This is a genomic window from Chitinophaga sp. 9-1-y (assembly GCF_059511905.2).
In genome coordinates this window covers 2,246,097-2,303,767 of the sequence record NZ_CM197955.1, presented here as the reverse complement: position 1 = coordinate 2,303,767, position 57,671 = coordinate 2,246,097, and the positions used below count along the sequence as shown (strand labels likewise).

The window sequence follows — 57,671 nt, the reverse complement described above, 5'->3', positions numbered from 1 at the left end:
GCTCGTAGTACTGCAATTTTAATTTATAATCCCTGAAGATGGTGTTACAAAACAGGGGTTGTTCCGTATATGCCCTTACGTTATAGGTGGCTGCATGTAACCGGGCCAGTACCCGCGCCGCTGCCAGCAATGCAGTAACCGGCGTTTTGCCTGCCGCGAGATATTCTATGAGTGGTTTCGCATGGGGGATGCCGGCAATGACCAGCGTATTACTTGTTTTGTCTTGCCGTATTTCCGGTACGTGGGCGGCGTTCCCCTCTACCTGTCTGCAAAGGGCATGTACTTTAAAAGCCAACTCACAGCGTTGGCCGGCAGGTATTTCAGGAGGAGAGAATATCCCGGACACTTGTTTATCCAGGTATTGTTTGATATACCAGGCCTGTTGTTCGTCGTTTATCCGGTATACCTGGTTGAACAATCCCCCGGTAACGCTATGAATGGACGGCTCTTCCAGCCTTATGTTCAGTCGTTCTTCCAGGAATTGTTGCCAATAGGATACTTCATTTGTTAGCTCCATAGGGATTAAGGTAGAGAAAAAATACCAGTTGGCGCCAACTAATACTCATGCTATACTACTCCCTACATCTTATTTTTATCCGGTACCGGCATCAGGTAAGTAATCAATTTCTTTATCAGCCCGTTTTCCATCTCAAAAACATCACAAAATACCAGGTGAATGATCACTCCTTCTTTCGTTTGTGCCTGCACGGTACCTTCGGCAATGACGATATCCCCTTCTTCCATCATCCGGGCAACTGCGTTGACAGGCTTGCCCGTAAATCCTTCGTTTTCAATTTCCTTGTCGAACGCCGCTTTGCCTTTATGCGAGTAAACGCCCGGCAGTTCCCATGTTACGTCGTCCGTTAAACAAGCCAGTATTTTAGCGTGGTCTTTCTGATTGAAAGCTGCCATGTACTTCGTCACCGTTTCTTTATTCGGGCTCATATGATTGGGTATTAAAACATTCGTAAAACTGCTTATCAGCAAGGAAAGCAGTAGTAATGGCAAAAGCTTGAAGCAGCGCATGATTTTATCATTTACTGGTGGCCAATAATACCTTCAAACGATCAAACATGCTGAACCAACTTTGATAAGCACCTGTTTTTTTAGCTTCCGCTTCCGCCACGGTTTGGTGCAGGGTTAGTTTGGTTTGCTCGCCTAACGCCTCAAAGGTGATGGTGGTAATAATGGCTGATGGCCAGTCTTTAGATTTCCCGGCTGCAGTAGCGCTAACGGGTACTCCGTCTTCATTACACAATTCCATGGTGAACACCAGTTTTTCCGGTGCGTTTACTTCCAGGTATTCGCCGGTGATCCAGCAGGGGCCATGCACGGGATCCTGTACTACCGAATGAAACCGGCCTCCCACCCTGACATCTATCGACTTAAATACAATATCACAGCCGTCTGGTGCATACCAGTGTTGCAGGTGTTCAGGATCTGTCCAGGCATCAAAAACGGTTTCGCGTGGAGCATCAAACAGATGCGTGATTAAGAGATCTTCAGTTTTCGTCATCATTTGTTTTTGGATTTCTGTTGTTGTAAGTATTTGTCTAATTTTTCAAATCGTTTCGTCCATAATTTCCGGGATTGATCGATCCAGGTAACTACTTCCTCAAGCTGATCCAACTGTACCTCACAAAATCTTTCCCTGCCGCTTTGTGTAATCACCAGCATCCCGCATTCCTCCAGTATTTTAACGTGCAGGGAGATGGCCTGCCGGGTCATGTCAAACTTTTCGGCGATGGTGTTTACATTGTACGACTGCCCTGCTACCAGGTTAATAATTTCCCTTCGTGTAGGATCGGCGATGGCCTGATAAACATCTCTTCTGACTTTCATATATGCAAGTATCTGCTTGCAAATATAAAAGCAAGTATTTACTTGCACAAATAAACTTTATCCCGACGCCTTACCCGATTAATTACCTGATTTGCAAATCATATTATATGACCATATATTTGTTTAATTCAATCATATACATAACGTACATATGCGTACACCCAAACTATCCACTATTCTATTAACGGCGGTGATTGCAGCGCTTTTTTTCATTCCTTTCCTGGGAAGGGTTCATTTGTTTGACTGGGATGAAATTAATTTCGCGGAGTGCTCCAGGGAGATGTTGAAGCTGGATGACTATACCAGGATTTATATCAATTTCAAACCATTCTGGGAAAAACCACCGATGTTCTTCTGGATGCAGAGCTTGTCGATGAAAATATTTGGTATCAACGAATTTGCTGCCCGCTTTCCCAATGCGGTTTGCGGTGTTGTGACCCTGGTAGTGTTATTGATATGTGGTACCCGGCTGTACGACCGGAAATTCGGGATACTCTGGGCGCTGGCTTTTGGTGGCTCCCTGTTTCCTAATATGTATTTCAAATCAGGTATTATTGATCCCTGGTTTAACCTGTTTACTTTCCTGGCGTTGTACTTCTTTATATTGTATCACTGGAAACGGAATGGGTATGATAAAGAAGGGATAGATAAGAAACCGCTGTACTATGCCGTGTGGTCGGGTATTTTCATGGGACTTGCTATTTTAACCAAAGGGCAGGTGGCACTGATGGTATTCCTGCTGGTGCTGGGTGTTTATTTCATCTATAACAAATTCCGGATCTATTTTAACTGGGGACATGCGCTGTTGTTTCTTGTTGTTACGGCATTGGTTACTCTTACCTGGTACGGATACGAAACGGCCAAGAATGGCCCCTGGTTCATTACAGAGTTTTTAAAATACCAATACCGGCTGTTCACGACCCATGATGCCGGACAAGCAGGCTTCTTTGGCTATCACTTTGTAGTGTTGCTGGTAGGCTGTTTTCCTGCTTCTCTTTTTGCCATTCCTTCCTTCTTTAAAGCGCGCTATAGCGGCAGGTATGACAAAGACTTTAAGATCTGGATGCTGTTGTTGTTCTGGGTAGTCACCATCCTGTTCACCATTGTACAATCGCGCATTATTCACTATTCTTCCCTGGCCTGGTTCCCGATTAGTTTCCTGGCAGCGTATACGTTCTATAAATGGGACAGAAAAGAACTGGATTACAAAAAGTACGCAGGCGTATTAGCCACCACCCTGGGCGCCATCATTGCCATTGTATTGCTGGCGGTGGCGGTGATTGCTTTAAATATCAAACAACTGATTCCTTATGTACATGACACCTTTGCACAGGCCAACATGGCAGCAGATGTGAAATGGAGCGGCTGGGAAGGTATCGTAGGACTCCTGATGCTGGCCACTATCATAATAGGACTCCGGCAACTGAAAAAACATGCATTCATCAATGCCGCCACCACCTATTTTGTGGGTACCGGTTTGGTTATTTTCCTGGCGGCCGCTATCATTGTTCCTAAAGTAGAGAAGTACTCACAAGCGGCTGCGATTGAGTTTTTGGAACAAAGACAGGGAGAAGATTGCTACGTGACTACATTAGGCTACTGGAGCTACGCACCATTCTTCTATACCCATAAAGAAAAACCTGTCAACCAAAACTCCTATGATGAAAACTGGTTGCTGACAGGTCCTATTGATAAGCCTACTTATTTCGTGACAAAGATAGACAGGGTGGATCCTTATCTACAGCATCCTGGTGTGAAAGAGTTGTATCGTAAAAATGGTTTTGTATTCCTGAAACGGGAAGTAACTGCTAAGTAAGCAGAAAGCGAAAAGCAGAAAGCATAAAGCAATTGTAGCGAGTGAACTTTGCGAATATTATATCCGCATTGATCACCCGCTACAATTGCTTTATGCTTTCTGCTTTTCGCTTTCTGCTATTTCTTGCGGGAGAAGAACCGCAATACTTTACTGATCACTTTATCGTTGGAGCCGAGCATACCTTTGATTTCTGTATAAACAGCCACCATGGTATTATCCAGCTTCACCATAAATTTCTTTTTCTCTTCTCCGGGGCGCACCATATAACGGGTAGCTCTGCGGAAAGGCTGTGCTTCTTCTGTATAATAATACAGCGCAATAGATCTTCTGTGTTGATCTTCGGGGCAAGTGGTGGGCTCGGGGTGTCCATGATAAGAATCCGCATCTGTATTAAAGATTACGCAGCGGTTAAAAACAGGTAACACCTTCTTCTCACAAGCCTTCATTTCTGTATCCCACAATTCCAGTTTACCACCCCATTCTTCCACCCAGTCTTTGTTGACATACACCAGCACATTCACCCGGCGTTGCCAGTGACGATGATGCGGATGCACGGTGAAATCGGCGTGAATATTCAGGTAGCCGCCGCGTTTCGACTGATGTATACCTCCGCCTTCCAGGAGATCATCTTTCATCAGTCCTTTTATGCCGGTCAGCGTACTTAGGAATTCCAGGAACTGGGGAGAATTCAGTTCATTAATGGTCCGCTTAATGGTAGCAGGCAACAAATCCAGTTTATTCAACCCGGCTTTGTTTTCGTTGTAATGAACATAGTTGATCCAGCCATCGTCCTCATTCAATTTATCAAACTCCTTCGCGCAGGCCATCAGGGCGTCGGGGTTCAGGAAATTTTCTAATACAATATGAGGATATGGACCGGCTCCCTGGTATTCCTTACTAAGTGAAGGAAGCTGCTGATTCCAATAATCGTAGTCGAATAGCTGCGTAGTTTGCGCTGTTTCAGTGGTAGTTTGCACTTCTTGAGTTTTTAAACACGACTTTCAAAGGAGGTATAAATATAGTGCAAATATAATTCGCCGGGCATACCGGTAATAAAATATTTCCTCCCCGCTCAAAAGCAGTATTCCTGCCCCTTTTCAGTGTGGTTCCCGGGCTATCCTTCCTTCATCTGGCGGGCGATGGTGGCCGCCAATGCGTCGCCGCTATTTTCCAGGCGTTCGCTGATCCGCTGCCTTTCGCCGGCGGTTTTATTTTGAGACACCTTCTTTTGTCCCTGTAAATCGGTCACTTCTATTTCAAAAGCAACAATGCCTTTCATCATTCCCTTTTTGTATTTATCCGAGAGGCTGTTCCATTGCTCCAGGTAGCCGGCTTCATATTGGAGAATCATTTGCTCCATCACCCGGGACACCGTTGTTTCATCCTCCACAATAGTGGCTTTACCATAGGCATGCACCGCCATGTAGTTCCAGGTAGGCACGCTTTCTCTTTTATCATAATCTACTGGCGATATATAAGCATGTGGCTCGGCAAAAATAACCAGGGAGGTATTTTGAGCAATATATTTTGCCTGTTCGTTGGCAGCTGCAAAGTGTCCTTTCAACAAGAGTTTGCCAGCGCTATCGTCAATAACGAAGGGCAATGACGTAGCCACTGGTATATTGTCTTTTATAGTCACGATGGTGGCAAAGCTATATTGCTTCATAAATGCCACCATTTCCTTCCGGTCATTAAATTTAAAATATGGTGGTACGTACATATCCAATGTTTAATTGCATAATATAAAAGTAACACCTCATTGGATTACCTTTGTAGTCCAATACCAATAAAATGGATAGTCCAATTATTTCCGGGTTATTTGAGCATATTACCCTCGATCACATGGCGGAACGGCCGGTTTACCTGCAACTCGCCGATAGCATGCTGGCACTGATCCAACAAGGCACCCTGCGTGCCGGCCAGAAATTGCCCGGGAGCCGGGATATTGCCCGCATACTGGGCATCAACCGGATTACGGTTCAGAAAGCTATCGAAGAGCTGACCATACAAGGCTGGCTGGAAAGCCTGGTTGGCAGAGGTACTTTTGTGTCCACACACATGAAAGGTTACGAACCGGTAAAGCCGGATAAGTACCTGTCTTCCCATGCCCACCAAAAAGCGGGATTTCCCATCACCCCCATTCATTACCTGCACACCGTACCGGATATTCCTTTCCCGGAATTACACCTGGACGACGGCTACCCCGATCCCGGATTAGCGCCCTTAAAAGAATTGTACAGGGCCTACCGCAACCAGCTCACCCGAAGCGGCCTATACAACAAATTTGGTTGCTATGGCAACCCCGCGGGTACTCCCTGGTACCGGCAAACCATGTCTGATTACCTGAATACCACCCGTGGACTACATACCACCGCTCAAAATATACTTTCTGTAAGAGGTACCCTGATGGGCATCAACCTGGTTTGCAACGCGCTGATTGAACCCGGCGACATTGTAGTAACAGGCGTTCCCGGCTACTCCCGCATGGAACAGAACATCAGGCACGCCGGTGCGCAACATATCGGGATTGCGGTGGATGAACATGGGCTGGTAACAGAAGAACTAAAAGTGATCTGCGAACAACATCGCGTAAGAATGGTATACGTAACACCGCATCACCACTACCCTACTACCGTGTCCCTGCGTTTAGACAGGCGAATGGAATTACTCCGGCTGGCCAATGAATATGGGTTTATTATTTTGGAAGATGATTACGATTTTGATTTTCACTATAAACACAGGCCGTTACTACCACTCGCCAGCGCCGACCAGCACGGCATGGTGATTTACTGCGGCTCCTTCAGCAAAAGCTTTTCGCCGGCTTTCCGGATGGGATACCTGGTGGCAGCAGAAAATGTTATCGAACACCTGTCGAAAGTACGGGTAATGCAAGACCGACAAGGAGATCATATACTGGACAACGCAGTAGCCGACATTATCCATGATGGCACTATTCCCCGCTATTTAAGGAGAACTTTGCCGGTGTACGAGCGAAGACGCGACTGGTTTTGCAGCTTACTGCAACAACAATTAAAAGACCGGGTTAGCTTCACCATACCAGAAGGTGGCATGTCTGTATGGACGCTATTTGACAAGAGCATTAACCTGCATGAGCTGGCGCAAAAGGCCTATCAGAAAGGCTTGCTGTTATCTGATGGAGACCTGCACGGACATCGTCCGCATTACAACAACGGCATCCGTATTGGCTTTGCCTCTTCTACAGAAGAGCAATTAACCAGGAGTGTAGCTATTTTAAAAACACTTATCGAATAAGCAGATGATCGCGGGAGGCCCCCGCGATCATCCTCCTACTGTTCCAGGTGTCGTATATCCTTGTGCGTGATCACATTTCCATTTGCATCCAGTGGTATCAATGGATTGGTACCAATATCCCAGAGGTTCCCTTCCACGTCCTGTACATAGCCTGTGTAAGCACCAAAGAAGGTCTTTTCCGGCATTTTTACCACAGTCACTCCCTTGCTTTTTAATGCTGCATACAGCTCGTCTACTTCCTGCTCTGTATTCACGATATATCCCAGAATGTAGTGCCTGGAAAATTGATCTGTATAAGGAATTCTGGCGTCGTCGGCCAACGCTTTCGCAGAAAAAAGGGAAATAAGGCTGCCATTGATTTTGTAAAATACAATATCCTTATTGACGGCCTCCGGTACCCATCCAAACTTTTGTTCGTAGAAGGCGCGCATAGCGGACATATCTTTCACGCCAATGGTCAGAATACTCATTCGTTGTTTCATCGTCTGTTTTTTTTGTGCAGCAATATCGTTACTGGTGGTAATGATCAGGATAACCAGCAGTATCCGGCTAATGATGTTCATATTAAAGATATTTTTCTGCACAAAACTAAGCAGCGCCGATAGCCGGGTGTTTGTATAAAAACGACAAACTACTCCTCCATAAATAGCTGCCTGATCTCCGCATGATGTTGCGCCTCACTTACCTGCAATACTTCGTTTACCAGGTCTGTTGATACCGGTCTCGGGCCGGGGTATCGATGATGTTGCAAAAAATTCCTCAGTGCTTCATTTACCTTATGCTCGCCTATCAGTTCACTAAGTTGTACCATTACTACCGCTCCTTTGGAGTAGGTGATATGTGTTTGTTCTTCCCGTACTTTGTACAAAGGCCGGTTCTCGGAAAGTCCTTTCTCACTATCATATATTTGCTGATGTATTTTCACCTTTTCCCACATCTTCTCCCTCCCATACATTTTCTTATATAACATCATCTCGGTATACATCGCCAATGTTTCGGTGAGCATGGCGGCTCCTTCCCGGTTATCGGGGTCTATCTGGCTATTTCCCCACCAGATATGCGACACCTCATGCGCGGCTAATTCATTAATTACATCCTGTTGTTGATCACCTTTGATATTGGCATGAAAGAGGCTACTCTCGGTCATAAAAATACTGGCCGGATAGGCAGTACCCGCAAAAGCACTGGAAAAGGCAGACACCTCGGAAAAGGTAAGCGAATGAAAGGGATACGGACCGAAATTTTCCCGGCAATAATCCAGCGTTTGTTCAGCAACGGACATTAAATGAGCTACATTTTCCGGATGTGTGGGATGGTAGTATACGTACAAGGCTATTCCTTTATAAATTGCACGGCGCATGGCATAACAGGCAGACGAAACGGCGAAACGAAAGGGACAGGGATTTGAAGTCCGGTAATGAAAATAGTTGCGACCATGCTGCGACCATCGCTGCACCAACTCTCCTGTACCAATGGCCGTTTGTGTGGCATCCGTAGAAATCACCAGGTCTAAATGAATAAAGTTGTAAGGGGCTGTTTTAGGGTGATCTACCGGTACTACGCCAGTAGCCACACCTAATCCTGCCTCCCGACGTTGTAGCGTATCCGTTATTTCCCGTGCCGCCTGATACCCTATTTGTGGAAAATAACGGCTGATTCTCATGAAGGAACCATTTTCCAGGATGGCATTGGCCGGCTGGTGTCCATTAACAGGCGTCCATTTGTATGACATCTCAAAATAAATATCAGCGCTATCGGCTGGCTGCAGGGGATGCTGTAACAACAGCTCCGACACCGGCTGACGAATAGAGATTACTTCATTGGCAGCAGCATACCGGGCATTCATCAGGTTCAATTCATCATCAAAGTTGATCAGTATTTTATAGATGGCGCTCCTGGAAATATTCCTAATACGATACTTACCTGTAATCATCCAGGCCCTTTCGCGAGGGTATAAATTAACCTGGGTAACTACTTCCGTAATTACCGGTTGTTCCATCTCCTGGTACTTCCGGTATGCTTGCTCATATTGGACAGCCGCAGCCAGTTTGCTGGCATCGTCCGTCTTCCGGTATCCTACCATAAATGCTTTGCCGGAGAAAAAGCCCACCACCGCCAGCATCATCACTTCCAACAACAACAATCCTTTTAACTTCCTCCTTTTCACCATATCATAAAGGAGCCATAGTATTCCTATCACAGCGGTTCCAAATACCAGTCTTGCGACAAAAGCAGGCAAATAAGCCCCGTATCCGTTGAAATCGCTATACACGCCATTAAACCCCGAAAAAAAGCGAAATAGCGGGTGTAAGATCACTTTCTTAGACAACGGACTTGCAAGGGCCAGCGCCATTAAAATATTTGTACTCAAAGCCAGGTAGTGACGATTCATCAATTGGTTTATCAACAACAACGCAGCCGTCAGCAACAGTAATGGCCAGGTATTGAAAACGAGTACACCTGCGTAAGCGCGCCAATCGACCACAGGATACTGGTATATCCATTGGAAAATCAGGCCCAGCAGGATCATGATGATCGTATATGAGAACAGGAGTATCACACTGCTTCCCGCGTGCCCCCATAGCTTACTGGTAGCTTGTGCTGTGCTGTTTTCAATCGGGGAAATTCTCACCGTATTACTTTTCCAATACCCCTCTGTTACAAAATATATCATGAGTAACATCCCGATGAAATGAAAGTTCCCGATAATAGTAGTAGCTATTAACCCTGATCCGGCATATTGCTGCGGCAGCCGAATACCTTTGTCGATAGCAGCATACAGCTCCATGCTGATATAAAAAATCAATAACAGGAGGCTGACAGGGAATGAAATACTTTTGATGAGGTGCCTCATATCCATTTTTATAAATGCCCCTATCGACTGTAGTCGGGTACGTAAATTATACCTGGCAACGACTGTCACGTTAACGGCTATAGGCAAATTCCCCGATGCTGCTATGGTGGCTAATTTTCGCCTACCGGCACTACGGAAGAAACGATTATAGCCGATCAATAAGCAAATCAGGGAGGAGACTATTACCAGGCCTCTGTTTAACAGGAAATATCCAGTTGCCGGTATTAACACGGTATTATGCTGGCTCACGGAAAGAAGGCGGCTATCGTAAAACCAGGCCGATAGTCCGAAGGGGTCCAGGATAGCAGATAACGCCTGCACTGTCAGAGATTGCGGGGAAGTCTGTGCCATCAGCGGTGAATTTGAAAACAGTAATAGCACCATGTATAACACATACAACAACAGGCCTCCTATAGCCATCGTTAGTTTATTACGGGTGCTCCATGCCAGGCAGCACAGCCAGCTGCATACAAATAAACTGTTGACACCTGCGAAAAAAATGAATGGATATATGTAACTAATCACCGGAATGGGCTCACCGGCTCTTATCACCTGTCCGATACCAAACCCCAGCGTCAATAGCAAAAAGCCGGCAAGTGTTAATATCCAAAGGGACAGGAACCGTCCGCCCGCCACCATATATTTACTGACCGGCGTAGTAAACAGGATTCCGTCAAACCGGGTATCCCATTCTTTGAATAACAATTGTTGCGCAAAAACAGTAGCGGTGAGGATGATAGAGAGGCTCAGGAACCCCAACATAAAGCCGATACTGTAGGCCGATTTAAAAGAGATGCTGGCACTTGCCGCCATATTAAACTGACTGCCCGCGAACAAGCCCGCACCCACCAAACAGGCTATCAGCAAACAGCTGGTTAACCCTTTCGTATATGCTTTTATATCAAACAGGAAAATGGCTTTCATGGGTTAGTGTGATAAAGGGCGTGAAAATATGCATGTTCCAGTGTAGGCGTTAACGGTAGAAAACCGGTTGGGGGTTGTTCTGCAAAGACGGTAATATACATAGCGCCCGCAATGAACTGTTGCCCTATCAGCCGGTAGTTATTTTCGGAAGATGGGAAAACTACTGTGCGTACCTGTTTGGTCCAGATTTTTCCCTTTAGTCTCCTGATCATTTCTGCAGGGCTTCCGACGGCCTGCAGCTCGCCGCCTTTGATGATGGCGGCTTGTGAACACATCTGCTGTACATCTTCTATGATATGCGTAGAAAGGATCACGATTACCTGCTCGCTGATTTCACTCAATAATATGTTGAACCTGTTGCGCTCTTCCGGATCCAATCCGGCGGTAGGTTCATCCACGATGATCAACTGAGGATTTCCCAACAATGCCTGCGCCACCCCGAAGCGTTGCTTCATGCCTCCTGAAAAAGTGTACACTTCTTTGTTTTGCACATGAAGCAGGTTTACTTTATTGAGTAAATAACCTATCTGTGCTTTTCTTTCTGTGGCGCTACTGATACCTTTGAGTATGGCAAGATGTTGCAGCAAGTCGTAAGCTGATATCTTCGGATAAACACCAAAGTCCTGCGGCAAAAATCCTAATTGTTTTCTGAGGAATGTAGGATGTTTTATGACATCCACCCCGTTAAAAACAATCTGTCCGTTATCCGCCTTTTGCAGTCCTACGATGGTTTTCATGAGCGATGATTTACCGGCGCCATTGGGTCCTAATAAGCCGAACATCCCGTTGCCCATATCCAGTGAAATATTGCAGAGTGCCTTTACACCATTTTTATAGGTAAGCGAAAGCTGATCAATATAAAGCCTGTTCATATTAACTGAGTTTAGACAATACAATCCCTGGCAATGGTGGACCATTGCTTTTTTTATACGGTTGATGATTATGATGGATTATGCTTCTTCCCTATATTCTAAAATATCGCCGGGTTGGCATGCCAGAATTTTGCAGATGGCCTCCAGGGTATCAAACCGTACCCCTTTGGCTTTTCCGGTTTTAAGTATGGATAAGTTGACCGGCGTAATACCTAATTTTTCCGCCAATTCTTTGCTTTGCATTTTACGTTTTGCAAGCATCACATCAATGTTTATGATAATTGGCATAGTTATATAAATAAGTCTTGTTCGTTTTGCAATTGTAATCCCTGCTTAAATATCGCTGCCATAAACCAGGCAAAAACTCCCAGGAACAAATGCACGATAACGAGCACCCATATGGCCTGCTGCACCGCAACAAATAAGGTGGCGCATAGGGTAGTAATACCGGGCGCTATGCAGTTTAGCAAGTAAAATCTGCGCAACTGCGCGATATGATGCAGTGAAAATAATTTAGGCTGACAGAAGACTTTAAAGACACCCGACGCCAGTTGGAAGAATATGCTATATAACACCAGTGGCACCAGGAAAGAGAAAACAATATAAGATGGCTGGTATTCTATACTAAGGAAAGCCTGGCGGGTAAATGGATAAAAAATATGGAGATATTTGCCTTCTCCATAGGTGGCCACATTCCAGTTAGCCAGCAAACAAATAATGGCATACCCGGTAGTTAACAGGTAGCCGAGGGCTAATGCTTTGCTGATATAATACAATATTTTAGAAACAGCTTTTACACGGATCATTGGAGGTAATTTAAATCAATGATCCAAAAGTAGTAATTAATTATCGTAAAACGATAATTAATTACTACTTTTTTATAAATAATTCTTTGTTGAGTTGGACTGTTAGCAGGAGTATTGGTTTTACAATTACACCTTTAACGCACTACGGAAACCTCTCACGGCATAATAAGAATCCGCACCGTTGTGGTATATAAATATTTTATTGTAGCGCCTATCCGCGAATTCGGCGCCACCAAGCTTTCTTACAGCCGCGGGCGTTTTAATCCAGCTGGAAGTTTTCAGATCAAACGCTCCCAGCTCCTGCAATGCCCGGTATTCTTCTTCTGTTAAAAGCTCCACGCCCATTGCTGCTGCCATGCCTACAGCGCTACCGGCAGGCTTGTGCTCTTTCCTGGCTTCGAGTGCTTCCTGGTCGTAGCAAATGCTACGGCGGCCTTTGGGTGTTTCGGGTGAGCAATCATAAAAAAGATACTCGTCTGTTTTTTTATCATAGCCTACCACATCCGGTTCCCCACCAGTGTTTTCCATTTCCTGTAATGACCAGAGTTTTTTGGTATCGGCGGTTAGCCTGGAAGCGATTTTGGTCCAGTCGAGGCCCTTATGCCGCTGCATATGTTTTTCAAAACGGGTTTTCAGTGTTTGGAGTAACGTTTCCTGTTGTGCGGAGGACAGCGTTTTTTTCGTGGTAGCCATAGTGTTGATGTTTTATGGTATCTGGCGGAGGTTTGAAGGTTGCAATTTAACTAGAAAATATACAGGTTCCGTTTATTTTTGATCAGTTTTGGCTGCGTATCGATTTAGATAGCCAGCCAAAACCCCTTCTCTCTTATTTTTTTACCACAAAACTAATCCTCCCATTCGTCTCCATCTGCGCCTGCACCACGTCTTCCAGCGCATTTTTCGTTGTTTCCAGCCGTAGGCTTTCCAGTAAGTCCTGTTTGCTTAAAGAGGCTACCTTCATATGCTCCCAGATAATTTCACCTTGCGCGTATAACAGTAACGACTCTCCTTTTATCAACGCCGCTACTTTACGGGATTTGGTACACGCCCAGGCCAACAGCCTGTCTACTAAAACAATCACGGTGGCAGCCGCTACTGTAGAGAAGAAAGGAGAAGCTCCTACAATCCCCCTTGCCAACACTGCCCCCAGCATAATAATAACGATTGTATCAACCGCGGATTTCTTCCCAAAGATGCGCATACCTCCTACCCGGATCAACAGGAGGGTAATAAAGAACATGGCAAAAGCCCTGCACGACATTTGCAACATAGATAGTTGTTCTCCGTCACCAAATAGAAAATGTATCGTATTCATGCTATATCTTTAAATCATTTCCGCCGCAAAAACTCATGCCGGAATAGTGCTCCAGCAAGCCAAACCGTAGTATTCATCCATATTTACAGCTATCGCAATCACTATCAGACACAACAAATAAATAGGGAAAATCTCCAACACAAAAGAACATCACTACGTCAAAGCGGGCATTTTTATCCCCGCAATTATTAACGGCTGTTGGCAAAGTCAGCATCTGCAATACAAGGTAGTGCGAGCATCATCCCAAAGTATCCTTCAGGCATGTCTTTTGAAAAAATAAAGAGATCACTCACTTTAAAACTATCATTATGGCTACGAAAACAATAACCGGCAGATCAACTGCCAGTAAAGGAAGCACCGCCAGATCTTCCGGTAAACCCACCAAAATGGAAAATTCTGAATTTCACCGCTTTTTCGTGGATGAATTAAAAGACATTTACTGGGCGGAAAAAGCGCTGGTAAAAGCGCTTCCTAAAATGAAAAAATCGGCCACCAGCGAAGAACTGGCCGCTGCATTTGAAAAACACACGGGCGAAACCCAAACACATGTGGCTACGCTGGAACAAGTGTTTGAACTATTAGGCGAAAAAGCAGTTGCCAAAAAATGTGATGCCATGGAAGGGCTCATCGCAGAAGCTAACTCCATCATTGAAGATACCGAAGCCGACTCCATGGTTCGTGATGCCGGACTAATCCTGGCTGCGCAAAAAGTAGAACACTATGAAATTGCTACTTACGGTACACTTCGCGTTTTTGCAGCTAATATGGGACATGAGGACGTGGAAAAATTACTTTCCCAAACCTTGGCTAACGAAAAAGCAACAGACAATGCATTAACTGATTTGGCAGAATCTTCTATTAATGAAGAAGCCAGTGAAGAATAAGGTTTAACAATAGTGAATAAACAGCGTATGGGGGTACTTTTCAAAGTACTCCTTTTTTATTATTTTTAAAAACCATCCCCCCTTCCTACCGGTTTCAACAAGTCAAAATCCGATCAACACTGATCAAAAATTGTAAACTTGCCTGCTTGCCAGCATACTACCTTCGCCCCAGCATAATAAAGTACATGACACCGAAATAAATATATACGCTGGGAGTGCCATCTCACTACCGGCCGCTTTTTTTTTGGAAACTATATTTTAAAAATACTAATTAATTCCATGATTAAAAATACAATAACCTTTTTCCTGGCTGCTGTAGCTTCGGCTACCACTACGCTCAGCGCCCAGCAAATCATTACGGTAGAAACAGCACATAATGCACTCGTAATGGAAACTGACCAGGAAAAATCGCTACTCGTTACCTATTTCGGTGCAAAAGCTAACAACATAAATGAATACAAGCTCCTACGTTCCCTGGATAAATTCAAACCCGGCAACGACGACCTGTACAACAAACGAGAAGTATACATGGGCTCCGGTTCTCTCAACCTGCTGGAACCCGCACTGGCAGTGACACATTACAATGGCGATAAATCACTCGTATTGCAATATGTTACCCACCAGGTGAAACAGCTGGACGATAACCGCACCCTTACCACCATACAGCTCAAAGACAGCGTGTATAACGTACAGGTAACACTGTATATGGAAGCATACGGCAAAGAAGATGTCATTGAGCAATGGGCGGAAATTATACACCACGAAAAGGGAGACATCTTACTAAACAAATATGCCTCCGCTAATCTTACCCTGCAGGGAAAAGCATTCTACCTGAATAATCATTACAGCAGCTATGGACAGGAAATGCAACCGGAAGAACAACTACTGCCACATGGTATACGTACCATTGACTCCAAGCTTGGCACAAGGAATAACCTGCTCCACTCCTCCTCTTTTATGATATCGCTGGACAAGCCAGCCACAGAAGACGAAGGACAGGTAATTGCCGGATCACTTGAATGGACCGGCAACTTCCGGCTCGATTTCGAAACTTTTGATGAATATTATCTGCGGGTGACGGCCGGCATCAACAATGCTGCGGCCAATTACACCTTAAAACCCAACGAACCGTTTGTTACCCCTAAATTTGTGTATACACTGTCTGACAACGGTAAAGGTCTGGCCAGTCGCAATTTGCAGCACTGGGCCAGGCAATACCGCCTGTTAAACGGTACTGGTGAACGATACACGCTGCTGAATAACTGGGAAACCACCTACTTCGATTTCGATGATGCCAAACTGGACGCACTCATACAGGACGCCAAAAAATTAGGCACCAATGTATTCCTGTTGGACGATGGATGGTTTGGCAACAAGTACCCGAGAAATAACGCTACCGGCGGACTGGGCGACTGGCAGGTAAATCACGCAAAACTTAAAAAGGGTCTCGGCCACCTGGACCAGGTGGCTAAAGAAAATGGCGTAAAATTCGGAATATGGATAGAACCTGAAATGGTGAACCCCAGAAGCGAATTATACGAAAAACATCCTGACTGGGTATTGAAAGAACCAGGCCGCAAGGAATATTATATGCGCAACCAACTGGTACTGGATCTCTCCAATCCACTGGTACAGGATTTCATCTACCAAACTATCGACAACATCTTTAAAGAAGCACCAGGACTCTCTTTCTTTAAGTGGGACTGCAATTCACTGATCTATAACGCCCACTCTGCCACACTGAAAAACCAGGATCACCTCAATATTGAATATGTACGTGGGTTGTACAGCGTATTGGAGAAAATCCGGAAAAAATATCCTGATGTTGCAATGATGCTTTGCGCCGGCGGTGGCTCCAGGGTAGACTATGGCGCGTTACAATACTTTACTGAATTCTGGCCCAGCGATAACACCAACGCCTACGACAGGATCTTTATACAATGGGACTACTCCTATTATTTCCCGTCTATTGCTGTAGATAACCATGTGACCGATATGGGTAAACAGCCCATCAAATTCAGAACAGATGTGGCCATGATGGGAAAATTAGGCTTCGATATAAAAGTAAATGAGCTGTCGCCCAACGACCTTTTATTCTGCCAGCAAGCCATCCGGTTGTACGATTCCTTCAAGGATATTATATGGCATGGCGACCAATACCGTTTACAGGATCCCCGTCACAACAAAGTAGCGTCTGTTGCCTACGTAGATGCAAAGCAGGATGAAGCTGTGGTATTCAACTATCATATGCCAACTACTTTTGTAACAACACTGATGCCTCCCATTAAAATGAAAGGACTTGATCCCAATAAACAATATACCATTGAAGAAATTAATCTCTATCCAGGTAGTACGACGCCGCTGAATGCTACCCAAACCTATTCAGGAGATTTCCTGATGAAAATAGGTTTTAATCCACAAACGAGCGCCAGACGCACGAGTGTGATACTGCGGATAAAGGCAACCCGGTAACAGATAGTCTTTGGGCTGTAGGTTACCCTCTTATGCTGTCGGGCTTTTTGTTCAGTTTAGCCCGGCAGTATTTTTTTCAGGAATAATACAAGAGTCATTTTACAGGTGTGATATTGCGTATAAAACAGCAACCCGGTAGTTTATAGCCTGCAGGCTATAAACTACCGGGTTGTTATGTAATGGGAAATATTACTTTTTATAAAGCGGGCAGCGCTTAACGAGGTATTCCATGGTGTTTTTATACGCGTCGGCGGTATTCCAGAAAGCTTTCCTGTTCTGGTTATAAATGATATCGCTTTTGTTGTTATAAATTTTCATGTCCATGGTCGTTTCGTAGTTCTGTACACTGGTAGAATTATTACTGGCATATCCGCTGCTCTTCTTATCATCATCGTCTTTCTTGGTTTTATCGCTATAAGTAGTGCTGCCGTAACTGGTTTGCGTGGTGCGGTTTTGTGTAATCATACCATCAACAATATATTCTACCCCCAGTATGTCTGCTATTTCCGCCATGGTATAATTCAGCATAGTGGCCCTGGTAATACCGGCTTTATTGAGTTTCACATTGGTAGCACGCGGGCTCACGATCGTGTATACCCCGGCATGTTTGCTCAATAAATCATACAGTTCATTCTGTACGCCATCGCTCACTTCCTGCGCTGCATTTTGACCATCTTTCACAAAACTAAAGGGCAGAATAGCTACTTTATTACGGCGTTCCTCTGCACTCACGGGCGCCGGAGTGGCAGTACCAGCCGGGGTTGCTGTCGCCGGCGCATTTACCACTTCTACCCGTCCGCTGGCAAATGTAATTTTCTGGATATCCGTCTTTTTCAGGGTATATACCAGCTTTTCGCCTGTATAGGTAAACCGGATCGCATCATCTGTGATTTCAATTACATCCCCTTTTAGCTCTTCGCCATTAAGTTTTAAGATAACATCGTGTTTTTTTTCTGTTTGACTAAAGGAAGGATGATAAAAAGTAACAGCCAGTAGTAACAGGATAATTGCTTTAAAAGAAATGGAGTTTTTCATCATTTTTATCGAGGTTATTTTACTACCGAATTTAACAATTTTACCTTACCCAACCGAATATTTATGACCTCAAATGGATACTACCGCAATAGCTCCAACAATTCTGTATCCTCGTCGTCCAGGAACTCCAATGGGGTGGTACCATCTATATTGGTGATGGTTTTATCGGCGCCGGCGGCCAGGAGTAAACGAACACACGCCGCCTGGTGATACCTGTTCTTTTCTCCGCCAAATTTATAGCCATGGATGGCCCATAAAAGCGGGGTACCCTGAAAATCAATGCAGCGCTGATTCAGTGCTGCCTTTTCGCGGATCAGCCTTTCTACCAGCTTATCCCTTCCTACCCAGGCGGCCCAGTGTAAGGCAGTACCACCATGACAACCGGCATGGTGAATATCGGCACCATTGTCTATACACAACAAGCCCACTTCTTCTGCGTGTAAACTGGCAGCGGCGGTAAGCGGCGTATCTAATCCGGCTGTCAACGTATTACCATTCACGTTAGCACCGTATGATAAAAATATTCGCGCCATCTCCACGCCTTCCTGGTCTGTGTAGGTATGTGCAAATACACCGTCACAGATACGGTGCAGGGGATGGGCTTTGGTTGGATTTTCTTCATCAAAAGGAATGCCTTCGTTAGCCAGTGAAGGATTTGCAGAAAGCGCTTTTTTGATTCCTTCCACATCCTTGTTATCTATCAGTTCTTTCATGATGCTTTTGTATTGGTTAACATCATAAATATAAACTCATTTTCCCATACTTGCTTATTAACAAAGCCGCCCCGCCACGCGATATTGCGTGGCGGGGCGGCTTGCTGCTTCATCATCTCTACATTAATATCCAGGGGCTTGAACTAACTTTTTATTCCGGTCGATTTCGCTTTGTGGCACGGGGTAGAAATAAAATTTATTATCCCACTGTGCCCTGGTAAAGGCCACAATTCTTTTATGAAATTCCGGATCGGACAGGAAGGAGCCTTTTTCGATATTCATTCCATGGAATTGTCCGCCCTGGTGCTGGTCCGGTGTGCTGGCTACTTTCCAACGACGCACGTCCCAATAGCGGTGTCCTTCATACATCAACTCAATCTGGCGTTCGAGATGAATTTGCTTACGCATTTCTTCCTGGCTGGCGCCGGGCGAAAGGTCTGCCAATCCTCCGCGATGACGGATTCTATTGAGGTACTTCAATACATCCGGATTGCCGGGATCATATTCATTCAATGCTTCGGCATAGTTCAAGTAAATTTCACCGAGGCGAATCATCATCGCCGGGCGGGAAAAACTTCTGCCACTTCTGAAATCAGTGTTCGGATGAATATTTTTGCGGGCGGTATAGCCGGTAGACGGCCAGTCGCGCGGAGCGCCATTCTTTCCGGAGTTGCCGGTAAAGAAGAATTCCACCCGGGTTTGGCCGTTTTCCGGCACCACGGGAATAACGGATCCATTAAAGGTCACATCTACATAAAACCTCGGTTCCCTGCCCACATACATATTGGAGGTACCATCTACATAATAAGGGGTAGCGGTATTGGTAAACCCGGTTTCCGTATAGCCGCTGCTGTTATCTGTAATCGGCTTACCATTTGCCGTCCGGAAAACATCCACCATTTCCTGTGTAACGGCAATACCATTCCAGGCGTTACCGTTGGCGCATCTGGGCGAACAGTGGCGTTCCCAGTTACCCACATGGTCGGAGTTGGTACGAATCCAGATCGCTTCTGTTTGCCAGCCATCAAAGAATAAATTGCGGCAGGAAAGAAAAGCCGCTCTAAATGGATCAGCATCCGCCACGGTATATAACTGCCATTTGTTCAGGTCTATCACCGCCTTGGCAGCATCAGCTGCTTTCTTCCATTTTTCTTTGTCGAAAGTGGGGTTAATCAGGGGAGCGCCATCTGCATTTTTAAAGTTGCTCATCTCGCTGTTACCATTAAACAACGGACTGGCACTATATAACAGGATCTGCGATTTCACGGCCAGGATAATTGGCTGTGTAATACGACCAGTTTGCGTTACATCTGGTTGTGTAGGATCCACAGGGTTCATGTGTTGTACCGGTACATCAGGGAAGGCTTTGTCCATTTCTGACAGTACATACCCCACGCAGTTATCCCATGGGCTTCTGGGTATCTGAAAATCAGCGTCTGGTGCCATCGGTTCTTCTCCCATTAAAACTACAGGGCCGTATTGCCGCATCAGCAACCAGTAGTAATAGGCCCGGAGAAAGCGTGCTTCTGCTTTATATTGTTTCAGCAACTGTACGCCATTGGGCTGCGACTGAATCTCTTTATTTAAATCTGCGTTCTTCAAAAATATAGCCGCCTGACGGATCGTCTGGTAATATCCATTCCAATAAGAAGGATTGGCGTTATCAGCGGTAATAGCACCAGAGTTGATACCGGGTTGTACCCAGGCATAATCTACTTCATCGCATTGCCCCGTCCAGGGAACGCTATATGGCTGTGCCCACATGTCTGGCATCGGGTTATAAATACGCGCCAGCCATTGCTCTGTCATGGCCCTGTTGGTGAACACATCATTCAGTGTGGTAATATTATCCGGTACTGTATTCAGGAATCCTTTCTTACAACTGCCCGCCAGCAACAGCAGCAGGAGTAGCAGGATATTTTTTGGAAAGAAGTAATGATTCATAATCGTGCAGTTTTATTTGAAATTAGCCCGGATACCAAAATTGAAACTGGTCATGTTAGGATACGCCGTTCCTCTACCATCGCCCAATTCCGGGTCCCATATTTTCCAGGGGGAGATGGTAAAGAGGTTGGTACCGTTCAGGTAGGTACGTATGCTCTTCAAACCAAATCGTTGTAACCGGTCGCCACCAAACGTATAGCCCAACTCCGCACTTTTCAGGCGGATATAGTCGGCGCGTTTGATCCACCAGGTACTTTCATAGTAGTTAGTGGTAATATCCTGGCGGGTTGACATTCTTGGATAGAAAGGCTGCTTATTAGGATTATCGGGTGTCCAGCGGTCTGTTGCTATCGTATATAGGTTACCGATAGTAGGTCCTTCATAGAAGGGATTGGTAGCATGCCCACCGCTATACATAAAGTCTACCATGGCTACGCCCTGGAAAAACAGGCTCAGGTCAAATCCTTTGGCTCCTACGCTGAAATTCAATCCATATACGATACGGGGTACTGAACCATAACCAATGGCCTGCTGATCGTAGCTGTTAATTTGTCCATCGCCGTTCAGGTCTTTATACTTAATATCACCCGGACGTACATCCCCTGCCTGTTTTGGCGACTTCGATATTTCTGCTGAATCTGCAAACAAGCCCAGGGCTACATAACCAAAACGCTGGTCAATAGGATGCCCGGTGCGATTCAGCCATGGGTATTGCCAGGCAGGTAACCCATCGTATACATCTTTGTTGATGTTGAAGTTGAAATTCCCGCGGAAGGCAACCCAATAGTTTTTCGAAAATGATTTATTATACTCGAGGGTAACGTCAATGCCTTTATTTTCAGTAATCCCAATATTGCTATAGGGGATGTTGTCGCTCGTATAGCCGGAAGCGTAAGGGATATCATACTTTCTTAGCAGGATACCGGTTCTGCGCTCTTTAAATAATTCCACAATCAGCGACAGTTCATCGTGGAAGGCTTTTACCTCAATCCCAAGGTTCTGCCGCTTACCGGTTTCCCAGCTTACTTCTGAACCAATCTGGTCTTCCTGTAAGCCCTTAGACCAGGTAGTATTGCCCGGTACTCCAAAAGTGTAGCCTAACCCGTCGTCTGCCTTGATCCTGGTCAAGAACAGGAAGCGGGAGCCGGTATTACTATTGCCGGATAACCCATAGGTATAGCGGAGTTTTAAATAGCTCAATACATTGCTCAGTGGAGCAAAAAAGCTTTCATTGGATACCACCCATCCTACACCATAAGAAGGGAATAAACCATAGCGCTTCCTGGGGGTGAAGTTTTCAGAGCCATTGTAACCGAAGTTCACTTCTGCGAAGTAACGGCTCTTATAACCATAGGTGGCTCTTCCACTCAGGCCCCTGATACGGTAGGGAATCGATTCAATCAGGGAACCGGCATCTGCGTTGATATAGTCCGACTGGTTATACAACAACAACCCGGATACATCATGGTCGCCAAATTTGTTCGCATAGTTCAATGCGGTTTCCGTATAGAAACGGCGGTCTCCTCCCCTGGATACTTCAAATCCCAATACGTTGGATCCCGGATCCACTACTTTGGTGATGAGGTTGCCTAATGAGTCGCGACCGGTAGCATAGTAGGTTTGTACTTCCCTTTTCCTGTTCAGGTTATTCCAGCCATAGGCATCAAAAGCAAACATGCTGGTGGCAGACAAACCTTTCAGGATGAAGTCAAAATTTTGTCTTAACCGGATATTGGAACGGATGGTGTTCCGGTATTCGGTGGCATAGCCGGACTGTGTAAGATTACGATACGGACTTGGGTAGCTACCATTCGGTATTTTGGGCCATTGTCCGTTAGAGTATTGTGGTGGAATCAGGTGTGGGGGTACCTGTGTAGCCAGGTCAAATAAAGCGTTGGTACCAATCCCCGGATAATTACTATTGATGATATAACCGTTTACCCCTAATTCCAGTTTGGTTGTTTTGGTGATATTAGCATCAACGTTCGTTGTAAAATTATATCGATCCAGTTTAATATCTGAATTATAAGATTGCATATGATCGCGTTTCAGCAACCCTGTTTCTGAGTAGTAGCCTGCTGAAATGTAGTAGGTAGCGAATTCGGAGCCTCCTTTTACATTGAGGTTGGCTCTTCTGCTCTGGCCCCATTTATTGAACAATACCTTGAACCAGTCTACATTGGGGTACAGGTCGGGATCTTCGCCGGAAGTATGTTTTTGTATGGTTTCATCTGAATATAGTGGTGTTCTGCCTCTCATCTCCAGGCCTTCATTATACAAGTGCATAAAAGTGGGTGCATCTACAAACTTAGGCAGCTGTGTAAATTTAGTGATGGCCTGGTTGAGTTCCACATTGATTTGTGGCTTACCGGCTTTACCTGTTTTGGTATTCACGAGAATAACGCCATTAGCGCCGCGGGTACCATATACGGCGGTAGCGGAGGCATCTTTCAATACCGTAAAGCTGGCGATGTCTTCCGGGTCGAGATCGTTGATACTGCGGTTAGGTACGCCGTCTACGATGATGAGTGGACCACGCGGACTGGAGCCAAAAGTAGAGATACCACGTATCCAGATGTCGGAGCCATCGTAGCCGGGTTCACCGCTTCTTGTTACGGCTACAATGCCTGCCAGTCGCCCGCCTAATGCATTCGTCAAACTTCTTACCGGCAGTTTCAGCTCTTCCGGTTTGATGGTAGACTGTGCACCTACGAGGCTGATTTTCTTTTGTGCACCGAAGCCGACTACCACTACTTCATTCAACCCTCCTTCTTTCGCCAGCATTTCTACGTTGATATCTACTTTATTCCTCACCGTGATTTGTTGGGGCTGATAACCGATGTAAGAAAATTCGAGTATGTCGGTAGGTTCCACATCCAGTTCATAGTAACCTTTATCATTGGTGGTGGTACCGGTGGGTGTTCCCTGTATTTTGACGGTAACGCCTACCAGGGGCGCTCCCAGCTTGTCTTTTACAGTACCGGATACTTTCAGTTTCACGGCGGGTTTTCGTACAGGCGGGGGCGTGCGGTTTTCAGCAGGTGTAATCACATATTGGGAAGGACCCATGGGACTCAGGCTGAGGTTATGCCCCAGTAGTGTTTTCTGCAGAAAGGGTACTACTTTTTCTGCGTCCATTCTCAGTACTTTATCGGGCAGCAAAATATCTTTTGCATACTTTTCATTCAGTGCGATTCTGAGTTGATATTTTGAATAAATTTTTTCGAGGGCATCCTTTAGTGGAATCATTTGGGTTTTGCTTCCCGTTTCAGAAGGGCTACTTCGGTCACGTTCCTGGTTGACCGGCGCTTCAATGCCGGCCATTGCGTCCTGCGCATGTAAAGGCGGGGTTACCGCGATCAGTACAAAGCATAGGCCAGCCGCTCCCTTCAGGCAATGCCGTAGAGATCCAAATTTCATAACGAATAAATTTTGGTTAAAGACTACATATTTGATTAAAGACTACTTCATTAAAATGGGACTCAACCCCATATTAATTGTCACTGCTGTTTTATCATATGGTTTCAATCATAGCACACCAGTATCCGTTGACGCACTGGCTGCCCATCAGAACAAGATAAGTATTTCATCTAACGCGGCGCATAAAGTTGTCCTGCCTCTGTAATCAGGCGGCAACATTAGGATTTTCAATACAAAAAAATTCAGATTACCTACTTAGCTGACAGGCATTTGACGATACATTTTTAAAGCATACTTATTTTGGTTGAATAATAATCCGGTTGCCATCTTTTCGCACGGTGGCGTTTAACATGGCCCCCAATACTTTGCATAAACTGTTTTCATCTGTTATCAATACACGTCCGCTGATACGGGTATCACGGAACTTTTGTGGTTGCAATACGGCTACTTCATATCCATAGTTTGCCAGCAAAAGTTCCCTTAATTCATCTATGGAGGTATCTTCGAACTTGTAATCCCCATCTTTCCAGGCTGCATATAACTGTGGGTTGACGTGATCTATCCGTAGCTGACTATCAGTTACCATGCCTCTTTCCCCGGGATGCACCAGCAATTCCTTATTGAAAGCGGTGGCTTTAATCAGGCCGGTATTCACCATCACCGCGGCATGGCGTCCATGCTCATTGATGGTGAAAGCTGTACCCAATACTGTCACCACCATATCGGGCGCATGTACTGTAAATGGTGCGGCTGCTTTTTTCGCTACTTCAAAATAAGCGCTTCCTTCCAGCCATACCTCGCGTATACTTTCGTTTTTCCCTTTTCTCATTTTCAGGGCTCCTCCCGGCTTTACCCATATACGGGTACTGTCTGGTAAAAGGATGGTTTGTACGGACGTTTTTTTCGACACCAGCGTTACCCATGATGCAACCGGCGTGTTGTTCTTTTTCCATAGGTAGGTCCCCACTCCACCCGCCAGCATCAATACCAGGACAGCCGCTGCATATTTCATCCAACCAAGCCGCTTTACGGGTGTAACGCGTTCATCGGACAACTGCGCGATCACCTTTTCCCAACTTTGATTGGCATCAGCAGGCGTAATACTGCTGGCCAGTTGCTGGTCAAAGATATCTTTTACCCGGAAATACAGCGCCTGGTTGTCGGGAGAAGCCGCTAACCAGGCAGTAACTGCCGCCGTTTCCTCCGGTGTTGTTTGTTCGTCTATGAACCTGATTAAAATCGTATAATCCAAATCGTTAGTATTATGTGGTGACATGTCATTTATTTAGACGACAAGGAGAGAATATCTACGTATGCTTTTTTCAATTTTTTTTTAGAAAAACGAAAAAAGGCAAAAAGAGGGATGGGGGACTACATCATAATAAAGGAAAACAGGAGGTTAGTACGCCGGATCATTCCTCTTAATTGTTTAATGGCTTTATACAACTGTGTTTCTACGGTACGGGAAGAAATCCCCATGGCTTCGGAGATTTCCCCGGTTTTGAGCCCTTGCTGGTAGCGGAGCTTTACCACTTCCCGGCATTTTGGTGGCAGTTCCTCTATGGCCTGCCATACGCTGGCTTCCAGGTTATCCTGCTCTAACAGGCTTTGCCTGGAGCCGTCAGGGCTGAAATAATCCAGTTCTGCCGCAGTGAGCCCCGGCAGGGAGGCGTTTACATAACGCTGGTGTACAGCCTGGTGTTTAATATAATCCAGGCAGCTATTATGGATGCTACGAAACAGGTAACTTTTAATATTGGTGGTAATATGCAGAGAGGAACCTTTGCGATGTAGTTGTACAAAAACATCCTGCACTATGTCTTCGGCGGTTTCCCGCAATACATATTTGCAGGCGTAAGCTAAGAGAACAGCGTAGCTCTCTTTAAATACCAGCTCCAGCCCGGCAGCCTCTTGCTGTAATAACGTGGCGGTTTTAGGCCCTTCCTCTACCGGATCCCCCATGGCTTAACGAAATTGTTTTGAAGCAATTCAACCAAGGTAATGATAATAAAATTAAAATGCAATACTGGCGGCAGCCCTTCTTATTCTTCGATCGGGAGGCCATCACGGAAGTAAAAAATGTGACCGGTCAGTACCTTTGGCGGCATACTATTCCTTACCAGAAATGTTTATCAAATCTTTTATCACTTTACTAGTTTCTTCCAGGCTGCCAGTATAAAAAGTAACGTTATAGGCGGTATTATTTCCGCGGCGAACGCAAGTAAATAGTTTTATAAAAGAAACAGCCTCGTAGCATATGCTACGAGGCTGTTTCCATTTCCATACAGTTGCTTACGTAACTGAATTATTTTTTGGTTGCTTTTACGCTGAAACCAATTTCCACTTCTTTGCTGATCATCCAGTTTTCAGGGCTACCTTCTGTTTTGTAGCTGATGCCCCAGGCAGATCTGTCGATCACAAATTTAGCGTTAGCAGTAACATCGTTACCGTTTACAGCAATTTGTGCAGGGAAAGTGATGTTCAGGGTGCTGTCTTTCAGCGTCAGGTTACCACTGATCAGGTTAGTAGCACCAGGCAACAGGCTTTTTTGTTTAGCGCTATCGTAAGGAGCAACAGCAGTAATAACGAATTTAGCAGCAGGATACTTTGCTACATCAAAGAAATCGCCGCTTTTCAGGTGACCATCCAGGTCAGTTGACTTTTTACCTGCTTCCGTTACAGAAGCCGGGTCAGTAGTCAGGCTGTTCATGTTTACGTCGAAGCTACCGCCGGTAACTGCGCCGTTGTCAACGTTCAGGCTACCATTGGTTACTTTGATAGCACCAAAGCGTGGAGCGAATCCACCTTTGTGTGTAGCACGCCATTGTACAGCACTGGTAGTAGTGTCAATTGCATAAGCTGCGCCGGTAGTGGCTGCAACTTCTTTTTTTTCTTCGGTCTTCGTCTGTTCAGTCGAAGCGCCACCGCATGCTGCCAAGGTAAGCAGCAGCGCAAAAGCTGGTACTGTTTGCTTCATAAATTTCGATTAGCTATTATATATAAGGCAGCGAAATTAGTTATTTTGGCGTATTCAACCATGCAATACATTGAAAAATGTCAATATTATAACAATTCCTTCACAGACCCCGGCGCATGACGATCGCCTTACAACATAATCACAGAATCAATCGTGGATACCTGTTTGTAATAAGTAATCACTTCTTCTTCATTCTGAACAGGCACCAATACGGTAAATGACTTATATTTTCCCCCGGAAGAATTAGTTTCTGTCATCTTTGCGGCTACATTTGCAAACATAGACTTCAGCTCCGCAATCTTCTCCTCCTCTGCTTTTATAATGAACTTAAAAGTATATTCAGTGGGAAATACAATGGACTGCTGCAACAACGACCGAAAATTTTCATATGGATCTCCGCCCTGGTTGGCATTTACATTTTCTCCTATAGACATATTAATACTATTTATCAAATTTATAGTCAGCATTAACCTGCAAAATACCTTCTTTTTCAACAACATTATAAACAAGACTGACATCGCTATAGAAAAACCAATGAGAATGCGCTATCTCAGCGGATTTAGCTAAATAATACACTGGCGAGCCCTCTTTGCAGTCCGCGTAATTCCGCGAGCCCTTTGAGCCTGCCAATACAGGAATAACCCGGATAGGTAATTTTAGCCTGATCATCCAACAGCTGATGACCATGGTCCGGCCTTACCGGCAACACCACCTTTCTTTCCTTCATCAGGCGCAACAGTGCCCGTACCACTCCTACCATATCCACATCTCCGTTTAAATGATCGGCTTCATAAAAATTGCCTTGATTATCGCAACGCGTATTGCGGAGATGCAAAAAGTGAATATGTTCTCCCAGTTGCGCGATAATAGCCATGAGATCATTATCCGGTCGTACTCCCAGCGATCCGGAACAAAAGCAAATTCCGTTAGCGGGCGAAGGCACCGATGCCACTATCTCCTGTAAATCGGGCGCCGTGCTTACAATGCGTGGCAATCCCAATACCGGGTAAGGGGGATCATCCGGATGTATAGCCATCTTCAGCCCCAGAGATTCCGCTACCGGCACCACTTCGCTTAAAAAATAAAACAGGTGTGCCTTTAAGGTAGCAGTATCTATTCCTTTATAGGTGTCCAACGCCGCCAGGATGTCGGCGGGTGCAAAGCGCCCCGTACTCCCCGGCAACCCCAGCAACGCATTCTGGAATACCGCCTGCTTTTCCGCATCCGTATGGGTATGCAGCCAATGCTTCGCTGTACTGATTTCCGCTGGTGTATAATCTTTTTCCGCCTGTGGTCTTTTCAACATAAAAAGATCAAATGCGATAAATGCCGCACGCTCAAAATAAAGTGCTTTACCACCTGACGGCAACGTATAACTGATGTCGGTACGCACCCAATCCATCACGGGCATGAAGTTGTACGTCACCACTTTTATCCCGCAGGCAGCCAGGTTCTGCAAACTTGTTTTGTAATGGGCGATATGCGTTTTATAATCGCCGCTTTGCCGTTTAATATCTTCACTAACGGGCAAACTTTCCACCACTGTCCAACTCATGCCTTCTTTTTCTATCATCGCTTTTCTCGCCTGAATATCGACAGCAGGCCACACTTCTCCCACCGGGATATGATGTAACGCAGTTACCACACCTTCACACCCGGCCTGACGGATGTCGCTTAACCGAACAATATCGTGTGGTCCAAACCAACGCATCGTTTCCTGCATGAACATAATGATTGTTTTACTAGGTGATCTAAAATGAAGCGGATACATTCAAAATAATCGTGGCAGCCGTTAAGGCCGCCGATTGTGCCGTTATGGTGGACTGCCACAGGTGTGGGCCTAGTGGGAAGCATCGTAATTACGTTGTTTCATAACGGGTGTTTTACGTGAAAATTACCCGTTGGCGTATCTGTGGACTTGGGTTTCAAAGGGACGAATATAAGGAAAAACAGTATTGGCGTAACCGATTGCATTTTTTTATTCAAAAAAAGTTCATTTCCTTTGAAGGAGAAGCTGTAAATAAATGTCAGAAGACCGGGAAGTAACGATATATGATATCGCAAAATACCTGAATGTATCGGCGGCCACTGTAAGCAGGGGATTAAAAAACAATCCCATGATCAGCAAAAGTACCCGCAAGAAAATTGAGGAAACGGCGAAGTTGTTGGGTTATCAGTCGAATACATTTGCCAGCAGCCTGAGAAGCGGGCAAACCAATACCCTGGGGGTACTGGTACCGCGACTGAACAGCCACTTCATGTCGTCGGCCATTGCCGGCATGGAAGATGCCGCCAACCGGCACGGCTACAATCTCATTATTGCGCAATCGTTGGAAGATGTAGAAAAAGAAAAGCGCAACGCGGCCACAATGTTTAATAAGCGGGTAGATGGCTTGCTCATCTCCCTCTCTTATAATACCCAAAATATCCAGCACCTGGAACCTTTCTTCAAGAAGAAGATTCCTGTGGTATTCTTTGACCGCATTTATCAGCATGATGAAAGCACGGCAATAGGTATTAATAATTATGAAGCAGCTTATAATGTTACCAAACACCTGGTCAGCCAGGGTTGCCGGAAAATTATGCACCTGGGTGGTAACCTGCTGCGGAATGTGTACCAGGACAGACTTAACGGATACCAGCAAGCCCTTCGTGATCATCATTTACCCGTGAAAGAAAAATGGCACTTAACCGGCGATCTCTCGGAGCAGGCTGGCTCCGATGCCGCCAGGTATATACTGGAGCTACCCGCCAAAGAACGCCCGGATGCTGTTTTTTCCGCCAACGATACGGCAGCTGTATATTGCATGCTGGCACTGAAAGCCGCCGGCCTGCGCATCCCGGAAGATATTGCCTTCGCGGGTTTCAACAATGACCCTATCAGCCGGGTAATTGAGCCCAACCTTACTACCGTGGAGTATCCCGGGGAAAGCCTTGGACATACCGCTGCCACCCACCTGATTAATCACCTCAAAGGCGTCAATAACCTCTATACCACCAATGCCATTACCCTCCGGGCCGACCTGGTGATCAGAACCTCTTCCCTTAAAAACAAATTGCGGGAATAAATTTTTTTTAAGATATTTACGCAACCGATTGCGAAAATAATGCGTAAAAGTGATTATCCTACGATATTTCAGGAAAAGAAATACGGTATTTCGATCGCTAAAAACATATAGTCAATACCGTTATACTGCATCGTCATTCAATAAAATTGTTGTATGAAGAAAACCACGTTATGGCTACTCTGTCTCTGCTACGCTCTTACCGCCAAAGGAGAAAACGGATATGATCTGTGGCTCCGGTACACACGGGTGGCTAACCCATCTCTCCTTACCTCCTACCGCCAACAAGCCAACACCCTTCATATCAATGGCACTTCGGCGACCCTGCATATTGTAAAAGAAGAATTGCGTAACGGGCTGTCGGGGTTACTGGCCCACACACCCGTATTCAGCAACACCATAGATAGAGACGGCACCATCATCGCAGGTACGCCCGACTCCTCTCCGCTGATTCATAACGCCAACATCCGTACGCAGCTGGAACAAGTCGGGGAAGAAGGTTTCGTCATCGCCACTACGCTCATCCATCACAAAAAATGCATACTCATCGCCGGCAACACCGACGTGGGCGTATTATACGGCGCCTTTCATTTTCTCCGTCTACTGCAAACGGAACAACCTATTCCATCCACCCCTTTTGTGTCTGCACCTAAACTGCGGCTTCGCATGCTGAATCACTGGGATAACCTCGACAGAACCGTGGAAAGAGGCTATGCCGGCTTCTCCCTCTGGAACTGGCATACCCTTCCCGATTATATCGATCAACGATATATGGATTATGCAAGAGCCAATGCGTCTATCGGCATCAACGGTACCGTCATCACCAACGTAAATGCCAATGCCACCGTTCTCACACCTGCTTACCTCGAAAAAGTAAAGGCACTGGCTGATGTATTCCGGCCTTATGGTATCAAAGTATATCTCACGGCAAGATTCAGCGCCCCCATGAACATCGGCGGACTGAAAACGGCGGATCCACTGGATCCGGCCGTACAACAATGGTGGAAAGAAAAAATTAAAGAGATATATACCTATATCCCCGACTTCGGCGGCTTCCTCGTAAAAGCCAACAGTGAAGGGCAACCCGGTCCGCAGGATTATCACCGTACCCATGCGGAAGGAGCCAACATGCTCGCAGATGCGATTGCTCCCTTTCACGGCGTAATCATTTGGCGCGCTTTCGTATACAGCCACGAAAACCCGGTAGACCGGCATCAACAGGCGTACAACGACTTTGTACCACTCGACGGCCGCTTCCATCCTAATGTGATGGTACAAGTGAAAAACGGCGCCATTGACTTCATGCCCAGGGAACCATTTCATCCGCTGTTTGGCGCGATGCCACATACTCCCCTGATGATGGAATTCCAGGTAACCCAGGAATACCTGGGACAAGGTACCAGTCTCGTTTTCCTTGCGCCGTTATTCAAAGAAGCATTACAGAGCGATACCTACGCCAAAGGAAAAGGCAGCACCGTAGCCAAAGTCATTGATGGGAGCCTTGACCCGCACCCACTCACCGGCATGGCAGGCGTAGCCAACATCGGCAATGATATCAACTGGTGCGGACATCCCTTTGCACAAGCCAACTGGTATGCACTGGGACGCCTCGCCTGGGATCACACCCTTTCCAGCGAACAAATTGCGGACGAATGGCTGCGGATGACCTGGTCCAACAACCCTGCCTTCCTGAAAGCCGCGTCACCACTCCTACTGGAAAGCAGAGATCTGTTTGTACAATATGCGAACCCGTTAGGACTACATCATATCATGGGTACCAGTCATCACTACGGACCTGCTCCATGGGTCAGCCATTTGAGTCGACCGGAATGGAACCCGGTATACTATCACAAAGCTGACAGCTATGGTATCGGCTTCGATCGCACGGCTACCGGCAGTAATGCGCTGGCGCAATATCATCCCACCGTACAGCAGCAATGGGCCGACATCAACACCTGCGATGAAAAGTACCTGTTATGGTTTCATCATGTACCCTGGCAATTCAGGATGAAAAGCGGCAGGAATTTATGGGAAGAACTTTGCTGTCAATACTATACCGGCGCCGCAAAAGCAGGCAACATGCAAATTACCTGGAAATCATTGCAACCTTACGTAGACAAACAACGATTTGAACAGGTTCGCATGTTGCTGGCAATACAACATAAAGAAGCCCTCTGGTGGCGAAATGCCTGTGTATTATATTTTCAATCCTTTCATGACATGCCCATTCCGGCTGGTTATGAAAAACCGGACCATACATTGGAATATTATAAACAGCTACAGTTCCCGTTTGCACCGGGTATTTAAAATAAAGTATTTAAACTGACGAAGGCAGATGACGACAGCAACAAGAAGAAAAGTAGCCATCGTGACTGGCGGTGGCTCCGGGCTGGGCCTGGCGATTGCCGAAAAATTTGTACAGCAAGGTATACTGGTAATCATTGCAGGAAGAAACCTGGATAGGCTCACCGCTGCACAACAACAACTGGGGCCGCTATGCAAGGCCATTGCGATAGATGTTACCCATCTTTCCACTATTCCGGCATTTGTACAATCGGTAGTGGATCAATATGGCGCCATCGATATCCTGGTGAATAATGCCGGTACCAACATGAAAAAAGATTTTACCGCCGTTACGGACGAAGAATTTCAGCAGGTCATCCTGACGAATCTTACCGCAGTATTCACTATGAGCCGGGAAGTAGTGAAACATATGCAGCTACAAAATTCCGGCTGTATCATTCATATTAGTTCCATGGCGGCACAATATGGCTTGCCGAAAGTGATTGCTTATTCTGCCAGCAAAACAGCGATCGATGGAATGACCAGGGCCATGGCTGTAGAGCTGTCGCCGCAGGGAATCCGTGTCAACGCCATAGCTCCTGGATTTATCTATTCCGATATGACAGCGAAAGCACTCAACAGCGATCCGGAACGGAAAGCAAAAGTATTTGGCAGAACCCCTATGGGTACTATGGGACAGCCTGCCGACATTGCCGACGCCGCCTATTTCCTGGTCAGCGACGCCGCCAAATTTATTACCGGCATTGTATTACCGGTAGACGGTGGCAACAGCATCGGTTTTTAGTAATTAAAATACTACGTTATCGCTTTACAATTTACACGTTATGAAAAAATGGCTCCTGCTCTCACTCTGTTGTTGCCTGCTAAGTAAAATCACGGCACAGGTAAAACTCCCCCGGCTGGTACGCGATAGCATGATTCTGCAACGGGATGAAAAAGTAAAATTATGGGGATGGGCATCCGGTAAGGAAAAAGTAACCGTCCGATTTAACGGTAAGGTCTATACGACTACAGCTGATAGCAGCGGCAACTGGGCGCTGTACTTACCTCCCACCAAAGCCGGCGGACCTTATACCCTCTCGATTAACCAGGTCACCTTACATGATATCCTTTTTGGAGATGTGTGGTTTTGTAGTGGACAATCGAACATGGTGCACCAGCTGGGGATTCATGAGGTAACCTATGCCCGCGATATCCTCGAAGCCAATGATCCGCAGATCCGCCAATTCCTGGTACCTGTGCTCAGCAATGTTGCCGGCCCGCAAACGGATCTCCCCACGGGCTACTGGAAGCCCGCCATGCAGGCAGACATACGTGCCTTTTCTGCCGTCGCCTGGTTCTTCGCTAAAAAATTACACGAACAATATAAAGTCCCCATCGGTATCATCAATGCCAGCGTAGGCGGCACGCCTATAGAAGCATGGACGAGTGAAGAAGGGCTCAAAGATTTTCCGGCACAACAAGCAATCATCGAAAAAAATAAAACGAATGGTATCCAACAGACGCCTCCCTCTCCGGCGCCGCCTGCTGATGCCGGATTAAGCGCTACGCCAGCGTGGTATCAATCTGCCTATATGCCGGTGGGATGGCGCAACATCCATATCCCCGGCTACTGGGAAGACCAGGGCCTGAAAGATCTCAACGGTGTTGTATGGTATCGCCGGGAAATCAACGTCCCCACTGCGATGGCAGGACAACCAGCCCGCGTTTTCCTGGGACGTATAGTCGATGCCGATGCCCTCTATATCAACGGGCAACAGGTAGGTACTACCGCCTACCAATATCCGCAACGGCGCTACACCGTGCCGGCGGGCTTATTGAAGGCCGGCAAAAACCTGCTGGTGATACGTGTTACCAATACCGCCGGTAAAGGCGGATTTGTGCCGGATAAACCCTATGCTTTGTTTACCAACACAGATACGATTGATTTAAAAGGCGACTGGACCTATAAAGTAGGCGTAGCATTCAAACCAGTAACAGATAAAAACATTCGTATAGATCCATCACATCAGCCGGCAGCCCTGTATAATGCCATGGTTGCTCCTGCCATCCACTATACCCTCAAAGGAATTTGCTGGTATCAGGGAGAAGCCAATACCGGCCAACCCAATTTATACGCCCAGCTACTCCCGGCGCTGATCCATGACTGGAGAGCCAAATGGACACAAGCGCAACTGCCTTTTCTCTACGTGCAATTACCCGGCTTCATGGATTACAACTATTGGCCTGTGGAAAGTAACTGGGCACTACTGAGAGATGCACAACTGCAATCCCTGTCCGTTCCCCATACCGCCATGGCCGTAGCTATTGACCTCGGCGAATGGAACGATATACATCCCGATAATAAAAAAGAAGTAGGCGAGCGCCTTGCATTAGCCGCCAGGAAAGTAGCGTACCTCGAGCCGGTTATCTATAGTGGTCCCTTATATCAATCCGCTGTAGTAGCAGACTCCTGCATCGTTGTGCACTTTACACAAACCGGCAGTGGACTGATCACCGCCGATGGCGAAGCCCCTGCTACTTTTGAAATTGCAGGCGCCGATAAAAAATTTGTATGGGCACAAGCTAAAATAGCAGATGATAAAATTGTAGTGTGGAGTGAAGAAATACCGCATCCTGTCTACGTTCGTTACGCTTTTTCTGATAATCCGGTGAATCCGAATCTTTACAACCGGGAGAAATTGCCGGCGTCTCCTTTCAGAACAGACAAATGAACCGGCATTGACAAACCAGGTGGCAGCCATTATATTTGCATGCACGCCACCTGCAATAAAGCAGTTGGAAAAACAACCCGGTGATCATGAAAAAGAATGCATTGCTCCTGCTATCTCTTTTAGCAGCCTTTTCCGCATGTAAGGTTACAGAACGACAAGGTAAAAACGGATACATCTATACACAAAAAGCAGGTCGGGAAAATAAGCAGTGGAAACTGGTATGGCAGGACCACTTCAATGGCCCTGCGCTGGATACCACCAAATGGACCCGTATTCCGCCCAATAATGCTGCCTGGGGCAAACATATGACCAGTGATGATCAATGTTACCGGATAGATAGTGGTAAGATATACCTGCGCGGCATTAACAATCCTGATACACAGAAAGATCCCCGCCCTTTCCTCACCGGCGGTATCTATACAAAAGGGAAATTTGCGTTCCAGTACGGGAGAATTGAAATTCGGGCCAAACTGGAATGCGCCAGAGGCGCCTGGCCGGCCATGTGGATGCTGGCGGAAACAGAGAAATACGGCAAATATCCCCGGAACGGAGAAATTGATATCATGGAGCACCTGAACTACGACTCCCTTATTTATCAAACTACCCATTCTTATTACACGCTGGACCTGAAACAAACTGCGAATCCGCCGCATGGAGGCACCGCTGCTGTAAACCCGCTGGCTTTCAATACCTACGGCATCAGCTGGTATCCCGACCGCATCGTATTTACCGTAAATGGAAAAGATACGTTTACCTATCCCCGTGTGAAAGGCGTAGATCCTTCCCAATGGCCGTATGATCAGCCTTTCTATATCCTGATAGATCAACAACTGGGCGGCGACTGGGTAGGTAAAGTAACCCCCGGCACCCTACCGGTACAAATGATTGTTGACTGGGTAAAAGTTTACCAGTAAGGCGATTTCCGGGTATCCCGGATTATGTTTATTTTCGTAAGCTGTCGGCCACATTGGGCCGACATAAAAATCTAAACAAACAGTTATATGGGTAGTGAAAAAGCCATTCTTGCCGGCGGTTGTTTCTGGGGTGTGGAAGAACTGATCCGTCACCAGCCAGGTGTACTGCATACCGTAGTGGGATATACCGGCGGCGATGTACCCAATGCCACCTATCGCCATCATGGTACACATGCGGAAGGCATTGAAATTACATTTGATCCGGAAAAAATATCGTATCGTAAACTCCTGGAATATTTCTTCCAGATTCATGACCCTACCACTAAAAACAGGCAGGGCAACGACATCGGTACTTCTTACCGTTCTGCCATCTTTTTCCTCAATGAAGCGCAGCAGGCCACCGCTAACGCATTAATTGCGGAGATGACGGCCTCGGGGAAATGGCCAGGCAAAATTATTACGGAAGTAGTTCCTGCAGGCGATTTCTGGAACGCAGAAGAAGAACACCAGGACTATTTACAGAAACATCCTCATGGATACACCTGCCATTTTGAGCGGCCGGATTGGAAATTAAGCTAAAAGTTATTTTGGCGGATGATCAGTGCGGATTTTGTCTTTGTACAGGATTAGACTGATTATACTGATTTTATTTTTTGATTAAAAAAGAAGAGGGAAGACAGATAAGTGCATAGCTTATCTATCTTCCCTCTTCTTATCTATCTCCCCAAAAAAAAAATCAATAAAATCAGTATAATCAGTCTAATCCTGTACAAAGACAAAATCCGCACTGATCATCCCCCAAAATAGCTTTCCGCTTTATGCTTTCAGCTCCTTTACGTATCTTTAGTAATACTGTGCTTAACCTCATCTGCCATGAGATATAATGAAATAAAGCCCTGCAAACCATTAGCCCCCTATATAAAATGCTACTACATCTACGAGTCGGATACCACCGCGGCTTTTGACGACACCGTGTTTCCCAGTGGATGCGTGGAAATTATCTTCAACCTTGGCAGCGGACATTGGCAAACAGCTGCTAACAATACTTTTGTGACCACCCCACCTATTGAATTATGGGGACAAATTACCCGGCCGCTACCCATTAAATCGGCCGGACGGAACGTCATGCTGGGCATCCGTTTCTATCCGCATGCTGCCGCGGTTTTCCTGCGGGATCCGGTAGACCTGTTTAACAACCAGGTCATCGATTTCCGCGACTGCTCCGACAGGGCAGTACAGGCGCTCTACGGCAGATTACTGGATATAACGGTTTGGCATACACGGATTACACTGGTAGAAAACTTTCTGTTGCAGCGCCTGGCGATCTCTACTCAAACTGGTAGTAAAATAGCTGTTGTGAGCGAGGTGATGAATGAAATACGGCAATATGATTTCTTTGATAACATCGACAATGTTGCGTCCCGTTATGGTATCACGTCCCGTTATCTTCAAAAAATATTCTTACAATATACCGGCCTTACGCCCAAGCTCTACAGCAAGATTAACCGCTTCCAGCACAGTTTACAGCTGTTGGTGAAAAAAGAAGTATCATTAACGGATATTGCATACGACTGTGGTTATTTTGATCAGTCGCATTTTATAAGGGAATTTAAATCATTTACCGGCTATACCCCTTCCGGCTATGCGCGGGAAACCTCCCCTGTTACCCTTGCCGTGGCCCATAATTAATTGTTCCGATTTGTACAATTTCTGCCGCTCCACCCGGAATAATTTTGTGTTGTTAATGATTCAAATCAACTCACAAATTTATTCAACATGTCTTCCAATTTCGAAAAGTTCAGGGATTTACACCATTCCGACCGTTTATTTGTAATACCCAATGCCTGGGATGCTAAAAGCGCTGCTGGCTTTCAGCAAGCTAATTTCCCCGCAGTAGCTACGTCCAGTGCGGCGGTAGCGGGTAGCCTGGGTTATGATGACGGTGAAAAAATGCCATTCAGCGATTATCTTTTTATGATTAAGCGGATATTATCAGTGATACAGGTGCCTTTGTCGGTAGACCTGGAAATGGGATATGGCAACACGAATGAAGCCATTTTCGACAACATCCGTCAACTGGTACAACTGGGTGTGGCAGGGATTAACATCGAAGACTCGGAGATATTACCCAATGGAAGGGTACTGAAAGATGCCCGGGTATTTGCGCAAACAATTGCCTATATCAAACAAAAGCTGCGCGAAGAAAATTTATCCCTGTTTGTAAATGTGCGTTGCGATACGTTTCTGCTGAACGTTACGGACAAACAATCGGAAACCATAGACCGGTTGAAATTATATGAAAATAATGGGGCAGATGGTATTTTTCTTCCCTGCATCAGTGTACCGGCAGATATTACCCTGGCTGTCCGTAACACGTCATTGCCGCTGAATGTGATGTGTATACCGGGATTACCCGAATTCGACGTACTGCAACAGGCAGGCGTACGACGGGCCAGTATGGGACCTTTCTTATTCAGTAAGGTATATGACCAGGCGGTGGCATTTTCCCATGAAATGGTGGCGGCTAATAGCTTTTCACCTATTCTCTGACAGCAGCACAGCAGTTATTTTTTTGACTACAACAAGCAGCGTTCCGGCTACAAATACCAAACAATTTCCGGTCAATTTTGTGATACAAAAACACAAACAGATGAAAGTATTTGTAACCGGAGCCAGTGGCTTCATTGGTATGCCCGTTGTGAAAGAACTACTGGCAGCCGGACACCAGGTAGTAGGGCTGGCACGTTCAGCGGAAGCAGCCGAAAAAATAGCAGCGCTCGGCGCTATCCCGCACCGGGGTGACCTGACCGATCTCGACAGCCTGAAATCAGGTGCCGCCGCTGCCGATGGTGTTATTCACCTGGGCTTTATTCATGATTTTAAAAATTTCGCCGCCATGTGCGCCGTTGATGAAAAAGCGATTGAAGCAATGGGAGAAGTGTTGATGGGCACAAAGCGCCCGTTGCTGATTGCTTCCGGAACAGCCATCATTCACAAAGACGGGCTGGTGACTGAACAAGACCGCATTACACAGGAAGCCGCGCCGCGTACTATTTCCGAAAAGACAGCAGACAGGCTGGCGGAGAAAGGTGTTCATACCGTGGTAATTAGGCTCTCCATTGTACACGGCGAAAACGACCCCGGCTTTATCACCTTGCTGACCGGTATTGCGAAAGAAAAAGGGAAGTCAGCCATGATCCTGGACGGGGCCAACGTATGGCCATCCATACATAAGCTGGATGCAGCCCGATTACTTCGACTGGCCCTGGAAAAAGAAGCGGCCCCAGGTACGCGTTATCATGCGGTGGCGGAACAGGGTGTTCCTTTTCGCAACATTGCCACCATCATCGGGAAAAAGTTAAACCTGCCGGTAGTTTCCCTGCAACCGGAAGAAGTAGCAGACCACTTTACCTGGTTTTCTCACTTTGCCCGGTTCAACAACCTGGCCTCCAGTGATATCACCCAACGCAGCCTGGGCTGGACTCCCCAGCACGGTACCCTGCTGGAAGATATGGAGGGAGATGTCTACTTCCCGGCAAACAAGTAAAACACGTACATTTACCTGGAGGCGGCGGCGCCGCTGGTACCGCCGCCTCCAGGTTTATTAACTGATATTATCATGACTACTCCGCTTCACATCAAAACCATATCGGCCTATCATACCTTACGTGGATTACCCAAGCCCAAACATCCGCTGATCAGTGTGATCAATTTCGATGATATGGAAAATGCTCCTGAGCTGGGCAGCCAAAGCCTGATTTTCGATTTTTACAATATCTCTATTAAAAGAGGGATGAACTATAAGTACCGGTACGGGCAACAGGATTATGATTTTGATGAAGGAATCATGTTTTTCATGGCGCCTAAACAAGTATTAAGAATTGAAAGAGAAGAAGGCTATCAAAATCCTTCCGGCTGGATGTTACTGATACACCCGGATTTCCTCTGGAATACGCCTTTGGCGGCTGCCATCAAGCAATATGAATTCTTTGATTATGCGGTGCATGAAGCACTGTTTCTTTCCGGAGATGAAGAATTAAAAATCCGGCAGATCATCGATAACATTCAACAGGAATATCATACCAACATCGATCAGTTCAGTCAAAGTATTATTATATCCCAACTCGAAACCCTGCTGAACTACGCGGATCGTTTTTATCAGCGCCAGTTCATTACGCGGAACAAGGCAAACCACCTGGTACTGGAACAACTGGAAAAACTATTGCAGGATTATTTTGATACGCCAGACCTGATCAGTAAAGGTCTTCCTACGGTGCAGTATATTTCTGACCAGCTCCACCTCTCTCCCACTTACCTGCGTAGCCTGCTCAAAATGCTGACGGGGCAAAATACGCAACAGCTCATTCATCAGAAGGTGATCGACAAAGCCATGGAAAAACTCAGCACCACAGACCTGTCTGTTGGTGAAATTGCTTATGAACTGGGCTTTGAGCATCCACAATCTTTCAATAAATTATTTAAGAAGAAAACCAATGTTACCCCGATGGAGTTCCGGCAACGATTTAACTGAGGGCTAACAGCAGCCCGTAAATTTTCTTTCGATGGCCGGCCTGATATTACGCAATTTTCGATAACTTGATGTTAAAGTATATCATTATGACCACAAAAGAAACGTTTACCCTCCACGGTGAAAACCTGGTAAAAAAAGTAAAGGAACTGATAGCAGAAGGTAATATCCGGAAAATTACAATTACTGATAAAGACGGCAAAGAACTGATGTCCTTTCCACTTACGATCGGTGTAGTAGGGGTACTATTTGCCCCGGTGCTGGCAGCTATCGGTGCGGTAGCCGCGTTGATTGGCGAATGCAGTATTGAGGTGGAGAGAGAAGCTCCGAAAGACGCAGAAAGCTGAAAGCATAAAGCATAAAGCTATTATAGCGAAGGCTCAACGCGGATTTTCTGAAGTGCACCCTAAAGGTTGGACGTTTTTTTAAATGTTAAAAAGTTATGCGGCTTGAGTTCGGTATTTAACTGGGCTCAAGCCGTTTAGTTTTAATTTAATCCTATCGTTGTTATAATAGTGTATATATTCAATTAACCCCTGCTTTAAAGCTGATAGCGAATCAAAATTTTCAAGATAAAATAGTTCTGTTTTGAGGATAGCGAAAAAGCTTTCCATAGCGGCATTGTCCAGACAATTTCCTTTTGCAGACATACTTTGTTTGATCTTATTGTCTCGAAGAATTGTCTGATATTTCTTCATTTGATACTGCCAACCCTGGTCAGAGTGTAATATCAAATTGCTTTTCTTCGGTAGCCGGGAAAATGCTTTTTGCAGCATATCAACAATTTGACCAAACGTTGGCCGTTCTGATATATTATAACTCATTATTTCTCCATTATACAGGTCCATAATTGGAGAAAGATATAATTTTTTACCCCCAACAGAGAATACTGTTATATCTGTGACCCACTTCTGGTAAGGCTTTTCGGCATTGAAGTCACGCATTAGCAGATTAGGAGCTATTTTACCCTGCTCTCCTTTATATGACTTATACTTCTTCATTCTGACCAGGCTTTTAATATTACCCGATCGCATGATTTTTAATACCGTCTTATGATTAACAGATCTCCCCGATTGCCGTATATCCCTTGTTATTCGCCTATAGCCATATCTGCCTTTATGCCGATTGTAAATGGTCATTATCTCAGTTTGCAATGCAGCATGCTTTTGAGGCTGGGTTAATAACTTCAAATTGTAATAATAGCTACTACGTGCCATATCCGCTGCTTTTAACAGCAAATCTAATGGATAAAGCGGCCTTAATTCCCTGATGGCTTCTGCCGTTTGCTTTGACCGGCTTGTTCTTTTTGAATTAAGGCCTTTAACTTTTTTAAAAGTGCATTTTCAGCTCGAAGGTATTGTAACTCAGCTTCTAAAGCGGCTAGTTTGGCCGTATCCGGGTCCGTTGCTACCTCTGTGGATTTACTCTTTTTTGCCATTTGCTTCTTTTTTGATCCTCGTTTACTTTTAAGTAAACCTATGGCCCCTTCACGTTCATATTGTTTTAACCATAGACCAACAGTATGATCTTGCGCGACTCCGAATATCATCGCCGCCTGCAATAAAGATAATCGCTTTTTGAATACTGTTCGGATAACCTCCAGTTTAAACTCACCACTATAAATCACTCCCGCACGAGGTTTCAATCCGGCTACACCATGATACTTATAAAGATGTAACCACCGATGCACCGATGTATCGGTCGTTCCTAGCTTGCGAGCTACTGATGCTATATGGTCCTTACCTGAAAGCACGGCCTGCACGGCTCGAAGCTTCTGGTTTAAACTGAATTTAATCTTTCCTGCCATAAAAATGCCCCCTAAAAGTGTCCAACTTTTAGGGGGCATTTCATTCTTACGCTTTAATCATTCGCTATAATAGCTTTCTGCTTCTATTTTTTCATATCCTTTTCTGCACGGAAACTACCATTGGGTTGAATGGATATCACTGCCACTACCTGCCCCTTGTCATTCCTGACAAATTGTATTTTAAATCCTTTCAGGCCCTTTAAGCTGAACACATCTTTATCCACAGGTTCCAGTGTGTAGGTAGGCTGTCCCGGCACTTCCATCAACAGTACTTTCGCATCCGATAATTTGATCGTAATAGCGGTACCGGATATACGGTAAATGCCTGTTAGCTGTTCATAAGCAACTGCATCCAGCTCAACTTTAGACAATTGCTTATCGAAGATCACCGGATCTCCGGCCGGATCATAGGAGAAACCCACGCGGTCAATATCTCCCGTACTATTCATCAAAAACTGCAGGCGCATATTGGATTTATAGCGCGGATCAATCACCGTATCCGTAGCATTGTAGGGGGAATAAATGTTATAGTCTTCATGATGGAGGTACCAGGTAATATCTGGCAGCCATACAAACAAGGAATCGGATCTCCGGTAAATATTCAGGCTACCGAATGCATCATTTTTAAACACGCCCGTGAAAGCGGTTATCGGGTGGGTAGCCGGATGTGGTTTGAAATTAGGATCCACATAAGGTTTGCTGGTATCTCCTCCTTCGGGTTGGGGCTTCTTTTTAGCGGGAGCGGCTACGCCAAACAGTTGATCCGATACCGCGTTAATTACCCTGGCGGGAACCCGGGAAGCGGCCTGGTTACTGAGTACCACGATACCAATACTATCAATGGGATAAAAGGTAGTCAGGGCGGTAAATCCATCTACATTTCCACCATGTTCTACCCGGTAATGCCCCCGATAGGAAAAAAGCATCCAGCCCAAGCCATAATTACCAAATTGTTCATATGGCTTTTCCGGAGTAGGTGCACCGGCGTCCATAATCATTTGCGAGGAAATGGCTTCCTTTACATAATCAGCCGGTAGCACCTCTTTTTGTGCATACTTACCGCCATTTATCCAGGTAATAAGCCACTTCGCCATGTCCGTAGCAGTACTGTTGATTGCGCCCGCCGGGCCCATGGCTATAATAGGGCGATAGGGTTGTTCTTTAATCGTTATTACGCCCTTATCATTTTTGTCTATAGTATAGCCACGCGATGGTTCCGGTGCGGCAGCTAAAGCCACCGTACCAATAGACGATTCACTCATCCCGATGGGCTGAAAAATCTGGCTGCTGATATTTTGTTCCCAGGATTGCCCGGTGAGCCGTTCTGCTACCATGCCCTGTACCATAAACATGAAGTTGTTATACTGCCAGCGGCTACGCAGCGGCGCCGTAGGTTTCATATAGTGCATACGTTGTAACAGCGTATCCCGGGAACTGGTATTGAAAAAGTACCAGGCCAGGTCGTACCGGGAAAAGCCCGTTCTGTGACACATCATATCGCGTAAAGTCACCTGGTAGTTCAGGGCCGGATCGGAGAAGTCGAGCGCCGGTAAATAGGTAGTAGCTGGTTTGTCAAAATCTACTTTCCCGTCTTTGCGTAAGTTGCCCAGTAATGCACTGGTAAATGCTTTCGTGCAGGAGCCAATAGCAAACTGCGTGTGGGCCGTAACCGGCAGCTTTCCCGCTACATCGCGAAAGCCAAAGCCTTTTGTAAATACCACCTTGTTTTTTTCTACAACAGCGATGGCAAACCCGGCACCGTGTTCCTCTTTCAGTATGTCTGATAAGGCGGCATCTATTTTTTCCAATTTCTGAGCGGGGGTTTGGGCATTCGCCAGGGACATCAGGCCTAAACAAAAAAGGGTACTGAGGCCCAAGCGTACAAAAGAGACTTTCATCGGGTTATGTTATTACTCAATAAGATTACGGTAAATAAGCGACTTCCACAAGTATCCGGACAGATATTTATGATGATGGATAAGATTTGTAATTCCTGTTTTAATACCAGACCTTCGCGCTCCAACTTTAGCACAAATTAACGATGGCAATACCCGTAATAAAAAAATTCACTTTCTCCGCACAGGTGGAAGACCAGGAAGTAACGTTTGATATGCACCCGGTAAATATCCGCGAAAAGCAATTGTACCAGGTGTATGCTCCCTATAATAATGCGCAGATACGTTTCCATATGCAGGCCGCAGATGGCATCAATTTCAAAATTACGGACCGGAATATTTGTCCGCCGGCCTATTTACAGCTGGAGCAGCAGCTATCAGATGCTATTGGCATGAATTAATGGATGATCATCCCCATCATAGGCAATAGAAGTCCGGGATAAGGCGAAAATCACCTGGTATCGCGATTTAAGTGTGATATCCCTACATTAAAAACTGCTGAAAAAAACCGGCTTATAACAGTGACGGCTATCTGAAAGTGTAGGGGTGCTCAACCAGCTTTGTTGCGCCACCTGTGCTGTACAGGGGCCATAGGTAATAATGCTGATTTTCCGTTGCCGGGATACCTTTTGCAGCAATGCCAATACGTCCTGCATCATTTCTCCGGTAAAGGGGGTAAACATAAAAAACACCGTACCGGTGGTATAATCTGCCTGTCGCGCATCTGTATTGATAAAAGAAACATCCGATAAGCCCAGTTCCGCAGCGCAGCTGGCAGCTGCCTCGCAAAAAGCCGGTTCCAGTTCTATTCCGCAGGTACGGATACCGGTGAGCAAATGCACCAGGATGGCTACCTGTCCCAGCCCCGCTCCTATGTCCACAAATACATCGGATGATTTGAATGCCCATTGCTCTACCAGCTCAAAAACAATCCTTGCGGGTGTTTTCTGATAATAAACCATTTCCGGTTCCAGCTCCCTGGTTTGTTCCGGCATGGCAGGGAATAGGGAAAGTCCGTTGATAAAGAGATCCAGGTTATCATAGCCTGGTACAACAGACGAGGTGGCAGAGGAGCAGGGAACATATGTGTCCACCAACGCTTTAAAAGCAGGCCCCCGGCAGGCGCCTCCCCTGATCATTGATTTCAGCTTTTGATACAGTTGGCTATTCACTTCTTCCAATACTATACTCAGCTGTAAAGCCTGCTGCTGTATGGCGTTCATCATTGGGTCCGACAAACATTCCGCGATCGCCTCGATCGCTTCACTGCGGTCCTCAAAATTCATTTCGTCATACAGCGTGGTATCTTTTGCAATAGCATCCATGTAGGACTGCCTGTCAGAAATAAACTCCTGCATAACAATTTGTTGCTGTGTCCTGAATAACGCTGTACAAGGTATCTTATTGCGGTCGGATGCCCTCTGCTTACAGCCACGTCCCTTCCTGCTAAACATACATTATTTCGGGGCATTTTGGACATTATAAAATGTGTATATTTGTCAAAAGCTTATCCATGAAACATGTTACCATTGTGGTTCCTTCCGGCAGCATTAACCTGAGCAGTATTACCGGCTCTTTTGAAATATTGAAGGGCGCCCACGCCTATTGGCAGGCAATAGGGCATCCTCCGCTCATGGAAATACATATTGCCGGATTTGTGAAAGAACTGAAAGTAGACCACGGTTTCTTTTCTGTACGTCCTACCCACCTGGGCGACATCGCCAAAACGGATTTACTCATTATCCCGTCTGTAGACTACGATGATCAGCTTATACAGAAAAACGGGCCGCTGATTAACTGGATCAAAACACAATATAAAGGCGGCGCCGAAATAGCCAGTATGTGCTCGGGCGCATTCCTGCTGGCGTCTACCGGCTTACTGGACGGTAAAAGCTGTGCCACACACTGGCGTTTATCTGCCAATTTCAGCCAGTTATTTCCAAACGTGCAGCTGCAACCCGATCACCTGATTACTGCTGAACAAAGGATCTATACTAACGGTGGCGGCTACTCTTTTTTAAACCTGATCCTTTATCTCGTGGAGATATATTTCGACCGGGCTACCGCCGTTTACTGTTCGAAAATATTTCAGATTGATATTGAACGCTCTTCCCAGTCACCTTTCCGGATTTTCCAGGTGCAAAAGAATCATGGTGATGAATTAATTTCCCAGGCACAAACATATATTGAAGAAAACCTGGGCGAGCGGATTTCTTTTGAACAACTGGCCTCCAAACTGGCTACCAGCAGACGAAATTTCGACAGGCGGTTTATTAAAGCTACGGGCAATACCCCCGTTGAATACCTGCAACGCGTAAAAGTGGAAGTGGCTAAGAGTACGCTGGAAAAAAGCAATAAGAGCGTTCTCGAAGTAATGATAGATGTAGGATATTCAGACGAAAAAGCGTTCCGGGAAGTATTCAAAAAAATAACAGGTTTATCTCCCTTAGACTATAAAGAAAAATTTCATAAAGCAACGGCCGAGATGTCATGGATATAAAAGATGCTATCGCACTCATTCAAAATAATGCGATCCCTCCTACCGGCACCTGGGCTGACCTGGGATGCGGTAGCGGATTATTCACCTATGCCCTGGCGCACTATCTGACAACTGGCAGCACCATCTATGCTTTAGACAAAAATAAACCGGCATTGTCCTCCTTACCAAATCCACAGCAGGTGATCATTCAACCCGGGCAACTGGATTTCGTGACAAATGATTTACCGGTATCGTCGCTCAACGGCATCCTGATGGCAAATGCGCTCCATTATGTAGCAGACAAACCTGCCTTTATTGAAAAAGTGAAACCACATCTGCGGGAGAACAGTTTTTTCTTAATCGTAGAATATGAAACTACCCGGGCGAATCCATGGGTACCTTATCCCGTGCCATTTAATGCCTTGAAAACGTTGTTTCACCAGGCGGGATTTGCCCGGGCGATGAAACTTGGCGAAAGACCTTCTGCTTATGGTGCCGGGAGTATGTATGCAGCGTTATTTGAAAGAAACAGTTCCATCTGACCTACCGTTTGTAGAAGAACAGCCTGTCCAAATCACCCCGTAGAAAGTCCATTCTCCCCCCTTTCACTCCCTGAATTACGCCATACCTTTGGCCAATAAGCAACGTAAAAAATAGCATCAACATGAAAGCATCCAACTACAAAAAATCGAAGCTGATAACTACTGCTCATACCAGAAGGACATTGCTCATAGCCTGCTTAGCGGTATTTTTATTTACATTGCAAAGCAATGCACAAACTGCGGCAGACAATGCAACCATTACATCTACATCATCCCAAAAAAATAAAACAACGATCATGAAAGAGAAAGATTTCTCAACGACCATCCTGGTGGATCAATCACCCACAGAAGTATTCAATGCTGTTAACAATGTTCGCGCCTGGTGGCCGGGCGAAATTGCCGGTGGTACCGATAAACTCAATGATGAGTTTACCTACGAGGTAAAAGACATTCATTATTCAAAGCAAAAAATAGTAGAAATTATTCCCAACAAAAAAGTAACCTGGCTGATCACCGGCAGTAAATTAAGTTATGTACAACATAAAGAAGAATGGACTGGTACAACAATAACTTTTGATATTTCCAAAGAAGGTGAAAAAACCAAACTCACGTTTACGCATCACGGACTGGTGCCGGCATTCGAATGCTATGATGGCTGCTCGGGTACCTGGGAGCCGCTTATTCAAAAAAGTTTATTCAGCCTAATTACGACAGGCAAAGGAGTGAATATATTTCAAAAGTAAAAAAGGGGACGGCCGCCCCGCTCGTATTCAGTTCACTTGATCCGAACATTAAACGTATCGCCTTTTCATTAGTGAAAAGGCGATACGTTTAATGTTTCAATTGTTTAATAGCGGGTGTTCCCAGGTAAGCCCGCCAGAAGAGATAATTAGTATTTACACAGTGATTCTTTCCCGGGAAGCAAAAAAAATTTGACAATCAGAAAAGGGTTATTAAATTTATAGCATTCTCGGGATGTAGCGCAGCCCGGTAGCGCGCTTCGTTCGGGACGAAGAGGCCGCTGGTTCGAATCCAGTCATCCCGACTTGATTGGACAGGATGGTATAAAAAACATCCTGTCCTTTTTTATTTTTATTTTGACCTATAACGCTGTTCAGACTTGCAATTAGCTTGAATGCTTCATTTATGTTTCCGGTTGCTGCTCCCTTAGAACAGAATCCTAAATATTAAATAATGAAAATTCTAAATTTTCGTGGTATTAACGTTCATCAACGCCTCTTTTTTGACATAAATTTCAACGAAGACTTATCAATTATTACAGGAATAAATTTTTTTATTCTTTACTACTTCCACCCCAAAAATGTTCTATAATTTCCCATTCGCCTTCATTGCCCATTTTCGTGGTTCCCGCATATCCTAAATTTTTCTGATAAAATTCAATTATAATTTGACCAGGTTTACTTTCAGTTGTTTTATATACTTGGATGATTGGCGTTGGTTTTATTTCAACTTTTGAATAACCTCTATTTTGGGAAGTCCATGAAGCAGTACAACTAATATTTTTTCCATTAATATCAGGATAAGTCCAGCTAACTGTTTTTCCCATTGGAGGAATTTTCAGCAGAACTACGTTAGTCGTATCATATTTTCTTTGTGTTATATTCCCTGAATTATCTTTTCGAAATATTTCTTTTAAATGTACTTCGTTATTAATAAAAGAGATTGAATTTGTTTCTACATAACGTAAATCTCCGTTTTCATATTTGGTACTTATTACATCATAGCCGGCATCAGTTTTATGGTAAACAATTTTTCGTTTTAGATTAAAATCGTTTTGAAACGTAATATTTTTACAAAAAGTACTTACAACAAATGGATGCTCCGGTATATAGAAATCAAATACTTGTTGTGCATTAATCTTACTGATAAGTGTCAATAAAAAAAAGGTTGTAATGTAATGTTTTATTGTCATGAATGTCAATTTTAGAGAATCGGTACAAAATTACTACCACCTCGAAAATAAATGCAATTGTTCAGTTTTTAAAATATTAAATATTAGCCGGTGAGCTTTATTTCTCAGTTGTTTTCAAAAAACTGTGTAATGCGCATTTTGTATGTATTAGGGCCTATCCTGACTATCCAGGCAGCTTTAAAATTATTGGGCGATAACAGCGGCAAGATTATCAATATCAGTTCAGATGCAAGCAAATACCCACTTCCGGGAGCCTTTGTACGCTGCAACTAAGGCGGCTTTAGATGCCTTCACCATTGCTTTATCAAAAAAAATGGGCGCAAAAAAAGTTCGTATCAATTCTATTTTACCGGGCGCTACGGAAACGGAAAGAGCAGCCAGCGCAGGCGTCACTGCAGGCAGTGACTATAAAAAAATGTTTATTGCCAACACATCGCTTGGTAGAAGAGGTCAGCCCGGGGATATTGCAAAAGCTGTCGTATTTATTGCCTCCGATGATGCCGCGTGGATCACGGGCGAGCAGATCTCCGTTTCGGGTGGTATGTATGGTTTTTAAACAATGGTTGCAAAGTATAAGTTTCTTTCAAGTCCCTGTTGCTTCTGGAAGCAGGGATTTTTGTTGCTTTAAATAACCGCCCTTCTTTTTAAAATGGCTATTTGAATAGGTGTCTTTATTTTTTTCAATTTCTGTCCAAGATCACTTTTTTTTGCAATTTTACTGTGATTAGTATAAAAAGTGTCGATTTTGACCAAATCATCAATCAATAAGTTCGAAATGTGTCCAGTTGCGCCTATTTTTATCGATGTAGTCGCAGAAAGACTAATTTTATACGACGCTAAAAATCAGTAAATTGGGAGTTCGAATACAACTACGTATTCTCAATAATAAGAAATGATTTTCGAAATATACAAACCAACAGGAATACTAAGCAACCATATTGAAAGTTATTTGGTTGTAAAAACCAAACAAGCAATTTCAGACGCTATAATTCCCGAAACCTCACCGATTCTATCTTTTAGAAGCAACGGACAACACAGTTATTGGGTAAATGACATTCAAAAAGACTTACCGCCTTCCGCCATTACAGGATTAAGAAAATCGGTGAAACCTATTTTTCTATCAAAGAACACAGAAACAATTTTAGTAAAATTTAAACCCTGTGAATCCGCTTTATTTTTTAAAGAACCCTTGCAAAATTTTTCAGGAGTTAGTATATCATTGTACGATTTCCTTCCAAGGCAAGTTGTTTTAAGTGTTGAGGAACAATTGGCCCAAGCCAGTAATAATCTTCAAAAAATCCATACTATTGAAAACTTTCTGCTTTCTTTATTTAATAGTAATCGTTCTAATAATTTAATAAAAACTGCTGTTCAAAAAATAGTGGCGTCGAATGGCACTATAAAAATAAGAGCGCTTGCATCAATTTTAAATGTAAGCTTAGATGCCTTTGAAAAGCAGTTCAGAAAAACTGCAGGCACATCTCCTAAGCAATTTTCTTCCATAGTACGGCTTACAAGCTTAATCAACAGAAAATACAACCATCAATCTTTATCTGACATTGCCTATGACTATGGATATTTTGATCAATCGCATTTTATAAAGGATTTCAAAATGTTTACTGGCAAAACACCCCTGGATTATTTTAAGAACACATCCGGTTCAATAAATCAATGATTTTTTACTATTTATTCTTTTTCGTGTTTCCGATTTTTGTTCCTTAAAAAAAATCTAAATAAAAGGGAATGGAACAAAACAACAAAAACACTGCCCTGCTTGTAATGGATGTACAGTCAGGAATAGTTGGAACTCTTCCCAACGCTGCAGATTCGCTACCCAAAGTTGCGCAAGCCATAACGAGTGCGCGGGAAAATAAAATCCCGGTAATTTATGTAACTGTTGGTTTTAGACAAGGTGCGCCAGAAGTAAGCACGAATAATAAGGGGGTTGCTGCTGTCAAAGAGCGCCTTGCCACGGTAAATATGAATGAGTTTACCAAACTCCACTCGTATTTAGCTCCGCAAGACGGAGAGCTTACTGTTATGAAACGCCGGTTAAGTGCGTTTTCAGGTAGCGACCTGGAACTAATTTTACGGGCTTGGGGTATTCAGCACCTGGTACTTACCGGTTTTTCTACCAGCGGTGTAGTATTGTCAACTTTACGCGAAGCAACTGATAAAGACTATCGTTTAACAGTACTGGCCGATTGCTGCACCGATGGCGACGAGGAAGTGCACCGTGTGCTTACTACTAAAATTTTCCCCCGTCATGCGGATGTATTACTGGTAGACGATTGGATTGCTTATAATCTTAAATATTAGACAGTTAGACGAGCAAGTAGCTTTAAAATAGTTCGAAAATTGTACAGGCAGGACGACTAGACAGGGCAGGATGGTATAAAAACCATCCTGTCCTTTTTTATTTTGACCTACCTCCTGATTTATTCCCTTACATACTTTGAAAAGGATTCACAGATAATTTGTTTCAATCACCATTAGCAACTAACTTGATAAGTTGATATAATTAGTTCGAAATGAAAATCCGTCAAAAGTTAATTTTAAGATATCTTATCGTAAAATTTGTATGTGTGCTAATTAGTATGTTCAATACTCTTTGGATATGGAAATGAGTTATCAATTGCCATTTAAGGGCGAAATAGAAAGCTTTAATCAGTTGTTCAGGGAGCATTATCCCGCATTGAGAGCTTATGCCGGTTTATTGGTAGGAGATACCACTGCGGAAGACGTTGTTCAGGATGTTTTTCTCCAAACCTGGCAAAATAGAGATACAATTAACATTCATACCTCCATTAAGGCCTACTTGTTCAAATCAGTATATAATCGTTCTCTTAATACACTGAGCAGTTTAAAAATGCGACATGGCAAGCAACAGGAAATTGAATATACATTAAAAATTCAAGAAGCCCTTCTGTGTGATCCTGATAAGAATCCGGTCATTCACAAATTATATAATAATGAATTAAGGGACGAGGTCCACCAGGCAATAGAAAGTCTCCCTGACAAATGCCGGGAGGTGTTCAAATTAAGTTACCTCGATGATTACAGAAACAAAGAGATCAGCGAAATGATGAGTATTTCGGTCAGCACTGTTGAAAAGCATATTAATCATGCCTTGAAAACATTACGGAGAACACTTCTTCATCTCAAAGCCTTGTTAATGAATTTCTTATAATTTCTGACCTCAGCAATTTTTTTTTGGGGGGATATGGAGGTTTTTGTGGGGTCAACTGTCTTATAACAGGTAGAAAAGCCGTATAAGATGAGCGAACAGCTTAACGAACTAATAATGATCAGGTATCTGCAAGGCACCTGTTCTCCGGAAGAGAAGCAGTCTTTTGAAGCCTGGCTAGAGGCTTCCGAACAAAACCGTCATCTGTTTTATGAAACCCGGGTATTATGGTATGCTTCCAGGATAGAATATTTCGGTTCTGAGGAGCAGCTGGCCAAATCCCTCGCCGTCCTTACTGAAAATATTCGGCGTAACAGCGGGCAACCCAGGAGGAAAATATACCTGCAATGGGGTAGTTATGCCGCGATATTCATCGGTGCAATGGCTGTTGCCTGGTTCTTCCTGGTGCATCATCATTTTAATAAAAACACAGAAACCTGGCTCACCGCTTCGGTAAAGCATACAGACAGTAGTAAGCTGGTAGTGCTGAGTGATGGAACCCGGATATGGTTGAATAGCAATAGTACCATATCATATCCCCGTCAATTCCTAAATGACACACGAACCGTATCTCTACAAGGTGAAGCGTATTTTGATGTAGCTCATGATTCATCCCATCCCTTTATCATACACACCTCGAACATAAATATTAAAGTATTAGGCACCAGCTTCAATGTTCAGGCTTATCCGGGGGAAAGTCAGGCCGAAGCAGTATTAATAAGGGGAAAAATCGCTATTGACGACAGTGTAGGAAATAAACTTGCAGTTCTTGCGCCGGGGCAAATCGCCCGCTTTGAAAAAGGCGATCAAAAACTAACGGTGCAAAATGTAAATACTGATGCCTATACTAGTTGGCGACATGGGCAGGTAACGCTGGGCGCCGCCAGCCTTAAAACTATTGTCAACAAATTATCTGAATTATACCAGGTACATTTTTCGATAGATTCCTCAGTAACCGACACCGTCGGATATAATTTCACTTTCTCCAAGAGAAAAACAGTAACGGAAGTTATGGATATGCTATGTTTTGTTGCGCCTATACGTTACCAGATCCAGGGAAATGAAATATTGATCACCAGAAAATAAAAAACCGGCAATATGTTACGAGCATATTTACCGGCTATTGTAATTCCATCAACAAAGCGTTCAAGCATTATTGACTAAATCTAAACAAAAGTATGAAAAAAAGCCGATGGATGGCTGCTGCTACTTTGCAGAGCCTTCTTCTATTCTTTGCCACAACCGTACCTGCTCTTGCACAAAACGAACGCATTACGCTAGATCTGAACAACGTACCGCTTATATCTGCGTTGGATTCTATTCAGCAGCATTCCGGGTATCGCTTTTCATATAGCCTGGAGCTCGTGCCTTTGTTAAAAGAAAGTCGCGTATCGATCCATTTCAAAAATCATTCTATAGAAAAAGTGCTATTCCTGCTGTTTGCTGAAAAGGGCATTAAATACCGTGTGATAGATAACATGGTCCTGCTTTCGAAGAACGCCCCGGCATCTACAAAAAGAACAGATGTACCTGGGCTGACACAGGTTATTAAGGGGAAAGTGGTGGATAAAGAAAGCCATTCGCCCCTGGCAAATGTGAGTGTTACAGTTTTAAATGCCTCAATGGCAAGGGGCGCCATTACCGATAGTAATGGCTTTTTTCTGTTGGAAATTCCGGTAGGCCGGCAAAGCCTGCAGTTCTCTTCTATTGGTTACCAGGAACAATTAGCTGCGGATATTATAGTGGTTTCAGGCAAAGAAACATTTCTGACGATCGAACTCCAGGAATCAGTTAAAACCTTGCGGGAAGTGGTCGTTAGCCAAAGTCAAAGCAGAGACCGTGCATTAAATTCAATGGCAACGGTCAGTGCACATGTGATTACCCCGGAAGATGCGTCCAGATATGCTGCGGGGTACAATGATCCGGCACGCATGGTCAGTGCTTTGGCCGGAGTATTATCGGGCGGAAATGGCAGGAATAACATCATTATTCGCGGCAATGCTCCCAGTGGATTATTATGGAAGCTGGAGGGCGTAGAAATCCCGGCTCCTAACCATTTTAGCAGAGGACAGGGAGATGCTGGCGGCCTGTTCAGCATAGTGGGTGCAGGTATGCTTTCAAATTTTGATTTTTTTACAGGCGCCTTCCCTGCCGAATATGGAAATGCGCTGGCAGGTATCATGGATCTTAATTTGCGCAAAGGAAATTCCGACAAAGCCGAATATGGCCTGCAAGTGGGTGTGATAGGTTCCGAGGCTTCATTGGAAGGGCCGATATCAAAGAATAAAAAAAGTTCCTACTTGCTGAACTATCGTTATGGCAACCTTCAGTTCCTGAGCGAAGGAGGTATCATCCACCTGCCAGACAACCAGAAACCACCTATATTCCAGGACTTCAGTATGCATATCAATCTCCCTACCCGGAAGGCAGGTGAATTTTCTATCTTTGGTATCGGCGGTATCAGTAAAACAGGTTATTACAGCTCCAATGACTCAATGATGTGGCGCCGGGACCCAGGCACACAGCTCGACAAGGTTGAATACCATCAGATTGGAGTGCTAGGTGTGAAGCATACACTGTTGTTGCCAAATAAAAAAACCTATCTTAAATCAACGCTTGCACTTTCCTATCAATCAGATCGTTTGACAAGCAAAGAACTGGACAACAATTATCACTTTTGGCCTAAAGACAGCAGCCGTTATAGCTACCCCACCATTCGATTCACCACTTCAGTGAACCATAAATTTAATTCCGGGAGCGTTGTCAGGGCAGGTATGACCTACAGCCATTTTTTCTTTTCGATTTATGGAATGCAGTATGACCAGCATCGCGTTAGCCAGGTGTACCTGGATCAGCATGGCAATACGGGGTCGATAGAAGGATTTTTTCAATGGAAGTATCGCCTGTCCTCAAACCTTGAGATCAATAGTGGTCTGCATGCAACCAACTTTTTACTGAATCATAAATACGCCATTGAGCCACGGCTCAGCGCGAAATTGAATACAGGAAGCAATAGCTTCTTGAGTTTTGGCTTTGGTATGCATTCAAGAATTGAACCCATCTCGATGTATTTTACCAGGATAAAAGAACCTGGCGGTGCAACCACTCAGCCCAATATGAATTTGAAGCTTACGAAAGCCATGCACTATGTACTTGGATATGAAAAATTGCTTTCAAAGAACCTTAGATTAAAAGCAGAGATATATTACCAGTACTTATATCACATTCCTGTCGTCGACAGCCCCGGAAGTATTATTTCCACTATTAACAACTTGTACGGCTTGACAGACGCAGCTTATGCAAGCAAGGGAAAGGGATATAATAAAGGCATCGAGATAACAGTGGAAAAATTCTTTTCAAAAAACTACTATTTCCTGCTCTCCGGCAGCTTGTTCGATTCAAAGTACAAGCCGGCCAATGGTAAAACATATAACACCCGTTTTAACACTAACTACCTGGTGAACGCACTGGCTGGTAAGGACTTCAATACAGGTACCCTTAAACAAAATACGTTCAGCATTAATGTAAGAGCTACTTCCCACGGCGGCTTCCGTTATTCACCAGGTCGGGTGGTCACTGATAATAGTGGAAAATCTTATCTGTTTTTTCCACCAGAGGAAACGTATAGTCAGCATATGTCCCGATATATACGATTTGATGCCGGTTTAAAGTTCAGAAAAAATAACCGACGTTATTCGTGGATATTATCGTTGGATGTACAGAATATCACTAACCGGGAAAATGTTCTTGAAGTAGAGCCCAACGTTGACCCAAGGAATCTCATACATCTTGACCCAACAGTAACAGATCTGGGTATTATTCCGGTTCTCAACCTTAAAGTTGAGTTTTGATGTATTAGGCGGCAGCATAAGATTAATAAATTCTATTAAAACATTTTATATGAAAAAATTTTTTGGTTTAGTATGTATTGTTATAATACTGGTAATTGCATGTAAGAAAAAGGGGGTCGATAATCTTAATCCCGGGGAAGTAGATTGTGGCTCCATCACCACTACTTTTTCGACTAACGTGAAACCTTTAATCATATCCAGTTGCGCCAAAAGCGGTTGTCATGCAGCTGGCAGCACCAGCGGCCCAGGCGAATTGACAACTTATTCGCAGATATTCAATTCACGGGCAGCCATTCGCGTCGCAGTAGCAAATGGAACAATGCCCCGTGATACCACTTTTACAGCAATCCAAAAAGCAATTATTACCTGCTGGATTGATGCGGGAGCGCAGAATAATTAATGCAAAAGGTATCATTTATAAGAGGGTGTCCTCGAAGATGAAGTGCCCCCAAAAGGTTAGACAACTTTTGGGGGCACTTCACTTTTGGGTAACCGTTTTTAAATTAACTCAACAAATGCTTAGAAGTTTGTCGACAGATAATTGCTGCAATCAGGGTCAGAAGATGCGAGTGTTGACGCATTGTATGGAGGCCTGTTAGTATTACAGTAATTGGCTTCGGCAGATACTGCCAGATATTCTGCCTGGTTGGAGAGCACGTAAGAACCGGAAGGATACACACCGGAATAGTAGCAGTTTACGTACAGATTGTAGATGGTAGAATTGTTGAAGCCACCGGATATCCACTGATCGTGGAGGTAATGGATCAATTCATGAAAGATTACATTGCCCGGAGCGGTATGCACGCTGCGATAGGTAGCGAAATTTACAATATATACGTTCCCGTTATTGTAGAAGAGATCGCCACTTCCGGGACTGGAGTATACATTGATGGGGGCACCTCTCATTCTTGATTTGGTGGTACTACTAGTGCTGGTAGCATACAGTTGGTCAATTTCCCCGTTTACCAGCGCTTTGATATCACTGGGAACGGAGCCTGAGTAATTGATGGTAAAAGAGCGGTAGCTAGCAGCGGCTACAGCTCCTGATGCCTCGCCACGGGCATTTTGGTTTTTCTTGAAGAAGTCGATCACTTTCTGACGTTCTGGAGTAATCGTCAGGTGATCTTCAACAGCTTGTTGGGCTACAGGTTGCAGTGGTGCTACAGGAGAAGTTTTGTCTTCTTTTCTACAGCTGGTGATGACAAGGATGGTTAACAGCAAGGTAATAGCTGAGTTAACACGGGTTTTTGAGTGTCTCATTGGTTAGATTTTGGGTTAATTCCATATAATAACCTACAACGCTAT

At 44.8% G+C, this 57,671-nt stretch carries 54 protein-coding genes and 1 tRNA gene (1 of these 55 only partly in view); 27 read left to right on the top strand and 28 right to left on the bottom strand.

Annotated elements, in window-relative coordinates; genetic code table 11:
• From AC5ZC7_RS09180 to AC5ZC7_RS09165, 4 genes are all read right to left on the bottom strand, one after another.
• Positions 1-517 carry the 5' portion of a phosphotransferase gene (locus AC5ZC7_RS09180; protein ID WP_496159608.1) on the bottom strand. It extends 470 nt beyond the left edge of the window, so the window shows 517 of its 987 coding nt (coding positions 1-517); the start codon lies at positions 515-517; its stop codon lies beyond the left edge, outside the window.
• Positions 518-579: 62 nt separating this feature from the next.
• The gene (locus AC5ZC7_RS09175) at positions 580-945 is read right to left on the bottom strand and encodes a nuclear transport factor 2 family protein (protein WP_496159609.1); all 366 of its coding nucleotides are present in this window, start codon (positions 943-945) and stop codon (positions 580-582) included.
• An 88-nt stretch (positions 946-1,033) separates the two neighbouring features.
• Complete coding sequence (locus AC5ZC7_RS09170) at positions 1,034-1,519, bottom strand: SRPBCC domain-containing protein (RefSeq protein WP_496159610.1); 486 nt, start codon at positions 1,517-1,519, stop codon at positions 1,034-1,036.
• Positions 1,516-1,842, bottom strand: coding sequence for a metalloregulator ArsR/SmtB family transcription factor (locus AC5ZC7_RS09165; protein ID WP_496159611.1), 327 nt, complete (start codon positions 1,840-1,842; stop codon positions 1,516-1,518). The genes AC5ZC7_RS09170 and AC5ZC7_RS09165 overlap by 4 nt, the downstream gene beginning before the upstream one ends.
• 151 nt (positions 1,843-1,993) lie before the next feature.
• On the opposite strand from AC5ZC7_RS09165, the gene AC5ZC7_RS09160 reads away from it, so the two are divergent.
• Complete coding sequence (locus AC5ZC7_RS09160) at positions 1,994-3,658, top strand: glycosyltransferase family 39 protein (RefSeq protein ID WP_496159612.1); 1,665 nt, start codon at positions 1,994-1,996, stop codon at positions 3,656-3,658.
• Between the two features lie 116 nt (positions 3,659-3,774).
• On the opposite strand, the gene AC5ZC7_RS09155 is transcribed toward AC5ZC7_RS09160, so the two are convergent.
• On the bottom strand, positions 3,775-4,635 hold the full coding sequence (locus AC5ZC7_RS09155) for a 2OG-Fe(II) oxygenase (RefSeq protein WP_496159613.1): 861 nt from the start codon (positions 4,633-4,635) through the stop codon (positions 3,775-3,777).
• Positions 4,636-4,772: 137 nt separating this feature from the next.
• Positions 4,773-5,378, bottom strand: a complete 606-nt coding sequence (locus AC5ZC7_RS09150; RefSeq protein WP_496159614.1) for an FMN-binding negative transcriptional regulator — start codon at positions 5,376-5,378, stop codon at positions 4,773-4,775.
• 71 nt (positions 5,379-5,449) lie between these two features.
• Here AC5ZC7_RS09150 and AC5ZC7_RS09145 point away from each other — a divergent pair, with 71 nt between their 5' ends.
• Positions 5,450-6,931, top strand: coding sequence for an aminotransferase class I/II-fold pyridoxal phosphate-dependent enzyme (locus AC5ZC7_RS09145; protein WP_496159615.1), 1,482 nt, complete (start codon positions 5,450-5,452; stop codon positions 6,929-6,931).
• Between the two features lie 35 nt (positions 6,932-6,966).
• Here AC5ZC7_RS09145 and AC5ZC7_RS09140 read toward each other — a convergent pair whose 3' ends face one another.
• From AC5ZC7_RS09140 to AC5ZC7_RS09110, 7 genes are all read right to left on the bottom strand, one after another.
• Positions 6,967-7,494, bottom strand: coding sequence for a VOC family protein (locus AC5ZC7_RS09140; RefSeq protein ID WP_496159616.1), 528 nt, complete (start codon positions 7,492-7,494; stop codon positions 6,967-6,969).
• A 68-nt stretch (positions 7,495-7,562) separates the two neighbouring features.
• Positions 7,563-10,709 carry a M1 family aminopeptidase gene (locus tag AC5ZC7_RS09135; RefSeq protein WP_496159617.1) on the bottom strand — a complete coding sequence of 1,049 codons (3,147 nt, stop codon included), beginning with the start codon at positions 10,707-10,709 and terminating at the stop codon, positions 7,563-7,565.
• Positions 10,706-11,581 carry an ATP-binding cassette domain-containing protein gene (locus AC5ZC7_RS09130; protein WP_496159618.1) on the bottom strand — a complete coding sequence of 292 codons (876 nt, stop codon included), beginning with the start codon at positions 11,579-11,581 and terminating at the stop codon, positions 10,706-10,708. The genes AC5ZC7_RS09135 and AC5ZC7_RS09130 overlap by 4 nt, the downstream gene beginning before the upstream one ends.
• A 78-nt stretch (positions 11,582-11,659) precedes the next feature.
• A complete protein-coding gene (locus tag AC5ZC7_RS09125) occupies positions 11,660-11,869 on the bottom strand; it encodes a helix-turn-helix domain-containing protein (RefSeq protein ID WP_496159619.1) in 210 nt (69 codons plus the stop codon).
• A gap of 2 nt (positions 11,870-11,871) precedes the next feature.
• Positions 11,872-12,387 (bottom strand): hypothetical protein, encoded by a 516-nt coding sequence (locus AC5ZC7_RS09120; protein ID WP_496159620.1) that lies wholly within the window; start codon positions 12,385-12,387, stop codon positions 11,872-11,874.
• Between the two features lie 126 nt (positions 12,388-12,513).
• Positions 12,514-13,080 carry a DUF4256 domain-containing protein gene (locus AC5ZC7_RS09115; RefSeq protein WP_496159621.1) on the bottom strand — a complete coding sequence of 189 codons (567 nt, stop codon included), beginning with the start codon at positions 13,078-13,080 and terminating at the stop codon, positions 12,514-12,516.
• Positions 13,081-13,213: 133 nt separating this feature from the next.
• Positions 13,214-13,702, bottom strand: coding sequence for a YetF domain-containing protein (locus tag AC5ZC7_RS09110; protein WP_496159622.1), 489 nt, complete (start codon positions 13,700-13,702; stop codon positions 13,214-13,216).
• Positions 13,703-14,010: 308 nt separating this feature from the next.
• On the opposite strand from AC5ZC7_RS09110, the gene AC5ZC7_RS09105 reads away from it, so the two are divergent.
• Positions 14,011-14,586 carry a DUF892 family protein gene (locus tag AC5ZC7_RS09105; RefSeq protein ID WP_496159623.1) on the top strand — a complete coding sequence of 192 codons (576 nt, stop codon included), beginning with the start codon at positions 14,011-14,013 and terminating at the stop codon, positions 14,584-14,586.
• Positions 14,587-14,865: 279 nt separating this feature from the next.
• Positions 14,866-17,058: an alpha-galactosidase gene (locus AC5ZC7_RS09100; protein WP_496159624.1), complete on the top strand. Its 2,193-nt coding sequence runs from the start codon at positions 14,866-14,868 to the stop codon at positions 17,056-17,058.
• A gap of 189 nt (positions 17,059-17,247) precedes the next feature.
• Here AC5ZC7_RS09100 and AC5ZC7_RS09095 read toward each other — a convergent pair whose 3' ends face one another.
• The 9 genes from AC5ZC7_RS09095 to uxuA form a co-directional block, all read right to left on the bottom strand.
• Positions 17,248-18,096 carry a hypothetical protein gene (locus tag AC5ZC7_RS09095; RefSeq protein WP_496159625.1) on the bottom strand — a complete coding sequence of 283 codons (849 nt, stop codon included), beginning with the start codon at positions 18,094-18,096 and terminating at the stop codon, positions 17,248-17,250.
• Positions 18,097-18,173: 77 nt separating this feature from the next.
• Entirely contained in the window at positions 18,174-18,806 is a 633-nt protein-coding gene (locus AC5ZC7_RS09090; protein ID WP_496159626.1) for an ankyrin repeat domain-containing protein, read from the bottom strand.
• A 123-nt stretch (positions 18,807-18,929) separates the two neighbouring features.
• Entirely contained in the window at positions 18,930-20,750 is a 1,821-nt protein-coding gene (locus AC5ZC7_RS09085) for a RagB/SusD family nutrient uptake outer membrane protein (RefSeq protein WP_496159627.1), read from the bottom strand.
• A 12-nt stretch (positions 20,751-20,762) separates the two neighbouring features.
• Positions 20,763-24,170: a SusC/RagA family TonB-linked outer membrane protein gene (locus tag AC5ZC7_RS09080; protein ID WP_496159628.1), complete on the bottom strand. Its 3,408-nt coding sequence runs from the start codon at positions 24,168-24,170 to the stop codon at positions 20,763-20,765.
• Positions 24,171-24,465: 295 nt separating this feature from the next.
• On the bottom strand, positions 24,466-25,446 hold the full coding sequence (locus AC5ZC7_RS09075; RefSeq protein ID WP_496159629.1) for a FecR domain-containing protein: 981 nt from the start codon (positions 25,444-25,446) through the stop codon (positions 24,466-24,468).
• A 95-nt stretch (positions 25,447-25,541) separates the two neighbouring features.
• Complete coding sequence (locus AC5ZC7_RS09070; RefSeq protein ID WP_496159630.1) at positions 25,542-26,132, bottom strand: RNA polymerase sigma-70 factor; 591 nt, start codon at positions 26,130-26,132, stop codon at positions 25,542-25,544.
• Between the two features lie 343 nt (positions 26,133-26,475).
• Positions 26,476-27,147 (bottom strand): YceI family protein, encoded by a 672-nt coding sequence (locus AC5ZC7_RS09065; RefSeq protein ID WP_496159631.1) that lies wholly within the window; start codon positions 27,145-27,147, stop codon positions 26,476-26,478.
• Positions 27,148-27,275: 128 nt separating this feature from the next.
• Positions 27,276-27,581 carry an HP0495 family protein gene (locus AC5ZC7_RS09060; protein ID WP_496159632.1) on the bottom strand — a complete coding sequence of 102 codons (306 nt, stop codon included), beginning with the start codon at positions 27,579-27,581 and terminating at the stop codon, positions 27,276-27,278.
• A 125-nt stretch (positions 27,582-27,706) separates the two neighbouring features.
• Positions 27,707-28,876: a mannonate dehydratase gene (uxuA, locus tag AC5ZC7_RS09055; RefSeq protein ID WP_496159633.1), complete on the bottom strand. Its 1,170-nt coding sequence runs from the start codon at positions 28,874-28,876 to the stop codon at positions 27,707-27,709.
• 295 nt (positions 28,877-29,171) lie between these two features.
• Between uxuA and AC5ZC7_RS09050 the strand changes: the two genes are divergently transcribed.
• The 11 genes from AC5ZC7_RS09050 to AC5ZC7_RS09000 all read left to right on the top strand — a co-directional run bounded on the left by AC5ZC7_RS09050 (position 29,172) and on the right by AC5ZC7_RS09000 (position 41,019).
• Entirely contained in the window at positions 29,172-30,215 is a 1,044-nt protein-coding gene (locus tag AC5ZC7_RS09050; protein ID WP_496159634.1) for a substrate-binding domain-containing protein, read from the top strand.
• A 153-nt stretch (positions 30,216-30,368) separates the two neighbouring features.
• Positions 30,369-32,519, top strand: coding sequence for an alpha-glucuronidase family glycosyl hydrolase (locus AC5ZC7_RS09045; protein WP_496159635.1), 2,151 nt, complete (start codon positions 30,369-30,371; stop codon positions 32,517-32,519).
• 28 nt (positions 32,520-32,547) lie between these two features.
• A complete protein-coding gene (locus AC5ZC7_RS09040) occupies positions 32,548-33,300 on the top strand; it encodes a glucose 1-dehydrogenase (RefSeq protein ID WP_496159636.1) in 753 nt (250 codons plus the stop codon).
• A 40-nt stretch (positions 33,301-33,340) separates the two neighbouring features.
• Positions 33,341-35,230, top strand: a complete 1,890-nt coding sequence (locus AC5ZC7_RS09035; RefSeq protein ID WP_496159637.1) for a sialate O-acetylesterase — start codon at positions 33,341-33,343, stop codon at positions 35,228-35,230.
• An 86-nt stretch (positions 35,231-35,316) separates the two neighbouring features.
• Positions 35,317-36,144: a family 16 glycosylhydrolase gene (locus tag AC5ZC7_RS09030; RefSeq protein ID WP_496159638.1), complete on the top strand. Its 828-nt coding sequence runs from the start codon at positions 35,317-35,319 to the stop codon at positions 36,142-36,144.
• 87 nt (positions 36,145-36,231) lie between these two features.
• Positions 36,232-36,723 (top strand): peptide-methionine (S)-S-oxide reductase MsrA, encoded by a 492-nt coding sequence (gene msrA, locus AC5ZC7_RS09025; protein ID WP_496159639.1) that lies wholly within the window; start codon positions 36,232-36,234, stop codon positions 36,721-36,723.
• A 294-nt stretch (positions 36,724-37,017) separates the two neighbouring features.
• Positions 37,018-37,833: a DUF6597 domain-containing transcriptional factor gene (locus AC5ZC7_RS09020; RefSeq protein ID WP_496159640.1), complete on the top strand. Its 816-nt coding sequence runs from the start codon at positions 37,018-37,020 to the stop codon at positions 37,831-37,833.
• Between the two features lie 87 nt (positions 37,834-37,920).
• Positions 37,921-38,694 carry an isocitrate lyase/phosphoenolpyruvate mutase family protein gene (locus AC5ZC7_RS09015; RefSeq protein ID WP_496159641.1) on the top strand — a complete coding sequence of 258 codons (774 nt, stop codon included), beginning with the start codon at positions 37,921-37,923 and terminating at the stop codon, positions 38,692-38,694.
• 100 nt (positions 38,695-38,794) lie between these two features.
• Positions 38,795-39,691 carry an NAD-dependent epimerase/dehydratase family protein gene (locus AC5ZC7_RS09010; protein WP_496159642.1) on the top strand — a complete coding sequence of 299 codons (897 nt, stop codon included), beginning with the start codon at positions 38,795-38,797 and terminating at the stop codon, positions 39,689-39,691.
• A 72-nt stretch (positions 39,692-39,763) separates the two neighbouring features.
• Positions 39,764-40,675, top strand: coding sequence for a helix-turn-helix domain-containing protein (locus AC5ZC7_RS09005; protein WP_496159643.1), 912 nt, complete (start codon positions 39,764-39,766; stop codon positions 40,673-40,675).
• 86 nt (positions 40,676-40,761) lie between these two features.
• A complete protein-coding gene (locus AC5ZC7_RS09000) occupies positions 40,762-41,019 on the top strand; it encodes a DUF4342 domain-containing protein (RefSeq protein ID WP_496159644.1) in 258 nt (85 codons plus the stop codon).
• Positions 41,020-41,112: 93 nt separating this feature from the next.
• Here AC5ZC7_RS09000 and AC5ZC7_RS08995 read toward each other — a convergent pair whose 3' ends face one another.
• Genes AC5ZC7_RS08995 through AC5ZC7_RS08985 form a run of 3 tightly spaced genes read right to left on the bottom strand, consistent with a single transcriptional unit; the run spans position 41,113 to position 44,377 of the window.
• Entirely contained in the window at positions 41,113-41,943 is an 831-nt protein-coding gene (locus AC5ZC7_RS08995; RefSeq protein WP_511911597.1) for an IS3 family transposase, read from the bottom strand.
• Positions 41,931-42,518 carry a transposase gene (locus AC5ZC7_RS08990; protein WP_511911463.1) on the bottom strand — a complete coding sequence of 196 codons (588 nt, stop codon included), beginning with the start codon at positions 42,516-42,518 and terminating at the stop codon, positions 41,931-41,933. The genes AC5ZC7_RS08995 and AC5ZC7_RS08990 overlap by 13 nt, the downstream gene beginning before the upstream one ends.
• Positions 42,519-42,562: 44 nt before the next feature.
• A complete protein-coding gene (locus AC5ZC7_RS08985) occupies positions 42,563-44,377 on the bottom strand; it encodes a serine hydrolase (protein WP_496162843.1) in 1,815 nt (604 codons plus the stop codon).
• 143 nt (positions 44,378-44,520) lie between these two features.
• Between AC5ZC7_RS08985 and AC5ZC7_RS08980 the strand changes: the two genes are divergently transcribed.
• On the top strand, positions 44,521-44,775 hold the full coding sequence (locus AC5ZC7_RS08980) for a hypothetical protein (RefSeq protein WP_496162842.1): 255 nt from the start codon (positions 44,521-44,523) through the stop codon (positions 44,773-44,775).
• Between the two features lie 87 nt (positions 44,776-44,862).
• On the opposite strand, the gene AC5ZC7_RS08975 is transcribed toward AC5ZC7_RS08980, so the two are convergent.
• A complete protein-coding gene (locus AC5ZC7_RS08975; protein ID WP_496162841.1) occupies positions 44,863-45,732 on the bottom strand; it encodes a hypothetical protein in 870 nt (289 codons plus the stop codon).
• Between the two features lie 155 nt (positions 45,733-45,887).
• Between AC5ZC7_RS08975 and AC5ZC7_RS08970 the strand changes: the two genes are divergently transcribed.
• From AC5ZC7_RS08970 to AC5ZC7_RS08955, 4 genes are all read left to right on the top strand, one after another.
• A complete protein-coding gene (locus tag AC5ZC7_RS08970; RefSeq protein ID WP_496162840.1) occupies positions 45,888-46,874 on the top strand; it encodes a helix-turn-helix domain-containing protein in 987 nt (328 codons plus the stop codon).
• Positions 46,865-47,395, top strand: coding sequence for a methyltransferase (locus AC5ZC7_RS08965; protein ID WP_496162839.1), 531 nt, complete (start codon positions 46,865-46,867; stop codon positions 47,393-47,395). The genes AC5ZC7_RS08970 and AC5ZC7_RS08965 overlap by 10 nt, the downstream gene beginning before the upstream one ends.
• Positions 47,396-47,691: 296 nt before the next feature.
• Positions 47,692-48,138, top strand: a complete 447-nt coding sequence (locus tag AC5ZC7_RS08960; RefSeq protein WP_496162838.1) for an SRPBCC domain-containing protein — start codon at positions 47,692-47,694, stop codon at positions 48,136-48,138.
• Between the two features lie 228 nt (positions 48,139-48,366).
• Positions 48,367-48,440: transfer RNA gene (locus AC5ZC7_RS08955), tRNA-Pro, on the top strand.
• 249 nt (positions 48,441-48,689) lie between these two features.
• Here the strand turns inward: AC5ZC7_RS08955 and AC5ZC7_RS08950 are convergent.
• Positions 48,690-49,328, bottom strand: a complete 639-nt coding sequence (locus AC5ZC7_RS08950) for a hypothetical protein (protein WP_496162837.1) — start codon at positions 49,326-49,328, stop codon at positions 48,690-48,692.
• Positions 49,329-49,554: 226 nt separating this feature from the next.
• Between AC5ZC7_RS08950 and AC5ZC7_RS08945 the strand changes: the two genes are divergently transcribed.
• The 7 genes from AC5ZC7_RS08945 (at position 49,555) to AC5ZC7_RS08915 (ending at position 56,766) form a co-directional block, all read left to right on the top strand.
• Positions 49,555-49,884: an SDR family oxidoreductase gene (locus tag AC5ZC7_RS08945; RefSeq protein WP_496162836.1), complete on the top strand. Its 330-nt coding sequence runs from the start codon at positions 49,555-49,557 to the stop codon at positions 49,882-49,884.
• 336 nt (positions 49,885-50,220) lie between these two features.
• Positions 50,221-51,003, top strand: coding sequence for a helix-turn-helix domain-containing protein (locus AC5ZC7_RS08940; RefSeq protein WP_496162835.1), 783 nt, complete (start codon positions 50,221-50,223; stop codon positions 51,001-51,003).
• A 68-nt stretch (positions 51,004-51,071) separates the two neighbouring features.
• Positions 51,072-51,647, top strand: coding sequence for an isochorismatase family protein (locus AC5ZC7_RS08935; protein WP_496162834.1), 576 nt, complete (start codon positions 51,072-51,074; stop codon positions 51,645-51,647).
• Positions 51,648-51,945: 298 nt separating this feature from the next.
• Positions 51,946-52,518 carry an RNA polymerase sigma-70 factor gene (locus AC5ZC7_RS08930; RefSeq protein WP_496162833.1) on the top strand — a complete coding sequence of 191 codons (573 nt, stop codon included), beginning with the start codon at positions 51,946-51,948 and terminating at the stop codon, positions 52,516-52,518.
• An 87-nt stretch (positions 52,519-52,605) separates the two neighbouring features.
• Complete coding sequence (locus AC5ZC7_RS08925; RefSeq protein WP_496162832.1) at positions 52,606-53,601, top strand: FecR domain-containing protein; 996 nt, start codon at positions 52,606-52,608, stop codon at positions 53,599-53,601.
• A gap of 92 nt (positions 53,602-53,693) precedes the next feature.
• Positions 53,694-56,366 carry a carboxypeptidase-like regulatory domain-containing protein gene (locus AC5ZC7_RS08920; protein ID WP_496162831.1) on the top strand — a complete coding sequence of 891 codons (2,673 nt, stop codon included), beginning with the start codon at positions 53,694-53,696 and terminating at the stop codon, positions 56,364-56,366.
• A gap of 49 nt (positions 56,367-56,415) precedes the next feature.
• Positions 56,416-56,766 (top strand): hypothetical protein, encoded by a 351-nt coding sequence (locus tag AC5ZC7_RS08915; RefSeq protein ID WP_496162830.1) that lies wholly within the window; start codon positions 56,416-56,418, stop codon positions 56,764-56,766.
• A 119-nt stretch (positions 56,767-56,885) separates the two neighbouring features.
• On the opposite strand, the gene AC5ZC7_RS08910 is transcribed toward AC5ZC7_RS08915, so the two are convergent.
• Positions 56,886-57,626: a hypothetical protein gene (locus AC5ZC7_RS08910; RefSeq protein ID WP_496162829.1), complete on the bottom strand. Its 741-nt coding sequence runs from the start codon at positions 57,624-57,626 to the stop codon at positions 56,886-56,888.
• Positions 57,627-57,671 lie beyond the last annotated feature (45 nt).

What these genes read in the sequence shown, in the direction of transcription:
- AC5ZC7_RS09175 (WP_496159609.1), bottom strand. Translation starts at nt 945, where the DNA reads ATGAGCCCGAATAAAGAAACGGTGACGAAGTACATGGCAGCTTTCAAT.
- AC5ZC7_RS09170 (WP_496159610.1), bottom strand. Translation starts at nt 1,519, where the DNA reads ATGATGACGAAAACTGAAGATCTCTTAATCACGCATCTGTTTGATGCT.
- AC5ZC7_RS09165 (WP_496159611.1), bottom strand. Translation starts at nt 1,842, where the DNA reads ATGAAAGTCAGAAGAGATGTTTATCAGGCCATCGCCGATCCTACACGA.
- AC5ZC7_RS09160 (WP_496159612.1), top strand. Translation starts at nt 1,994, where the DNA reads ATGCGTACACCCAAACTATCCACTATTCTATTAACGGCGGTGATTGCA.
- AC5ZC7_RS09150 (WP_496159614.1), bottom strand. Translation starts at nt 5,378, where the DNA reads ATGTACGTACCACCATATTTTAAATTTAATGACCGGAAGGAAATGGTG.
- AC5ZC7_RS09145 (WP_496159615.1), top strand. Translation starts at nt 5,450, where the DNA reads ATGGATAGTCCAATTATTTCCGGGTTATTTGAGCATATTACCCTCGAT.
- AC5ZC7_RS09140 (WP_496159616.1), bottom strand. Translation starts at nt 7,494, where the DNA reads ATGAACATCATTAGCCGGATACTGCTGGTTATCCTGATCATTACCACC.
- AC5ZC7_RS09135 (WP_496159617.1), bottom strand. Translation starts at nt 10,709, where the DNA reads ATGAAAGCCATTTTCCTGTTTGATATAAAAGCATATACGAAAGGGTTA.
- AC5ZC7_RS09130 (WP_496159618.1), bottom strand. Translation starts at nt 11,581, where the DNA reads ATGAACAGGCTTTATATTGATCAGCTTTCGCTTACCTATAAAAATGGT.
- AC5ZC7_RS09125 (WP_496159619.1), bottom strand. Translation starts at nt 11,869, where the DNA reads ATGCCAATTATCATAAACATTGATGTGATGCTTGCAAAACGTAAAATG.
- AC5ZC7_RS09120 (WP_496159620.1), bottom strand. Translation starts at nt 12,387, where the DNA reads ATGATCCGTGTAAAAGCTGTTTCTAAAATATTGTATTATATCAGCAAA.
- AC5ZC7_RS09115 (WP_496159621.1), bottom strand. Translation starts at nt 13,080, where the DNA reads ATGGCTACCACGAAAAAAACGCTGTCCTCCGCACAACAGGAAACGTTA.
- AC5ZC7_RS09110 (WP_496159622.1), bottom strand. Translation starts at nt 13,702, where the DNA reads ATGAATACGATACATTTTCTATTTGGTGACGGAGAACAACTATCTATG.
- AC5ZC7_RS09105 (WP_496159623.1), top strand. Translation starts at nt 14,011, where the DNA reads ATGGCTACGAAAACAATAACCGGCAGATCAACTGCCAGTAAAGGAAGC.
- AC5ZC7_RS09100 (WP_496159624.1), top strand. Translation starts at nt 14,866, where the DNA reads ATGATTAAAAATACAATAACCTTTTTCCTGGCTGCTGTAGCTTCGGCT.
- AC5ZC7_RS09095 (WP_496159625.1), bottom strand. Translation starts at nt 18,096, where the DNA reads ATGATGAAAAACTCCATTTCTTTTAAAGCAATTATCCTGTTACTACTG.
- AC5ZC7_RS09090 (WP_496159626.1), bottom strand. Translation starts at nt 18,806, where the DNA reads ATGAAAGAACTGATAGATAACAAGGATGTGGAAGGAATCAAAAAAGCG.
- AC5ZC7_RS09085 (WP_496159627.1), bottom strand. Translation starts at nt 20,750, where the DNA reads ATGAATCATTACTTCTTTCCAAAAAATATCCTGCTACTCCTGCTGCTG.
- AC5ZC7_RS09080 (WP_496159628.1), bottom strand. Translation starts at nt 24,170, where the DNA reads ATGAAATTTGGATCTCTACGGCATTGCCTGAAGGGAGCGGCTGGCCTA.
- AC5ZC7_RS09075 (WP_496159629.1), bottom strand. Translation starts at nt 25,446, where the DNA reads ATGTCACCACATAATACTAACGATTTGGATTATACGATTTTAATCAGG.
- AC5ZC7_RS09070 (WP_496159630.1), bottom strand. Translation starts at nt 26,132, where the DNA reads ATGGGGGATCCGGTAGAGGAAGGGCCTAAAACCGCCACGTTATTACAG.
- AC5ZC7_RS09065 (WP_496159631.1), bottom strand. Translation starts at nt 27,147, where the DNA reads ATGAAGCAAACAGTACCAGCTTTTGCGCTGCTGCTTACCTTGGCAGCA.
- AC5ZC7_RS09060 (WP_496159632.1), bottom strand. Translation starts at nt 27,581, where the DNA reads ATGTCTATAGGAGAAAATGTAAATGCCAACCAGGGCGGAGATCCATAT.
- uxuA (WP_496159633.1), bottom strand. Translation starts at nt 28,876, where the DNA reads ATGTTCATGCAGGAAACGATGCGTTGGTTTGGACCACACGATATTGTT.
- AC5ZC7_RS09050 (WP_496159634.1), top strand. Translation starts at nt 29,172, where the DNA reads ATGTCAGAAGACCGGGAAGTAACGATATATGATATCGCAAAATACCTG.
- AC5ZC7_RS09045 (WP_496159635.1), top strand. Translation starts at nt 30,369, where the DNA reads ATGAAGAAAACCACGTTATGGCTACTCTGTCTCTGCTACGCTCTTACC.
- AC5ZC7_RS09040 (WP_496159636.1), top strand. Translation starts at nt 32,548, where the DNA reads ATGACGACAGCAACAAGAAGAAAAGTAGCCATCGTGACTGGCGGTGGC.
- AC5ZC7_RS09035 (WP_496159637.1), top strand. Translation starts at nt 33,341, where the DNA reads ATGAAAAAATGGCTCCTGCTCTCACTCTGTTGTTGCCTGCTAAGTAAA.
- AC5ZC7_RS09030 (WP_496159638.1), top strand. Translation starts at nt 35,317, where the DNA reads ATGAAAAAGAATGCATTGCTCCTGCTATCTCTTTTAGCAGCCTTTTCC.
- msrA (WP_496159639.1), top strand. Translation starts at nt 36,232, where the DNA reads ATGGGTAGTGAAAAAGCCATTCTTGCCGGCGGTTGTTTCTGGGGTGTG.
- AC5ZC7_RS09020 (WP_496159640.1), top strand. Translation starts at nt 37,018, where the DNA reads ATGAGATATAATGAAATAAAGCCCTGCAAACCATTAGCCCCCTATATA.
- AC5ZC7_RS09015 (WP_496159641.1), top strand. Translation starts at nt 37,921, where the DNA reads ATGTCTTCCAATTTCGAAAAGTTCAGGGATTTACACCATTCCGACCGT.
- AC5ZC7_RS09010 (WP_496159642.1), top strand. Translation starts at nt 38,795, where the DNA reads ATGAAAGTATTTGTAACCGGAGCCAGTGGCTTCATTGGTATGCCCGTT.
- AC5ZC7_RS09005 (WP_496159643.1), top strand. Translation starts at nt 39,764, where the DNA reads ATGACTACTCCGCTTCACATCAAAACCATATCGGCCTATCATACCTTA.
- AC5ZC7_RS09000 (WP_496159644.1), top strand. Translation starts at nt 40,762, where the DNA reads ATGACCACAAAAGAAACGTTTACCCTCCACGGTGAAAACCTGGTAAAA.
- AC5ZC7_RS08990 (WP_511911463.1), bottom strand. Translation starts at nt 42,518, where the DNA reads ATGCCCCCTAAAAGTTGGACACTTTTAGGGGGCATTTTTATGGCAGGA.
- AC5ZC7_RS08985 (WP_496162843.1), bottom strand. Translation starts at nt 44,377, where the DNA reads ATGAAAGTCTCTTTTGTACGCTTGGGCCTCAGTACCCTTTTTTGTTTA.
- AC5ZC7_RS08980 (WP_496162842.1), top strand. Translation starts at nt 44,521, where the DNA reads ATGGCAATACCCGTAATAAAAAAATTCACTTTCTCCGCACAGGTGGAA.
- AC5ZC7_RS08975 (WP_496162841.1), bottom strand. Translation starts at nt 45,732, where the DNA reads ATGCAGGAGTTTATTTCTGACAGGCAGTCCTACATGGATGCTATTGCA.
- AC5ZC7_RS08970 (WP_496162840.1), top strand. Translation starts at nt 45,888, where the DNA reads ATGAAACATGTTACCATTGTGGTTCCTTCCGGCAGCATTAACCTGAGC.
- AC5ZC7_RS08965 (WP_496162839.1), top strand. Translation starts at nt 46,865, where the DNA reads ATGGATATAAAAGATGCTATCGCACTCATTCAAAATAATGCGATCCCT.
- AC5ZC7_RS08960 (WP_496162838.1), top strand. Translation starts at nt 47,692, where the DNA reads ATGAAAGAGAAAGATTTCTCAACGACCATCCTGGTGGATCAATCACCC.
- AC5ZC7_RS08950 (WP_496162837.1), bottom strand. Translation starts at nt 49,328, where the DNA reads ATGACAATAAAACATTACATTACAACCTTTTTTTTATTGACACTTATC.
- AC5ZC7_RS08945 (WP_496162836.1), top strand. Translation starts at nt 49,555, where the DNA reads ATGCAAGCAAATACCCACTTCCGGGAGCCTTTGTACGCTGCAACTAAG.
- AC5ZC7_RS08940 (WP_496162835.1), top strand. Translation starts at nt 50,221, where the DNA reads ATGATTTTCGAAATATACAAACCAACAGGAATACTAAGCAACCATATT.
- AC5ZC7_RS08935 (WP_496162834.1), top strand. Translation starts at nt 51,072, where the DNA reads ATGGAACAAAACAACAAAAACACTGCCCTGCTTGTAATGGATGTACAG.
- AC5ZC7_RS08930 (WP_496162833.1), top strand. Translation starts at nt 51,946, where the DNA reads ATGGAAATGAGTTATCAATTGCCATTTAAGGGCGAAATAGAAAGCTTT.
- AC5ZC7_RS08925 (WP_496162832.1), top strand. Translation starts at nt 52,606, where the DNA reads ATGAGCGAACAGCTTAACGAACTAATAATGATCAGGTATCTGCAAGGC.
- AC5ZC7_RS08920 (WP_496162831.1), top strand. Translation starts at nt 53,694, where the DNA reads ATGAAAAAAAGCCGATGGATGGCTGCTGCTACTTTGCAGAGCCTTCTT.
- AC5ZC7_RS08915 (WP_496162830.1), top strand. Translation starts at nt 56,416, where the DNA reads ATGAAAAAATTTTTTGGTTTAGTATGTATTGTTATAATACTGGTAATT.
- AC5ZC7_RS08910 (WP_496162829.1), bottom strand. Translation starts at nt 57,626, where the DNA reads ATGAGACACTCAAAAACCCGTGTTAACTCAGCTATTACCTTGCTGTTA.